Origin of the sequence: Bradyrhizobium sp. 22, assembly GCF_000482425.1 — a bacterium.
GTDB lineage: Bacteria > Pseudomonadota > Alphaproteobacteria > Rhizobiales > Xanthobacteraceae > Bradyrhizobium > Bradyrhizobium japonicum_B.
On the sequence record NZ_KI519399.1, the window covers coordinates 4358416 to 4413115 of the forward strand.

At 65.9% G+C, this 54700-nt stretch carries 55 protein-coding genes, 1 tRNA gene and 1 pseudogene (2 of these 57 running past the window's edge); 28 read left to right on the forward strand and 29 right to left on the reverse strand.

Features of this window, described 5'->3' with window-relative positions:
* Window positions 1–101: the 3' end of a DNA helicase gene (locus K410_RS0122215; RefSeq protein WP_028136918.1), read on the forward strand. 613 nt of this gene lie to the left of the window's left edge; the window shows 101 of its 714 coding nt (coding positions 614–714); its start codon lies beyond the left edge, outside the window; the stop codon is at window positions 99–101.
* A gap of 45 nt (window positions 102–146) precedes the next feature.
* Here K410_RS0122215 and K410_RS0122220 read toward each other — a convergent pair whose 3' ends face one another.
* The gene (locus K410_RS0122220) at window positions 147–569 is read right to left on the reverse strand and encodes a tautomerase family protein (RefSeq protein WP_028136919.1); all 423 of its coding nucleotides are present in this window, start codon (window positions 567–569) and stop codon (window positions 147–149) included.
* A gap of 110 nt (window positions 570–679) precedes the next feature.
* On the opposite strand from K410_RS0122220, the gene K410_RS0122225 reads away from it, so the two are divergent.
* Together K410_RS0122225 and K410_RS0122230 are read left to right on the forward strand one after the other, a co-directional pair.
* Complete coding sequence (locus K410_RS0122225; protein ID WP_028136920.1) at window positions 680–1531, forward strand: LysR substrate-binding domain-containing protein; 852 nt, start codon at window positions 680–682, stop codon at window positions 1529–1531.
* A gap of 111 nt (window positions 1532–1642) precedes the next feature.
* Window positions 1643–3163, forward strand: coding sequence for a PAS domain-containing sensor histidine kinase (locus K410_RS0122230; RefSeq protein WP_028136921.1), 1521 nt, complete (start codon window positions 1643–1645; stop codon window positions 3161–3163).
* Between the two features lie 139 nt (window positions 3164–3302).
* Here K410_RS0122230 and K410_RS0122240 read toward each other — a convergent pair whose 3' ends face one another.
* The 4 genes from K410_RS0122240 to K410_RS0122255 form a co-directional block, all read right to left on the reverse strand.
* Complete coding sequence (locus K410_RS0122240; RefSeq protein ID WP_028136922.1) at window positions 3303–3602, reverse strand: acylphosphatase; 300 nt, start codon at window positions 3600–3602, stop codon at window positions 3303–3305.
* Window positions 3599–4465: an isocitrate lyase/PEP mutase family protein gene (locus K410_RS0122245; RefSeq protein ID WP_028136923.1), complete on the reverse strand. Its 867-nt coding sequence runs from the start codon at window positions 4463–4465 to the stop codon at window positions 3599–3601. The genes K410_RS0122240 and K410_RS0122245 overlap by 4 nt, the downstream gene beginning before the upstream one ends.
* Before the next feature lie 222 nt (window positions 4466–4687).
* Complete coding sequence (locus tag K410_RS0122250; RefSeq protein ID WP_028136924.1) at window positions 4688–6703, reverse strand: acetyl-CoA carboxylase biotin carboxylase subunit; 2016 nt, start codon at window positions 6701–6703, stop codon at window positions 4688–4690.
* A 188-nt stretch (window positions 6704–6891) separates the two neighbouring features.
* Entirely contained in the window at window positions 6892–8010 is a 1119-nt protein-coding gene (locus tag K410_RS0122255) for a zinc-binding metallopeptidase family protein (RefSeq protein ID WP_028136925.1), read from the reverse strand.
* Window positions 8011–8229: 219 nt separating this feature from the next.
* Here K410_RS0122255 and K410_RS0122260 point away from each other — a divergent pair, with 219 nt between their 5' ends.
* The 7 genes and pseudogenes from K410_RS0122260 to K410_RS0122290 all read left to right on the forward strand — a co-directional run bounded on the left by K410_RS0122260 (window position 8230) and on the right by K410_RS0122290 (window position 16105).
* Window positions 8230–10707 carry a hybrid sensor histidine kinase/response regulator gene (locus K410_RS0122260; protein ID WP_028136926.1) on the forward strand — a complete coding sequence of 826 codons (2478 nt, stop codon included), beginning with the start codon at window positions 8230–8232 and terminating at the stop codon, window positions 10705–10707.
* 224 nt (window positions 10708–10931) lie between these two features.
* Window positions 10932–12215, forward strand: coding sequence for an MFS transporter (locus tag K410_RS0122265; protein WP_028136927.1), 1284 nt, complete (start codon window positions 10932–10934; stop codon window positions 12213–12215).
* Between the two features lie 26 nt (window positions 12216–12241).
* On the forward strand, window positions 12242–13492 hold the full coding sequence (locus K410_RS0122270; protein WP_028136928.1) for an arsenic transporter: 1251 nt from the start codon (window positions 12242–12244) through the stop codon (window positions 13490–13492).
* Window positions 13493–13619: 127 nt separating this feature from the next.
* A complete protein-coding gene (locus K410_RS0122275) occupies window positions 13620–13856 on the forward strand; it encodes a hypothetical protein (RefSeq protein WP_028136929.1) in 237 nt (78 codons plus the stop codon).
* Between the two features lie 6 nt (window positions 13857–13862).
* Window positions 13863–14273, forward strand: a pseudogene (locus tag K410_RS0122280) (enolase C-terminal domain-like protein); the annotation flags it as partial.
* Between the two features lie 12 nt (window positions 14274–14285).
* Entirely contained in the window at window positions 14286–15053 is a 768-nt protein-coding gene (locus K410_RS0122285; protein ID WP_028136931.1) for a glucose 1-dehydrogenase, read from the forward strand.
* A gap of 20 nt (window positions 15054–15073) precedes the next feature.
* Complete coding sequence (locus K410_RS0122290; RefSeq protein WP_028136932.1) at window positions 15074–16105, forward strand: L-idonate 5-dehydrogenase; 1032 nt, start codon at window positions 15074–15076, stop codon at window positions 16103–16105.
* Here K410_RS0122290 and K410_RS0122295 read toward each other — a convergent pair.
* Entirely contained in the window at window positions 16095–16979 is an 885-nt protein-coding gene (locus K410_RS0122295; protein WP_049820160.1) for a DUF3280 domain-containing protein, read from the reverse strand. The genes K410_RS0122290 and K410_RS0122295 overlap by 11 nt on opposite strands.
* A gap of 189 nt (window positions 16980–17168) precedes the next feature.
* Here K410_RS0122295 and K410_RS0122300 point away from each other — a divergent pair, with 189 nt between their 5' ends.
* Window positions 17169–18554 (forward strand): sensor histidine kinase, encoded by a 1386-nt coding sequence (locus tag K410_RS0122300; RefSeq protein ID WP_028136934.1) that lies wholly within the window; start codon window positions 17169–17171, stop codon window positions 18552–18554.
* A complete protein-coding gene (locus K410_RS0122305; RefSeq protein ID WP_028136935.1) occupies window positions 18551–19213 on the forward strand; it encodes a response regulator in 663 nt (220 codons plus the stop codon). The genes K410_RS0122300 and K410_RS0122305 overlap by 4 nt, the downstream gene beginning before the upstream one ends.
* Window positions 19214–19240: 27 nt before the next feature.
* On the opposite strand, the gene K410_RS0122310 is transcribed toward K410_RS0122305, so the two are convergent.
* Entirely contained in the window at window positions 19241–20224 is a 984-nt protein-coding gene (locus K410_RS0122310) for a VOC family protein (protein WP_028136936.1), read from the reverse strand.
* 145 nt (window positions 20225–20369) lie between these two features.
* On the opposite strand from K410_RS0122310, the gene K410_RS0122315 reads away from it, so the two are divergent.
* On the forward strand, window positions 20370–21161 hold the full coding sequence (locus K410_RS0122315) for a DNA-binding transcriptional regulator (RefSeq protein WP_028136937.1): 792 nt from the start codon (window positions 20370–20372) through the stop codon (window positions 21159–21161).
* Window positions 21162–21258: 97 nt separating this feature from the next.
* Here K410_RS0122315 and K410_RS0122320 read toward each other — a convergent pair whose 3' ends face one another.
* Window positions 21259–22434 (reverse strand): cytochrome P450, encoded by a 1176-nt coding sequence (locus K410_RS0122320; protein WP_028136938.1) that lies wholly within the window; start codon window positions 22432–22434, stop codon window positions 21259–21261.
* A gap of 20 nt (window positions 22435–22454) precedes the next feature.
* Window positions 22455–23603 carry an ABC transporter substrate-binding protein gene (locus tag K410_RS0122325; RefSeq protein WP_028136939.1) on the reverse strand — a complete coding sequence of 383 codons (1149 nt, stop codon included), beginning with the start codon at window positions 23601–23603 and terminating at the stop codon, window positions 22455–22457.
* A gap of 214 nt (window positions 23604–23817) precedes the next feature.
* On the opposite strand from K410_RS0122325, the gene mhpA reads away from it, so the two are divergent.
* Complete coding sequence (gene mhpA / locus K410_RS0122330; RefSeq protein ID WP_028136940.1) at window positions 23818–25326, forward strand: bifunctional 3-(3-hydroxy-phenyl)propionate/3-hydroxycinnamic acid hydroxylase MhpA; 1509 nt, start codon at window positions 23818–23820, stop codon at window positions 25324–25326.
* Between the two features lie 26 nt (window positions 25327–25352).
* On the forward strand, window positions 25353–26204 hold the full coding sequence (locus K410_RS0122335; RefSeq protein WP_028136941.1) for a fumarylacetoacetate hydrolase family protein: 852 nt from the start codon (window positions 25353–25355) through the stop codon (window positions 26202–26204).
* An 18-nt stretch (window positions 26205–26222) separates the two neighbouring features.
* Here K410_RS0122335 and K410_RS0122340 read toward each other — a convergent pair whose 3' ends face one another.
* Window positions 26223–27065 (reverse strand): hypothetical protein, encoded by an 843-nt coding sequence (locus K410_RS0122340; RefSeq protein WP_028136942.1) that lies wholly within the window; start codon window positions 27063–27065, stop codon window positions 26223–26225.
* A gap of 213 nt (window positions 27066–27278) precedes the next feature.
* Here K410_RS0122340 and K410_RS0122345 point away from each other — a divergent pair, with 213 nt between their 5' ends.
* The 4 genes from K410_RS0122345 to K410_RS0122360 are packed head-to-tail and all read left to right on the forward strand — an operon-like array spanning window position 27279 to window position 31649.
* The gene (locus K410_RS0122345) at window positions 27279–28163 is read left to right on the forward strand and encodes an IclR family transcriptional regulator (protein WP_028136943.1); all 885 of its coding nucleotides are present in this window, start codon (window positions 27279–27281) and stop codon (window positions 28161–28163) included.
* 1 nt (window position 28164) lies between these two features.
* A complete protein-coding gene (locus tag K410_RS0122350) occupies window positions 28165–29361 on the forward strand; it encodes a CaiB/BaiF CoA transferase family protein (RefSeq protein WP_028136944.1) in 1197 nt (398 codons plus the stop codon).
* 57 nt (window positions 29362–29418) lie between these two features.
* A complete protein-coding gene (locus K410_RS0122355) occupies window positions 29419–30405 on the forward strand; it encodes a Bug family tripartite tricarboxylate transporter substrate binding protein (RefSeq protein ID WP_028136945.1) in 987 nt (328 codons plus the stop codon).
* A 23-nt stretch (window positions 30406–30428) separates the two neighbouring features.
* Window positions 30429–31649, forward strand: a complete 1221-nt coding sequence (locus tag K410_RS0122360; protein WP_028136946.1) for an ABC transporter substrate-binding protein — start codon at window positions 30429–30431, stop codon at window positions 31647–31649.
* A gap of 30 nt (window positions 31650–31679) precedes the next feature.
* Here K410_RS0122360 and K410_RS0122365 read toward each other — a convergent pair whose 3' ends face one another.
* From K410_RS0122365 to K410_RS0122385, 5 genes are all read right to left on the reverse strand, one after another.
* The gene (locus K410_RS0122365) at window positions 31680–31946 is read right to left on the reverse strand and encodes a hypothetical protein (RefSeq protein WP_028136947.1); all 267 of its coding nucleotides are present in this window, start codon (window positions 31944–31946) and stop codon (window positions 31680–31682) included.
* Window positions 31947–32070: 124 nt separating this feature from the next.
* The gene (locus K410_RS0122370; protein ID WP_028136948.1) at window positions 32071–32568 is read right to left on the reverse strand and encodes a ferritin-like domain-containing protein; all 498 of its coding nucleotides are present in this window, start codon (window positions 32566–32568) and stop codon (window positions 32071–32073) included.
* Between the two features lie 119 nt (window positions 32569–32687).
* Window positions 32688–33179 (reverse strand): SRPBCC family protein, encoded by a 492-nt coding sequence (locus K410_RS0122375; protein ID WP_028136949.1) that lies wholly within the window; start codon window positions 33177–33179, stop codon window positions 32688–32690.
* A complete protein-coding gene (locus tag K410_RS0122380) occupies window positions 33176–33562 on the reverse strand; it encodes an ArsR/SmtB family transcription factor (protein ID WP_028136950.1) in 387 nt (128 codons plus the stop codon). The genes K410_RS0122375 and K410_RS0122380 overlap by 4 nt, the downstream gene beginning before the upstream one ends.
* 104 nt (window positions 33563–33666) lie before the next feature.
* Window positions 33667–34371: an SDR family oxidoreductase gene (locus tag K410_RS0122385; RefSeq protein ID WP_028136951.1), complete on the reverse strand. Its 705-nt coding sequence runs from the start codon at window positions 34369–34371 to the stop codon at window positions 33667–33669.
* Window positions 34372–34487: 116 nt separating this feature from the next.
* Between K410_RS0122385 and K410_RS0122390 the strand changes: the two genes are divergently transcribed.
* Window positions 34488–35327 (forward strand): GNAT family N-acetyltransferase, encoded by an 840-nt coding sequence (locus K410_RS0122390; RefSeq protein ID WP_028136952.1) that lies wholly within the window; start codon window positions 34488–34490, stop codon window positions 35325–35327.
* A 108-nt stretch (window positions 35328–35435) separates the two neighbouring features.
* On the opposite strand, the gene K410_RS0122395 is transcribed toward K410_RS0122390, so the two are convergent.
* Window positions 35436–35879: a hypothetical protein gene (locus tag K410_RS0122395; RefSeq protein ID WP_028136953.1), complete on the reverse strand. Its 444-nt coding sequence runs from the start codon at window positions 35877–35879 to the stop codon at window positions 35436–35438.
* Window positions 35880–37142: 1263 nt separating this feature from the next.
* Window positions 37143–37715: a hypothetical protein gene (locus K410_RS0122400; RefSeq protein WP_028136954.1), complete on the reverse strand. Its 573-nt coding sequence runs from the start codon at window positions 37713–37715 to the stop codon at window positions 37143–37145.
* Window positions 37716–38108: 393 nt separating this feature from the next.
* Between K410_RS0122400 and K410_RS0122405 the strand changes: the two genes are divergently transcribed.
* A complete protein-coding gene (locus tag K410_RS0122405; RefSeq protein WP_028136955.1) occupies window positions 38109–38768 on the forward strand; it encodes a peroxiredoxin in 660 nt (219 codons plus the stop codon).
* 140 nt (window positions 38769–38908) lie between these two features.
* Here the strand turns inward: K410_RS0122405 and K410_RS0122410 are convergent, their stop codons facing one another.
* Window positions 38909–40639 (reverse strand): methyl-accepting chemotaxis protein, encoded by a 1731-nt coding sequence (locus tag K410_RS0122410; RefSeq protein ID WP_028136956.1) that lies wholly within the window; start codon window positions 40637–40639, stop codon window positions 38909–38911.
* A gap of 168 nt (window positions 40640–40807) precedes the next feature.
* On the opposite strand from K410_RS0122410, the gene K410_RS0122415 reads away from it, so the two are divergent.
* On the forward strand, window positions 40808–42199 hold the full coding sequence (locus tag K410_RS0122415) for a cryptochrome/photolyase family protein (protein WP_245269482.1): 1392 nt from the start codon (window positions 40808–40810) through the stop codon (window positions 42197–42199).
* 68 nt (window positions 42200–42267) lie between these two features.
* The gene (locus tag K410_RS0122420) at window positions 42268–42564 is read left to right on the forward strand and encodes a hypothetical protein (protein WP_028136958.1); all 297 of its coding nucleotides are present in this window, start codon (window positions 42268–42270) and stop codon (window positions 42562–42564) included.
* A gap of 60 nt (window positions 42565–42624) precedes the next feature.
* On the opposite strand, the gene K410_RS0122425 is transcribed toward K410_RS0122420, so the two are convergent.
* Together K410_RS0122425 and K410_RS0122430 are read right to left on the reverse strand one after the other, a co-directional pair.
* On the reverse strand, window positions 42625–43497 hold the full coding sequence (locus K410_RS0122425) for a DMT family transporter (protein ID WP_028136959.1): 873 nt from the start codon (window positions 43495–43497) through the stop codon (window positions 42625–42627).
* A gap of 97 nt (window positions 43498–43594) precedes the next feature.
* A complete protein-coding gene (locus K410_RS0122430; RefSeq protein ID WP_028136960.1) occupies window positions 43595–44041 on the reverse strand; it encodes a hypothetical protein in 447 nt (148 codons plus the stop codon).
* A gap of 292 nt (window positions 44042–44333) precedes the next feature.
* On the opposite strand from K410_RS0122430, the gene K410_RS0122435 reads away from it, so the two are divergent.
* A complete protein-coding gene (locus K410_RS0122435) occupies window positions 44334–44597 on the forward strand; it encodes a hypothetical protein (protein ID WP_028136961.1) in 264 nt (87 codons plus the stop codon).
* Between the two features lie 31 nt (window positions 44598–44628).
* Here the strand turns inward: K410_RS0122435 and K410_RS0122440 are convergent, their stop codons facing one another.
* Both K410_RS0122440 and K410_RS0122445 read right to left on the reverse strand, forming a co-directional pair.
* The gene (locus K410_RS0122440; protein WP_028136962.1) at window positions 44629–45090 is read right to left on the reverse strand and encodes a host attachment protein; all 462 of its coding nucleotides are present in this window, start codon (window positions 45088–45090) and stop codon (window positions 44629–44631) included.
* A 39-nt stretch (window positions 45091–45129) separates the two neighbouring features.
* Entirely contained in the window at window positions 45130–45723 is a 594-nt protein-coding gene (locus K410_RS0122445; RefSeq protein WP_349509802.1) for a DUF3775 domain-containing protein, read from the reverse strand.
* A 54-nt stretch (window positions 45724–45777) separates the two neighbouring features.
* Here K410_RS0122445 and K410_RS0122450 point away from each other — a divergent pair, with 54 nt between their 5' ends.
* Window positions 45778–46074 (forward strand): hypothetical protein, encoded by a 297-nt coding sequence (locus tag K410_RS0122450; RefSeq protein WP_028136964.1) that lies wholly within the window; start codon window positions 45778–45780, stop codon window positions 46072–46074.
* 449 nt (window positions 46075–46523) lie between these two features.
* Window positions 46524–47483 (forward strand): AraC family transcriptional regulator, encoded by a 960-nt coding sequence (locus K410_RS0122460; RefSeq protein ID WP_028136966.1) that lies wholly within the window; start codon window positions 46524–46526, stop codon window positions 47481–47483.
* Between the two features lie 80 nt (window positions 47484–47563).
* On the opposite strand, the gene K410_RS0122465 is transcribed toward K410_RS0122460, so the two are convergent.
* From K410_RS0122465 to K410_RS0122475, 3 genes are all read right to left on the reverse strand, one after another.
* A tRNA-Arg gene (locus K410_RS0122465) sits at window positions 47564–47640 on the reverse strand.
* A 148-nt stretch (window positions 47641–47788) separates the two neighbouring features.
* Entirely contained in the window at window positions 47789–48319 is a 531-nt protein-coding gene (locus K410_RS0122470) for a hypothetical protein (protein ID WP_028136967.1), read from the reverse strand.
* 171 nt (window positions 48320–48490) lie between these two features.
* Window positions 48491–49063, reverse strand: a complete 573-nt coding sequence (locus tag K410_RS0122475) for a hypothetical protein (RefSeq protein ID WP_049820162.1) — start codon at window positions 49061–49063, stop codon at window positions 48491–48493.
* Between the two features lie 179 nt (window positions 49064–49242).
* On the opposite strand from K410_RS0122475, the gene K410_RS0122480 reads away from it, so the two are divergent.
* Entirely contained in the window at window positions 49243–49626 is a 384-nt protein-coding gene (locus tag K410_RS0122480) for a VOC family protein (protein WP_028136969.1), read from the forward strand.
* Window positions 49627–49674: 48 nt separating this feature from the next.
* On the opposite strand, the gene K410_RS0122485 is transcribed toward K410_RS0122480, so the two are convergent.
* On the reverse strand, window positions 49675–50172 hold the full coding sequence (locus K410_RS0122485; protein WP_028136970.1) for a hypothetical protein: 498 nt from the start codon (window positions 50170–50172) through the stop codon (window positions 49675–49677).
* A 258-nt stretch (window positions 50173–50430) separates the two neighbouring features.
* On the opposite strand from K410_RS0122485, the gene K410_RS0122490 reads away from it, so the two are divergent.
* Entirely contained in the window at window positions 50431–50784 is a 354-nt protein-coding gene (locus K410_RS0122490) for a GrlR family regulatory protein (RefSeq protein WP_028136971.1), read from the forward strand.
* Here K410_RS0122490 and K410_RS0122495 read toward each other — a convergent pair whose 3' ends face one another.
* The 3 genes from K410_RS0122495 to K410_RS0122505 form a co-directional block, all read right to left on the reverse strand.
* Window positions 50785–53472, reverse strand: a complete 2688-nt coding sequence (locus tag K410_RS0122495; RefSeq protein ID WP_028136972.1) for a PAS domain S-box protein — start codon at window positions 53470–53472, stop codon at window positions 50785–50787.
* Window positions 53473–53595: 123 nt separating this feature from the next.
* Window positions 53596–54510 (reverse strand): DMT family transporter, encoded by a 915-nt coding sequence (locus tag K410_RS0122500; protein ID WP_028136973.1) that lies wholly within the window; start codon window positions 54508–54510, stop codon window positions 53596–53598.
* A gap of 77 nt (window positions 54511–54587) precedes the next feature.
* Window positions 54588–54700: the final stretch of an NUDIX hydrolase gene (locus tag K410_RS0122505; RefSeq protein WP_028136974.1), read on the reverse strand. Its footprint extends 703 nt past the window's final position; only the last 113 of its 816 coding nucleotides appear in the window; its start codon lies off the right edge, out of view — the gene reads right to left on this strand; the stop codon is at window positions 54588–54590.

The window sequence follows — 54700 nt, forward strand, 5'->3', positions numbered from 1 at the left end:
ATCTCGGCGATATCAGGTTGCCAAATCCGCTGGACCTGAAGCTGTTCGACAAGACTTGCTTCCTGAACAATTCCGAAGTTCAGTTTCGGGCGGCGAGCTGACGATGAGGCCGCCGGGTGAGACCGCTCAGCCGGCGGCTCGCAGCCTCACGCCACCCTCAGCGCGACCTCCAGCTTGCCGGCAATGTAGCGCCGCTCTTGAGTGAGGCCGCCAAAGCCGTAGGCGTCGCCCCTGACCTCGTCGACATGCAGATAGGTCTCGGGATGCAGCGGGCCCAAAATCTCGGCCATGCGCTTGAACATCGCGGCGAGATAGGCCGCCTTCTCATCCTTGGTGTTGGTCCCTTCCGTGACGTGGATGTCGAGCCAGTAGCTTGCAAGCTTCTGCTCGGCCAGCGACTTGCCGCCGGCGAACCAGTCATCGGCATCCACCGGCTTGACGATGATGGCGGTCACCTTGGGATCCTTGTGCAGGATCTCGGCGGTGAGCTCGGACACGGCGTTGGCGATGTCGGCCTTCAGGGACGGCGACTGGCGGGAGGTGCTGTAGGACACGGTGATCAGGGGCATGTGGCTCTCCTCGAGATGCTGCGCCGGTCGGGCGGCGTTGGCGAAAAGCTAGACCCCCGCTCTTCATTTTGGTACCTTATCTCTGTTGATATCAATGATAAGTCTTCGTAATGACGCCGACGCTCGACATCGCCACCATCAAGGCCTTCCTGCTGGTGGCCGACCTCCGGAGCTTCACGCGTACCGCCGAAGCCCTCGGCACGACGCAGGCGGCGGTCAGCCTGAAGCTGCAGCGGCTGGAGACGCTACTGGGAAAACGTCTCGTCGAGCGCTCGCCGCGCGCGGTCCGGCTCACCGCCGACGGCGCCAGCTTCCTCGAACGTGCTCGTGTGCTGATCGCGGCGCATGACCGCGCGCTCTCGGATCAGGCACCGGCCGCGCAATCACTCTCGCTCGGCATCTCCGATCATGCGGCAGGCCCCGAACTGGTGCCGCTGCTCGAACGCCTGCACGCAATGTCGGCAAATCTCGCCCTCGCCGTCACCATCGGCTTCTCTCGCGAGATGCAGGATGCTTACGACGCAGGCGAGCTCGATGCGGTGATCGTCCGCCAGGAAGGCAGCCGCCGCGGCGGCGAGAAGCTGACCGAGGACGAGTTCGGCTGGTTCGCCGCACGACGCTTCACCCTGCCGAAGGGCGAGCCGCTGCCGCTGGCGACACTCGCGCCGCCCTGCGGCGTCCGCGCCATCGCCGTGCGCGCGCTCGACAAGGCCGGCATTGCCTGGCGCGAGCGCTTTGTCGGCGGCGGTGTCACGGCGGTGGTCGCTGCGACGCTCGCCGGCCTTGCCATCGCACCGCTGGCGCGGCGGATCGCGCCTGCCGGCCTGGTCGACATCGGCCCGGTGCACAAGCTGCCGAAGCTCGGCAGCTCCAAAGTGATGCTGCATTCGAAGGTCAGCGATCCCGCCAAGCTTGCCGCGCTGCGGACGGTGGCGGCGACGTTCCGGAGCGCGGCGGCCTGACGATAGGGGCGCTCTGGCGACCCTTTACGGGACACCTGCCTAAAAATGTCACATCTGGAGGGAACCATTCGCCGCTTGCGGCGTTTGTCCCCGTCGAGGCGGGGTCCGGGAATGGTCGAAAAGTTCAGTCAACAGAGAGACTTGTTCGAGAGCGAACGCAGTTTCCGGCTGTTGGTTGAGGGAGTTGCGGACTACGCCCTCTATATGCTCGATCCCAAGGGGATCATCACCAGCTGGAACATCGGCGGCGAGCGCATCAAGGGCTATTCGCCCGAAGAGATCCTCGGCCAGCATTTCTCCCGCTTCTACACCGAGACCGATCGCGCCAACGGTAAGCCGGCCCGTGCGCTCGGTATCGCCAGGGAAAAGGGCCGCTATGAGGAGGAAGGCTGGCGCGTCCGCAAGGACGGCACGTTCTTCTGGGCCAGCGTCGTGATCGATCCGATCTACGAGGACGGCGAACTGGTCGGATTCGCCAAGATCACGCGCGACATCACCGAACGCCGCAACGCCCAGATCAAGCTCGAGGCGATGCACAAGCAGCTCGCCGAGTCCCAGAAGTTCGACGCGCTCGGTCAACTCACCGGTGGGGTCGCCCACGACTTCAACAACCTCCTGATGATCATCAGCGGCAGCCTCCACATGCTGAAGCGAGGCGCCGACGACGCGGACAAGCTCCAGCGCGCGATCTCGGCGATCGAGACCGCGACCCGGCGCGGCGCGGCGCTGACCAACCAGTTGCTCACCTTCGCGCGGCGGCAGAGCGTCAACCCGCAGGCGATCGATTTCGCCGAACGTATCGCCGCGATCCGCGAGGTGCTCGATGCCGGCGTTGGCAGCTCCGTCCGGCTGGCATTCGACATCGACCGCGACGTCTGGCCGATCAAGACCGACGCCTCCGAGCTCGAGACCGCGCTGCTCAACCTTGTCATCAACGCCCGCGACGCCATGCCCGACGGCGGCACGGTGACCATCGGAGCGCGCAATGTCGTGCTCGACGAAGCGTCCCTCGCCGGCGACTTCGTCGCGATCGACGTCACCGATACCGGGCTCGGCATCCCCTCCGACGTGCTCGACAAGATTTTCGAACCGTTCTTCACGACCAAGCCGATCGGAAAGGGCACGGGCCTCGGCCTGTCTCAGGTGCACGGCTTCGCCCATCAGGCCGGCGGCACCGTGAAGGTCGCAAGCGAGCTCGGCAAGGGCACGACATTCACCGTCCTGTTGCCGCGCGGCGAAGACGCGCCCTCGCAGGACACGCAGGGAGAGCCGGCGTTCCGGGGCAGCGGCACGGTGTTGCTGGTGGAGGACAATCCCGACGTCGCCCTGGTCAGCATTGGCCTGCTGGAGCAGCTCGGTTACCAGGTGCGCCGCGTCGCCGACGCAGAAGCGGCCTTGCGCGAGATCGAGACCAACGGCGTCGACTTCGTGTTCTCGGACATCGTCATGCCCGGCAAGATGGACGGCCTCACCCTCGCCTATCATCTCCGCCAGATTCGCCCCGGCCTGCCGATCCTGCTCGCCACCGGCTACAGCGAGGTCGCCGCCGGCGTGCGTGGCGACTTCCCGATCCTGCGCAAGCCGTATGAGATCCACGAGCTCAGCGAGGCCATCGCCAAGCTGCCGAGGTGAGGTTTCGCGTCGAGAGTCTGGCGCACCTCAGCCTTCACGGCGTCATGGCCGGGCTTGTCCCGGCCATCCACGCCTAAGCAATCGGCACAAAGAACGTGGATGCCCGGGACAAGCCCGGGCATGACGATCTTCCCTGATGCTACACCGTCGGCAGGACCGAAAACGTTTCCCCTGCCCGGCGCAGATTCAGCTCATCCGCACTGGCGGTCTCGCTCGTCACGCTGTCGACGCGCGAGGATGGCGGGCCGTGGCGGCACAGTGCGACCATGTCGGCAACGTGTTTCGGCGTGCCGGCGAACAGCGCTTCCACGCTGCCGTCGCGGCGGTTGCGAACCCAGCCTTCGAGGCCGCTCGCCGTCGCCTGATACTCGACCCAGGCCCGATAGCCGACGCCCTGCACGCGCCCGCGGATCATCACCTGGAGAATCGCCCGGCTCATCTCTTCAATCCGAGGACCTCGGTGCTTCGCGCCTTGACATCGGCCTCGCGCATGACACGGGCCGTCAGCTCCGACGATGCGAGCCCTTTGAGGTTTTTCGGCGACACGCCTTCACGGAGTGCCTTCAGGGTCTCGTACACGGCCTGCGTCGCGGCCGCGATCGGTGCATGGCCCTGGAGCGCGATGCGGACGCGCTGACCCGCGAGATAGTCGCGCGCGTTCAAGTCCTCGGGCGCCCCGCCGAGCACGATCGGCAGGCGCGTCGCAGCGCTCACCGCCTCGAGCTCGGCGCGCGACTTGATGCCGGTGAAGAACAGCGCGTCGACACCGGCGGCTTCATAGGCCTTGGCGCGGCGGATCGCGTCCTCGAGCGAGGTGATCGAAGCCGCTCCCGTGCGGCCCATGATCACCAGCGAGGCATCGCCGCGGCAGCCGAGCGCCGCCTTCATCTTGCCGACGCCCTCCTCGAGCGAGATCAGCTGCGTCTTCGCCTCGCCAAAGGGAGCCGGCAGCAGCGTATCCTCGATGGTGAGGCCGGCTGCGCCCGCCATCTCCAGCTCCTGCACCGTGCGGCGCACGTTGAGCGCATTGCCGTAGCCATGATCGGCGTCGACCAGAACAGGGAGTGTTGCGGCGCGCGACATCCGCCGCATCTGCTCGGCGAGCTCGGTGAGCGTGATCAGCGTGACGTCGGGATCCCCGAGCACGGCGAGCGAGGCGACCGAACCGCCGAACATGCCGAGCGGAAAGCCGAGGTCCTCGGCGATGCGGATCGAGATGGCGTCGTAGACCGAGCCGGGATGGACGCAAGCTACGCCCGCCAGGATGGCGCGAAGTTTCTCGCGGCGGGAACGAAAGGCCATGGGTGCCCTCTCAACTGTTGCGACACAGCCGCAACATACTCCGTCATTGCGAGCGAAGGAAATATGGCACTCTCGTGCCCCAGACGCAGCGCAGCGCTCCTCAACGAGGCGCTGCAGAGCCGGGGCCCATGCTGCTGCGTGATACACCGAGGTTCTGGGTCCCGGCTCTGCGAAGCAACGCTAAAGCGTTGCATCGCGTCCGGGACACGAGAATGGGCTTACTTATGCAAATTCCAAGATCAGCGCGTCCACCGCCAGCGTCGCGCCGGCACTGGCGTGGATCTTCTTCACCGTGCCGTCCTGCTCGGCGCGCAGCACGTTCTGCATCTTCATGGCTTCGACCACCGCGAGCGTCTCGCCGGCCTTGACCTCCTGCCCCTCGCTCACCGCGATCGAGACCACGAGGCCGGGCATCGGGCAGAGCAGCTTCTTGCCACTGTCGGAGGCCGTCGTCACCGGCATCAGCCGCGCCGAGGTCGCCTCCGCTTCGGTCCAGACATAGACCGGCACCTCGACACCCTGATGCGCGAGGCGGATACCGTTCGGGATCGGGCGCGCCTGCACCGCGACGAGGTGGCCGTCGATGGTGCCCTGCCAGACCGGATCGCCCGGCTTCCATGGCGAGACCAGCAGATGCGCGTTGCCGGCCTTGCCGTTGGCATCGATGAAGCGGATCGCGATGGCCTCGCCCTCGCGCGCGATCTCGAGCTGGATCTCCTGGCGGTCGAGCCAGACCGCGCGGCGCCGCTCGCGCTGCACGACGCGGCCGCCCATCTGGCCCGAGATCTGCCGCTTGCGCTCCCCCAGCACGTGATCGATGGCGGCCCCGACCGCGGCGATGCGCCGTGCGACCTCGCCTTCCGGCACGCGCACCGCAAAGCCCTTGGGGAATTCCTCGGCGATGAAGCCGGTCGACAGCCGCCCCTCGCGCCAGCGCGGATGATGCATCAAGGCCGACAGGAACGGGATGTTGTGCCTGATGCCGTCGACATAGAACGAATCCAGCGCGGTCGACTGCGCCTCGATCGCCGCGGCACGCGAGGGCGCGTGGGTGACGAGCTTGGCGATCATCGGATCGTAATGGATCGAGATCTCGCCGCCCTCCTGCACGCCGGTGTCGTTGCGGATGGTGATGCCGTCCTGGCTCGCTTCCGCCGGCGGACGATACTTCACGAGCCGCCCGATCGAGGGCAGGAAGTTGCGGAACGGATCTTCGGCATAGAGGCGGGATTCCACCGCCCAGCCCGTCAGCGTGACGTCCTTCTGCGCGATGGCGAGCTTCTCGCCGCTCGCAACGCGGATCATCTGCTCGACGAGATCGATGCCGGTCACGAGCTCGGTGACGGGATGCTCGACCTGGAGGCGCGTATTCATCTCCAGGAAGTAGAAGCTCTTGTCCTGGCCGGCGACGAACTCGACGGTGCCGGCGGAATCATAGTTCACGGCCTTGGCCAGCGCGACCGCCTGCTCGCCCATCTTGCGGCGCGTGGCCTCGTCGAGCAGCGGCGACGGCGCCTCCTCGATGACCTTCTGGTTGCGGCGCTGGATCGAGCATTCCCGCTCGCCGAGATAGATCACGTTGCCGTGCTTGTCGCCCAGCACCTGGATCTCGATGTGGCGGGGATCGACGATGAACTTTTCGACGAAGACGCGGTCGTCGCCGAACGAGGCCTTCGCCTCGGCCTTGGCGAGGTTGAAGCCTTCGGCGACCTCGGCCTTCGAATTCGCGATGCGCATGCCCTTGCCGCCGCCGCCTGCGGAGGCCTTGATCATGACGGGGTAGCCGATCTCGTCGGCGATCTTGACCGCGTGGTTGCCGTCCTCGATCACGCCGAGATAGCCGGGCACGGTCGAGACCTTGGCCTTGGCAGCCGCCTTCTTCGACTCGATCTTGTCGCCCATCGCCGCGATCGCGCCGGGGTTGGGACCGATGAAGACGATCCCGGCCGCCTCCAGCGCGCGCGGAAACGCCTCGCGCTCGGACAGGAAGCCGTAGCCGGGGTGCACGGCTTGCGCGCCCGTCTTGCGGCAGGCCTCGACGATCTTCTCGATCACCAGATAGCTCTCGGCAGCCGCCGGCGGGCCGATCAGCACGGCTTCGTCGGCCATCTCGACATGGAGGGCGTCGCGGTCGGCCTCGGAATAGACCGCAACCGTCTCAATTCCCATGCGGCGAGCGGTCTTGATGACCCGGCAGGCGATTTCGCCGCGATTGGCGATCAGGATGCGTTTGAACATGCTTTTTCTTGAGTCTCGACCTTGGGCGGGACCCTTCCCTGGCCGTTGGGGCCTATGGGGGACGGGGCGTGTGGCTTCCGTGGTACATCAAAATCGGCCGGAGGCAACGGTCAAAATCCGGCCCCCTGGCGTACCAGCGCAAGACCGATGCCGGCGGGGAACGGGGGCTGGCGAGCCCCCCAGATACCCTACGCCTTCCCGGACCCGGACGCGGAGTTGGACGCAGACTTGGCGACAGACTTGGCGACAGACTTGGCCACGTCCCGGACCAGGCCGTGGATGAAGCCGAGCTTGCCGACCACGGCAGGCGACAGGATGAAGGGATACAGGTCGCGCAGGCCCATGGCGCGGTTGACGCTGTTCATGGCGAAGGTGAAGGGCAGCCACGCGCCAACCAGCGCCTCGACATCCCTGGCCTCGTAGGGGTTGAAGCGGATGCGCGCCGTCAACTCCCCGTCGCGGTCGACCTTGGGGCGCACCTCCATGCCGAACTCACCGGCCATCTCCAGGGCATCCACGATGTGGACATAGTGCGCCCAGGTCTCGGCGAAGTCTTCCCAGGGATGGGTGGTGGCGTAGGCTGAGACGTAGGTCTGCTGCCAGTCCGGCGGCGGGCCTTCGGCATAATGGCGCTGCAGGGCCTGGCCGTAATCGATGGAATCATCACCGAACACCGCGCGGCATTCCTCGAGCTTGCCGCCGCCCTGCACCAGCACGTCCCAGAAATAGTGCCCGACCTCGTGGCGGAAATGCCCGAGCAGCGTGCGGTACGGCTCGCCCATCTCGAGCCTGCGCCGCTCGCGCTCGATGGTATCGGCTTCGGTGAGCGCGATCGTGATCAGACCGTTGTCGTGGCCGGTCAGGATCCTCTCGCCGCTGTTTGGATCGTCGGCGAGGAAATTGAAGATCAGCCCATGCTCGGGATCCTCCTGCCGCGTCCGGAGCGGCAGCTTCCAGCGGATCAGGGAATAGAACAGACGGTGTTTCGCCACCTCCAGCTCGCGCCAGCCGGCGAGCTGGGCCGGATCCGAGAGGTTCGGCACCATCCCGTTGTGGCGGCAGGCGCGGCAATAGCCGGTGGCATCGCCCGCGTCGGTAAGCCAGTTGCAGGCGTCGTATTCGGCGTTCCGGCACAGCATCCGGCTCTCGCCCTTGCTGGCCAGCATCCTCCAGGCCTCGCCGTCCGGCTCGATCGCCGACATCGTCTCCTGCTCCGGCAGGAACGCGACCTGATGGCCGCAGCGTTCGCAGGCGCGATTTTCGAAATACAGCACGTTGCCGCAGGCCTGGCAGAGAAAGAGCTTCAAGATTTAGCCTCTTTGGAAAGGAGAGCTTCATGGAAGCTGCTCATTGCGCCTCGCGACGACGCGTCCGCCGGCCGATCGTTCCAGTCTCTGGAACAAATTGCCAGATTGGGCATTGGCATGACGCAGTCCTTCCGGTCCGCGCAAGTCACATTTTCCCGCGAGGCGCTGCCTCGTAGCAATGGCCATCACGCTCCGTCTGTGTGAATATCGCTCCGGCATGTGCGCTCCCGCATGACAACGGCCGATGCCTTGAACGATCCCTTGCCCGAGACCATCGCCGCCGAGAGGCTGCGCCAACACCTCGAAGACGTCGCGCGCGAGCGCGACAATGCCTATCGCGCACTCCAGGAGCGCGAGGCCGAGCTGGCGCGCGTCCAGCGCATCGGCAAGGTCGGGGGCGTCGAGGTCGACTTCCGCGAGGGCTTCAAGAATCGCCGTTCACCCGAGTATCTGATCATCCACGGCCTGCCACCGGAAGCGGCCGAGGAATCGCACGAGGATTGGGTCAATCGTCTCCATCCCGACGACCGCGACGCCGCCGTCAAGCACTTCATCGATACGCTCGCCGGCACCAGCGAAGATTACACCGCCGAATACCGCATCATCCGCCCCAATGACGGCGAGACCCGCTGGATCCGGGTCGTCGCCAAGATCGAACGCGACAAGGATGGCCGCGCCCTCCGCCTCGTCGGTGCCCATATCGACATCACCGACCAGATGCTCGCCCGCGAGACCCTGCGCGAGAGCGAGGAGCGCTTCCGCCTGATCGCCGACAGCGCGCCGGTGCCGATCTGGGTGACCAAGCTCGACCGCAAGCGCTCCTTCGCCAACCAGGCCTATGTCGACTTCGTCGGCCTGCCCTACGACCAGGCCATCGACTTCGACTGGCGCAAGGTGCTGCATCCCGACGACCTGCCGCACGTGCTGCAGCAATCCGTCCAGGGCGAAGCGTCGCTCAAGCCCTTCGTGCTGGAAGCGCGCTACAGGAACGCCAGCGGCGAATGGCGCTGGCTGCGCTCGGAATCGCAGCCGCGCTGGGACCCCACCGGCAAGCATATCGGCTTCATCGGCGTGGCCCACGACATCACCGTCGCCAAGCAGGCCGAGATCGAGCTGCGACAACTCAACGAGACGCTGGAACAGCGCATCGCCGAGCGCACTGCCGAGCTCGAGTCCAACGAGTCCCGGCTCCGCGCCATCCTGGCCACCAGCAACCAATATCAGGGCCTGGTCAATCTCGAGGGCGAATTGCTCTATGCCAACCGCACCGCGCTCGACGGCATCAGGGCGAGCGCCGCGGACGTGATCGGAAAGCCGTTCTGGGACACGCCCTGGTTCACCGGCACCGACGGCATGAGCGCCGCCGTGCGCGAGGCTTTCCACGCCGTGCTCAAGGGCGAAGCGGTGCGGCTCGAGATGCGCCTGCGCCTTCCCATCGGCGAGCGCGATTTCGACTTCAGCATGCGCCCCGTGCTCGACCGTCACGGCAAGATCACCGGCGCGGTGCCCGAGGCCGTCGACATCACCGAGCGCCGCCGCGGCGAGGAAGCCTTGCGGCAGTCCCAGAAGATGGAGGCGATCGGCCAGCTCACCGGCGGCGTCGCGCACGACTTCAACAACCTCCTCACCATCATCCGCTCGGCCACCGATTTCCTGCGCCGCCGCGAGCTGCCGGAAGAGCGTCGCCGCCGCTATGTCGATGCCATCTCCGAGACGGTGGAACGCGCCTCCAAGCTGACCGCGCAGCTCTTGGCATTTGCGCGTCGGCAGCCGCTGAAACCCCAGATCTTCAACGTCGGCACCCAGGTCGAGGCCGTCGCGCAACTGGTCCGGCCGCTGGTCGGCGGCCGGATCGACATCGTGGTGGAGATCGACGACGCCGACTGCTTCACCGTCGCCGACATCGCCCAGTTCGAAACCGCGCTGATCAACCTCGCCATCAACGCCCGCGATGCCATGGACGGCGAAGGCCGCCTCACCATCGCCGTGCGCAAGGTCGCTGGCATCCCCGGCTTGCGCGCGCAGTCTGCGCGCAGCGGCGACTACGTCGCCATCTCCGTCGCCGACACCGGCAGCGGCATCGCGCCGGAGCATCTCGAATCGATCTTCGAGCCATTCTTCACAACCAAGGAGGTCGGCAAGGGCACCGGCCTCGGCCTCAGCCAGGCCTTCGGCTTCGCGAAGCAGTCCGAGGGCGACATCGCGGTGACGAGCACGCAAGGCAAGGGCGCGACCTTCACCATCTACCTGCCGCAGGCCCATCGCCCTGTCGCCGAGAAGGAAGCCGCGGCGCTGACCCATGAGGCCGCCACCACCGGGCGCGGCTACCGCGTGCTCGTGGTCGAGGACAATGACGATGTCGGCCAGTTCTCGACCGAGCTGCTCGAAGATCTCGGCTATGTCGTCCGCCGCGTCGCCAACGCCAACGCGGCCCTCGCCATCCTCGGCGAGAACGAATTCGCCGTCGACCTCGTCTTCTCCGACGTCATCATGCCCGGCATGAACGGCGTCGAGCTCGCCGGCATCATCCGCGAGCGCTATCCCGGCCTGCCCGTGGTGCTCACCTCCGGCTACAGCAACGTGCTCGCTGAAAACGCCCATCGCGGTTTCGAACTGATCCAGAAGCCGTATTCGGTCGAATCGCTGTCGCGCATCCTGCGCAAGGCGATCACGGAGAAGCTATCCGTTGCGCGGTGAATGTGAACCAAGAACGCGCCGTCGTCCCGGACAAGCGCGCAAAATGCGCGCGCCGATCCGGGACCCATACTCCCAGACGGACGTTGTCGCGTGAGCTGGCAGCCGACAATCTTCGCCCAACTTCATCCTGTGGCTATGGATCCCGGATCTGCGCTCGCGCCTGTCCGGGACGACAGTCGAGTGTCTGGCGGGTCGCGATCCACACAACGACGATCGAGAAACCGATGTCCAGCGAAAATCCCGACGAGACGAGGCGTGCCGGACGCGCGCTGGACGCGGCCAATTTCTTCCTCGCCGACGTCCGCGACGGGCTCGGCCCCTATCTCGCGGTCTATCTTCTCACCGAGCAGCATTGGAACGAGGCTCGCATCGGCCTCGTGATGTCGATCGCAACGCTTGCCGGCATCGTCGCGCAGACGCCGGCCGGCGCACTGGTCGACGCCACACGGGCGAAGCGGCTGGTGATGGCGGCCGCCGCAATTCTGGTGACGCTCGCCTCGCTCTCGCTGCCGTTGTTCCCCAGCCTCCTGCCGGTGATGATCTCGCAAGGCATCGCGCAAGCCGCCGCCGTGGTCTTCCCGCCGGCGGTCGCCGCCGTCTCGCTCGGCATCTTCGGGCATGCCGCGTTTACCCGGCGCATCGGCCGCAACGAGACTTTCAACCATGCCGGCAACGCGGTCGCGGCGGGCATCGCCGGCCTCACCGCCTACTGGTTCGGACCGACCGTCGTGTTCTACCTTCTCGGCGCCATGGCGATCGCGAGCCTCGTCAGCATCCTGGCGATCCCCGAACGGGCCATCGACCACGATCTGGCGCGCGGACTGCACCACTCTCCTATCGACAGCGCACCCGAGCGACCCTCGGGCCTTGGCGTGCTCCTGACCTGCCGCCCGCTGCTCATCTTCGCGGTCTGCGTCGCCCTGTTTCACCTCTCCAACGCGGCGATGCTGCCGCTGGTCGGGCAAAAGCTCGCGCTCCAGGACAAGAACCTCGGCACCAGCCTGATGTCGGCGTGCATCGTTGCGGCACAAGTGGTGATGGTGCCGTTCGCGATGCTGGTCGGCGCACGGGCCGACCGCTGGGGGCACAAGCGGTTCTTCCTTGCCGCATTGTTGATCCTGCCGATCCGCGGTGCGCTCTATACGCTGTCCGACAATCCATTCTGGCTGGTCGGCGTGCAGCTGCTGGATGGCGTCGGCGCCGGCATTTTCGGGGCAATATTTCCCGTCATCGTCGCCGACCTCATGCGAAACACCGGCCGCTTCAACGTCGCACAGGGCGCCGTCATCACGGCCCAGAGCATTGGCGCGGCGCTGTCCACGACGCTGGCGGGCCTCGTCGTGGTCAGTGCCGGTTACAGCGCGGCATTCATCACGCTCGGCGCCGTGGCGGCGATCGGCGCCGTGATCTGCCTCCTCGCCTTGCCCGAGACGCGGCAAAGCGGCGGCGGCGATCCGCGCCCGCGGGGGAAGACAGCGGCGCCGGCATCGGTTATCGCTGCCGAATGAATCCATCCTCATTCGAGAACTGAACCGTGCCGTCTGACGCCATCTGGGCCTGGAGCATCATCGTCGTCGCGACCGCTTGCGTCATCATCCGCCCGTTTCGCCTGCCGGAGGCGGTCTGGGCCGTGATCGGCGCGAGCGCGCTGGTGCTATCAGGCCTGCTGCCATGGCAGGACGCGCTCACCGGCATCGAGAAAGGCCTCGACGTCTATCTCTTCCTGATCGGCATGATGCTGATCGCTGAACTGGCGCGGCTCGAGGGCCTGTTCGACTATCTCGCTGCGCTCGCGGTGGAATATGCCGCCGGCTCGCCGCAGCGGCTGTTCCTGCTGATCTATCTCGTCGGCACGCTGGTGACGGTGCTGCTCTCCAACGACGCCACCGCGATCGTGCTGACGCCCGCCGTCTATGCCGCGACGCGCGCGGCCGGCGCAAAACCGCTGCCCTATCTGTTCGTCTGCGCCTTCATCGCCAATGCCGCGAGCTTCGTGCTGCCGATCTCCAACCCGGCCAATCTCGTCGTGTTCGGCGCGCGCATGCCGCACCTGACCGAATGGCTGCGCCTGTTCGCCCTGCCCTCGGCGGCCTCGATCCTGCTCACTTACGTGGTCCTGCGCCTAACCCAGCACCGCGCGCTGAAGGAAGAGACGATCGCCCGCAGCGTGCCGCATCCCAAGCTCGGCCGCGGCGGCAAGCTGACGGCTGTCGGCATCGTCGCGATCGGCGTCGTGCTGGTCACGGCGTCGGCGCTGGACAAGCAACTGGGCCTGCCGACCTTCATCTGCGGCGGCGTGACGGCCGCGATCGTGCTGCTGCTCAGCCGGCAGTCGCCCTTGCCGGTACTGCGGGGCGTGTCCTGGAGCGTGCTGCCGCTGGTCGGGGGGCTCTTCGTCATGGTGGAGGCGCTGATCAGGACCGGCGTGATCGCGCAGCTCAGCGCGCTGCTGCACCAGGCGGTGGCGCAATCGGTCCCCCAGGCGGCCTGGAGCGTCGGCATCGCGACCGCGCTCGCCGACAACATCGCCAACAACCTGCCGGTCGGCCTCGTCGCCGGCTCGGTCGCCGCCAGCGACCATTTGCCCGCACCTGTTATCAGCGCCATCCTGATCGGCGTCGACCTCGGCCCCAACCTGTCGGTGACCGGATCGCTCGCCACCATCCTCTGGCTGGTCGCGCTCCGCCGGGAAAAGATCGAGGTCGGCGCCTGGCCGTTCCTCAAGCTCGGCCTCCTGGTGACGCCGCCCGCGTTGATCGCCGCCTTGGCGGCGGCCATCAGGTAAGGCGGGCTGAACGAAGCTTTCGAAAAGAAGTGCAGCTATTTGCGGTGCGTCAATGCCGGTGGCGACGCCGTGGCTAAGAATTCAACGTCGCGCAAATCAGATGCTCGCGCGGCAAGGAAGGTTCATCATGCCGATCCAATCGAAGGCGTTGCCGCTGAGCTCCCTTCTGCGCCGCGCGATCCGGAGCTTTACCGCATCGAGCGAGAGCGGCGCCGAGACCGCCCACCCCCTGCTGGTCATCTCTGCATTGGTGTTGTTCACCCTGTTCGCCATCGTGGAGATCGACCTCCACTCCGCCCAGCTTCAGGCGATCGGCCTGCTCGGCCATGGCACGGGAATCGATCCGGTCTTCCTGGGTCCGTAGTCGCCGGTCTGGGTCTGCGCCAGCGAGACGCTGGGCTCGCGCTTCCCGTACAAGGACATGCTCGACCGCGACGCCATGCACGTGGTGATGGCCGATCTGTGCTGGACCGGCGGCCTCACCGAGGGCCGCAAGATCGCCGCCATGGCCGAGACCTATCACCGGCCCTTCGCGCCGCACGATTGCATCGGCCCGATCGGCTTCATCGCCGCTATCCACATGTCGTTCAGCCAGCCCAACACGCTGATCCAGGAATCGGTGCGCGCCTTCTACAATGGCTGGTACAATGAGCTCGTCACCACGATGCCTGACATCAGGGACGGTTTCGTCTATCCGATGGAAGGTCCCGGCCTCGGTGTCGACCTTCTGCCCGCCGTATTCGACCGCTCCGATCTCACCGTGCGCCGCTGCAACGTCTAAGGACCTCTCGACATGAGCACTTCCCTGTTCGATCTCTCCGGCCGCACCGCGCTCGTGACCGGCTCGTCCCGCGGTCTCGGCCGCGCCATCGCCGAGGGCATGGCCAAGGCCGGCGCCAGGATCATCATCAACGGCGTCGACCCCAGGCGAGTCGAGCAGGCCGTCGCCGAATTCCGCGCCGCCGGCCATCAGGCCGAAGGCGCCGCGTTCAACGTCACCGACGAGCCCGCCATCCTCGCCGCGTTCAACGACTTCGACAAAAAGGGCATCGCGGTCGACATCCTCGTCAACAATGCCGGCATCCAGCACCGCAAGCCGCTGGTCGAGTTCACCACCGACGAATGGCGCAAGGTGATCGAGACCAATCTCACCAGCGCCTTCGTGATCGGCCGCGAGGCGGCCAAGCGCATGATCCCGCGCAAGCACGGCAAGATCATCAATATCGGCTCGCTCGGCAGTGAGCTCGCCCGCCCCACCATCGCGCCCTACACCGCGGCCAAGGGCGGCATCAGGAACCTGACCCGCTCGATGGCGGTGGAATGGGCCCAGCACGGCATCCAGGCCAATGCGATCGGCCCCGGCTACATGCTGACCGACATGAACGAGGCGCTGGTCAACAACGCCGATTTCAACAATTGGCTGATGGGCCGCATCCCCTCCAAGCGCTGGGGCAGGCCGGACGAGCTGGTGGGCGCCGCGATCTTCCTGGCGTCGGACGCCTCCACCTACGTCAACGGCCAGATCATCTATGTCGATGGCGGCATGATCGCCGCGATGTAATCGCGAACAGGGAAGCAACCATGCGCGCCGTCGTCATCCACGCCCCGAAAGACCTGCGGATCGACAATTATCCCGATCCGGCGCCCGGCCCCGGCGAGGTCCGCGTCAAGATCGCCAATGGCGGCATCTGCGGCTCCGATTTGCATTACTACCATCACGGCGGCTTCGGCGTCGTCCGCATCCAGCAGCCGATGGCGCTGGGGCATGAGATCGCCGGCGTCGTCGCCGCCGTCGGTGACGGCGTCACCGGCGTGAAGCCTGGCACGCGCGTTGCGGTCAATCCGAGCAGACCGTGCGGGCAGTGCCTGCATTGCCAGGAGGGTATGCGTAACCAATGCCTCGACATGCGCTTCCTCGGCAGCGCGATGCGTTTTCCGCACGTGCAAGGCGGTTTCCGTGAGTTCATCACCGTCGACGCCGCGCAAGCCGTACCGATCGCGGACAAGCTCTCGCTCGCGGAAGCTGCGGTCGCCGAGCCGCTGGCAGTGTGCCTTCATGCCGGCAAGCAGGCTGGCCCCCTGCTCGGCAAGCGCGTGCTGATCACCGGCTGCGGCCCGATCGGCGCGTTGATGATCCTGGTGTCGCGCTTCGGCGGCGCCGCCGAGATCGTGGTGACCGACGTCGCCGAGGCGCCGCTTGCGGTTGCGCGAAAGCTCGGCGCCAGTCACGCCATCAACGTTGCGGCCGATGCCACCGCGCTCGATCCCTGGCGCGCCGGCAAGGGCGTGTTCGACACATTGTTCGAAGCCTCCGGCAACCAGGCGGCGCTGCGGACCGCGCTCGACGTGCTGAGGCCGGGCGCCACGCTGGTGCAGCTCGGCCTCGGCGGCGAGATGACGCTGCCGATCAATTCCATCGTCGCCAAGGAATTGCAGCTGCGCGGCACCTTCCGCTTCGACCCCGAGTTCGAGCTGGCGGTGCGCCTGATGGGCGAAGGCCTGATCGACGTCAAGCCGCTGATCACGGCCACCATGCCGTTCGAGAACGCGGTCGCCGCTTTCGAGCTCGCCAGCGACCGCTCGCGATCGATGAAGGTGCAGCTTACTTTCTGATCCCTTCGGCAGCCTGCTGGCTGTCGATCAGCCGGTCGCTGACCAGCCGAACCGCGCCGCGCTTCCAGGAATAATCCGCGCCGAGGCGCAGGCCGCTGTCGCCGCGCGCCAGCACCGCGCCGGAGCCGGCGTCGCGCAGCTGGAAGCCGAGCGTGTATTCGGTGCGGCTGACCCGCCGCACCACGCCGATCAGCGATTGATCCGCGCCGAGCTTCTTCGCCATTGCCGCCTCGCAGCCGCCGCAGTCGCGCAAGCCTCCCGCCGTCGCCGCCTCGCGGCCGACATCGACGATGCGGTAACGGCCGGATTGGCCGAGCGCCTCGCGCACGGCGCCGGTGACCTCCGCGAGGTGCGATGCGTCCGAGGCAGCCGACGCGCCCGCCGAGGCTGCAGTCGTATCCTCGAGCTCGAACTCGAACACCGCCAGCGCCACCGGCGCAGGGCTTGCCAGCGCAGCCATGACCTCGCGCGAGACGAAGATCTCGGCGCGCTCCCAGGCTTCATCATTGTCGCCGCGGAAGCTGTAGAGCTTGTCCATCACGAGCCTCTTGGCGCCGACGTCGATCACCGCGACCTTGGCCCATTGCACCAGCGTGCTGGTCTTCTGGATGCCGCCGATGACCTTGAACGCGGCCCCGTCCTGGGCGGACGGGCCCAGCCGATAGCGCCCACCCTCGCCGATATCCCGCCTGAGCGCGGCCATGAACGCCTGAAGGCGCCGTTCGTGGGCCGCAATCTGGTTGGTCGGCTCGCCCGACGTGTCGGTATAACTGAAGTCCTCCATGGCAACGCCAATGACGGCCTCCGCGGCAGCTGGCGAGCAAGGCAGGACGAGCAGGAGAACGGCAGCAAGGATCGACCGGGGGACGTGCATGAGCGGGCCTCGCAGTTGGCGCGATCGGTAAATCTCGGCGGCCAGCCCGAGCCCTTGCAACGGGGACCGTCCCGGCGAGGTCCGGGAAAATTTCACGACGTTGCACTGCGGTAGCCCCCGGCGCTTTCCGCGAACGGCGTTCTGCCGTTTAATGCCGAGGCGACAAATCCGTTCGCGCAAGGTGCCCCGATGTGGAACCGCCCGAGATTCGATCTCAAGGTCCGTCTGACGTTGCGCGTGGCCGCCATAACCGCGGCCTGCTTCGCCGTCATCTCCGCCTATTTTCTGATCGCCGCCGACCGCGACGCCCATGCCCGCATCGACGGCGTCGCCGCGATCGTGGCGAAGTCGCTGGAGCTGCAGCAAGGCAAAATCCAATGGGTGGCCGGTGCGCGCTCGGACTTTCCCAACCTTGACCCCGTCGCGGCCTATGTCATGACACCCGGCTTGTGTTTGGCATTCCGCGGTGCGAGCGGCGAGATGCTCCAGCGGTTCTGCAGCGGTGCTCCGGCCCCGGAGAGCCCGCCACCGCAGGCCTTCGCGGCCTTCTATCGCAGCCTGTTCGATCCGGGCCGCGAGGCGGCACGGCCCGTGACGGTGCGCGGCGCCAGGCTCGGCGAGATCGTGGTGTCGGTCGATCCGGCGGTGCGGACGGCGGAGGCCTGGCACGACGCCGGCCGTCTGACGATCGCGCTTGCGATCGCGCTGCCGCTGTTGTGCCTCCTGGTCTACGCCGCGCTGGCGCGCGCGCTGCGCCCGACTCGCCTGATCTGCACCGGCCTCGACCGGATCGCGGCCAACGACCTCACGGCGCGGCTGCCGCCGTTCGATCTCGCCGAACTGTCCGCGATCCGCGACGGCTTCAACCATCTCGCCGAAAGCCTCGACACCGCGCTGGCCGAACGCAACGAGCTGACCCGCAAGCTGATCGCACTGCAGGACGACGAGCGCCGCCATCTCGCCCGCGAGCTGCACGACGAGTTCGGTCAATCGCTGGCCGCCATCCGCGCGCTGGCCTCCTCTGCCCGCCTCACCGCGGCGCAGGACTGCCCGGCTTTGCTGTCGGAATGCGACGGCATCGCGCGCACCGCGACCGGCATGATGGAGACGCTGCGCGGCGCGCTGTTCCGGCTGCGGCCGCCCGACGTCGAGGAGCTCGGCCTCGTTGCGAGCCTGGAAGGCCTCGTCGCCGGCTGGAACGGCCGCAGCCGCGGCGAGACGCGCTTCACGATCCAGTTCGACGGCGCGTTCGAGACCCTGCCCGCCGCGATCAGCGCCAATCTCTATCGCATCGTGCAGGAGGCGCTCACGAATGCCGCCAAGCATGCCGGCGCCACCAGGGTCGGCGTCCATTTGACGGTGGCCGGAGAGGAGATCGCGCTGGCCATCGAGGACGACGGCCGGCCCGGCGATGCCTCGAGCAAGTCAGGCATGGGCCTGCTCGGCATGCGCGAGCGCGTGGCGGCCTTGCGCGGCCGGATGAGCTTTGAGGTCGGCCCCAACGGCGGCTCGGCGCTGCGCGTCGTCATTCCGCTCGCCGCCACCGGGCCGCAGGTGCTGGAGCACGCGGCATGAGCGCGGCCGATGCGTCGATCCTGCTGGTCGACGACCATTCCGTCGTCCGCGAGGGTTATCGCTCCGTGCTCCAGAAGCAGCCGGGCCTGCGCGTCATCGCCGAGGCGGCCGACGGCGCCGAGGCCTACCGGCTGTACAAATCCGAGTCGCCCGATCTAGTCATCATGGATCTCAGCATGCCCGGCATCGGCGGCATCGAGGCTGTCAGGCGGATCAGGCAATGGGACAAGGGCGCCAGGATCCTCATCTTCACCATGCACCAGAATGCGGGCTTCGCCGTGCAGGCGATCCGCGCCGGTGCCAGGGGCTACGTCACCAAGACAAGCCCGCCGGAAACGCTGGTGCAGGCCGTGATGGATGTGCTCGCCGGCAAGATCGCCATCAGCCCCGACATCGACCACGAGCTCGCGCTGAGCCGGCTCGGCGGCGAAAGCTCGGCCGCCGACGTCCTCACCGCCCGCGAGTTCGAGGTCTTGCGGCTGCTGCTCGCCGAGAAGACGACGGACGAGATCGCCGCGACGCTCCACGTCAGCCCCAAGACGGTGGCGAACCTGCATTCGCTGATCAAGGACAAGCTCGGCGTCGGCTCCGACATCGAGCTGGTCCGCCTCGCGCTCCGCCAGGGCCTGCTGACCGAGCCCGATCTCGGCGAGACCTGATCATTCAGCCGCCGCACGTGGCCACGATCATTCGCGCGCGACCACCTGGTCCAGCCACGCGCAGTTCAGCGGCGGCACGCGCGGATCGGCGACACGCACGCCGCGCGCGGCTGCATCCAGCCGCATGTCGCGCAATCGCTTGCGCTGCTCTTCCGGCATGTGGAGCCGCTCATGGCCCCACAGCGACGGCCCGTCGAAGGTCTCGTGCGGCTGCCAGGTCTCGGGATCGATCACGCGCGCGCCCCAGCCATATTCGATGAAGAAGCCGGAGGGCGTGTTCACGTAAAAGGACGTCATGTGATCGTTGGTATGGCGGCCCAGCGTGTAGGCGACGCGCCCCTCGTCCAGCTGCGCCAGATCGTAGCCCTGACCGACATCGTCGAGGCTGCCGAGCTCGACCATGAAATGATGCATCGCTTTGCGCCCGGAGCCGACCATCGCAAAGCTGTGGTGGCGGCCGTTGACGTGGAAGAAGTACAGCCCATAGGGCTTCAATCCGAAATCGGAGACGTGAAAGCCGAGCACGTCGCGGTAGAACGGCAGGAGCAGCTCGACATTCTCCACGTTGAGCACGACGTGCCCCATGCCCAGCGCGCCGGTGCGAAAGCCCGAGATCGGCCGGCCCGGCCTGAAGGGCTCGTTGGCAAGCTCGGGCTTGCAGAAGGCCTCGAGCCGATTGCCCGCCGGATCGGCGAACGAGATCAGCTCGGTGACATGCCGCTCAGCGGCAAGCGCGCGCGATCCAGGCGTCACCTTCACGCCGTGGCTTTCGAGCCGGCCGGCGAGGCGGTCGAGCTCTGCGCTTGACGGAACTTCCCACCCCATCACGGCAAGCCCGGCATCGCTGCTGCCGTCCACGATCAGTCGCTGCTTGCGGTCGTCCATCCGGAAGGCTCGCATCCTGCCGCCACGGTCGACCTGCTGCATGCCGAGCAGTTCCGTCGCCATCCGGCCCCACTGGTCGAGCTGCGACGACTCGATTCCGATATAGCCGAGCGCGGTGATTTCCATCGAAAGTCCTCCCGAAGGCATCGCGTGTGCCGCCATGCGGCGAACTTGATACCGGCCGCGCACGATCTTAACGTGGCGTTCCGCAATCGCTTCGCGCTCGCAACGATAATCGCGGGACCGTGCACCACAAGGGAGGAAATGCGAAGTGTCCAAGGAGCGGACGGGGCCAAGAGTGCCGCGGCAGTCGGAAGGCGTCCGCGCCTTCAAGCGCGGGCTCGACGTGCTGCGGGAGGTCAACCGCTCCGGCGGCATCCGTGCCGGCGATGTCGCCCGCGCGCTCGACCTGCCCCGCCCTACCGTCTACCGCCTGCTCGAAACTCTGGAGGAACTCGGCTACATCGCCCGCAGCGCCAGCGACGACCGGTTTCGCGTGACCCGGCGGGCGCTGAGCCTCGGCGACGGCTACGATCCCGGCGTGGTGATCTGCCAAGCGGCGGCCCCCTATCTCGCCGAGCTCAGCAAGACCCTGGTCTGGCCGGTCGATCTCTCGACTTACGAGAACGCCGCGATGGTGGTGCAGGAGACCACTCACGCACGCAGCCCGCTCTCGATCGACCGCAGCATGATCGGCAAGCGCCTGCCGATGCTGCGCACCTCGGCCGGCCGCGCGTATCTCGCCGCCTGCCCCGACCACGAGCGCGAGCTGATCCTCAATCACCTGCGCCGCATCGACGAGGCGGATGACCGCCCCTTCCTCGAGACCGGTCGGCTCGAGCGCATGATCGCCGAGACGCAATCGCGCGGCTACGCCATCCGCAGCGAAGGGGAGTACAATGCGAAGACCGCTTCGATCGCCGTGCCGATCGTGCGGGGCGGCGCGGTGTTCGGCTGTATCTCCATCATCTGGATTCGCTCGGCATTGGCGATCGAGGACGCGATTGCGCAATTCGCCGGCCCGATGCGCGATACGTCCGAGGCGATCCCCGTCAACCCCTGAAGCGCGATGCGATGAGGATGAATCGTCATCGCGCTCCAGGTTGTTGTTTGCGCATGATCTTCTCGGAAAACCGCTGCGCACTTTTCCGGATCATGCTTCAGCTCACCCGCACCGGCAAGGATGCCAGGCCCCGCAACACGTTGTTGAGCGCCAGCACGGGCTCGCCGATATCGAAGTGCCGGACCTTCTCGACCAACACTTCGAGAAGCGCGGTCATCTCCAACCGGGCCAGATGCAGGCCGGCGCACATGTGAGTTCCGTTGCCGAACCCGAGATGATCGCTGGCGCGACGACGCACATCGAAGCGCTCCGGATCCTGCCACTTCCGCTCGTCGCGATTGGCCGATGCATAGAGCAGCAGCACGCGACTTGCCTTCGGGAGGGTAACGTCCCCGAGCGTCGCGTCATCGGTCAGATGGCGCGTAAATCCCCGTATCGGAGATTCCAGGCGCAATGCTTCGTTGATCGCGCCCGGGATCAAGCCGGGGTCCTGCCGCACGAGATCCCATTGATCGGGATATTTGCCGAACAACAGGATCAGGTTGGCCGTCGCAAAGATCGTGGTGTCGAGGCTCGGCCCCAGATAGTCACGCATCAGGACCGGGCAACGCTCGGGCTCGACCTCGCCGCGGTCCGCGGCCGCGAAAACCCGGTCGCCCCAGCTGCCCGGCCGCAGGTGATCGCGGATGGCGGAGCCGCCGAGATAGTGACGCATCTCCTGCACATCGGCCATGGCCGCGCAGGCGCGATCATTCATCGCGCCGAGCACGTTGAAGGTCGCTGAAGCCCAGCGCAGCATGCTGCCGCGTCCATAATCCTCCAGACCCACGAGCTTGGATACGATGGTCAGCGGCAGATGCTGCGCCAGATCCGTCACGGCGTCGAACTGCCCCCGGCTCACGAGATCCTCGACGAGCCGCCGCGCCTCCCTCCTGATCTCGAGTCCGATCTGCTCCAGCGCTCTCGGCAGCAAGGGAGCCGCGATGATCGCCCGCAAGCGATCGTGCAACGGCGCATCGCTCGCGAGCGTCGTGCCACGCGACATCTCGTTGACATGATCGTTGGCGGCAACGCCCTGGGCCGAGGAGAACAGGCCGGGGTTGCGCAAGGCTGCGCGGACGTCCTCGAAACGGCCGACCGCGTAGAGCCCGTTGCGCGGGAGCCAGACGGCTGCACCCAGATCGCGCAACGCGCGATAGTGCGGATAGGGTTGGCGCAGGACGTCGTCGGCGTAGAGATCGACGTCATAGACCGGACATTCCGCGACAGCCATGCCCCCCTCCGTTCTGCCGCTCAGCGCACTGCAATCCATTCGCCCTTGTCGAGCTTCCCCAGCCTGAGCGCGCTCGGATCCAGTCCGGTGTGGTCGTTCGGCCCGTAATTGTAGACGCCGCGCGATCCCGCGACGCCCTTGAGCCCCTCGATGGCGCTGCGCAGACCTTCGCGAAATTCCGCGGTTCCCGGCTCTCCCGTCTTCAATGCCGCGGGCACCGCCTGCTCGATCAGGATCAACGCGTCGTAGGCAGAACCTGCAAAGATGTTGCGGCTGCCGGCTCCAAACTTGGCCTCGTAGCGCTGGATGAATTCGAGCGCCGCCTTCTTGGCGGGATAATCGTCCGGGAAAGACGCAGCGCCCACGGCGGGGCTCAGCGGCACGAAAATGCCGTCGCCCTGCGTGCCGGTCAGCTTGCGGAAATCGCCGAATGTGGCGCCGAGCGTGCCGTAGATCTGCCCCTCATATCCCTTTTCCCGCAATTGCAGCAGCGGAAGGGCTGCCGGTGCGCCCGAGGCCGCAATCAGAACCGCATCCGGCCGGGCTGCGATGATCTTGAGGATCTGCCCGACGACCGTGGTATCTGTTCGGGCGTACTTCTCGTTGGCGACGAGCTCGATCCCGGCGGCCGCGCACATGTCGGCGCTCACCTTGCTCCAGGCATCGCCATAGGAATCGGCAAAGCCGATCAGCGCGAGCCTTTTGACGCCGGTCTTCTTCATGTTCGCGAACAGCGGCGCGGCCTCGTGATCGTCGTTGGTCGTGGTCTTGAATATCCAGCGCCGCCTGGCATCGACCGGGGCCACCAAGGCATTGACGGGCGCAAGCGTGATCACCGGAAGCTTGTATTCGACTGCCGGGTCGATCACGGCAAACGAGCCCGGCGTCGAGGTCGGCCCGACCAGGATGTCGATCTTGCTCTCCTGGTAGAGCTTGCGCAGCGCACTGACCGCCGCGGTGCTGTCGGAGGCTTCGTCAAGGAAGAGATAGTTGACCTTCCTGCCGGCAATCTCGGTCGGGCCGAAAGCCGTGCCGTTGCGCTCGGCATTGCCGATCGCCGCGGCCGGTCCGGTTGCCGAGAGGATGATCCCGACGTTGATATCGGCAGCGAAAGCCGGCGCGGCCCAGAGTTGCACCGCAAAGCACACGCCCAGCATCGATCGCAGCATCGCCATCTCCTCCCGGCGGCCGCCTTGCGGGCGGCCTGCACTTTATTGCTGTTGCACTGGTCCTCCTTAGCCAGATGAAGCCTGAAGTGCTTAGCGCGATCGTCGAATCGTCCGGCTGGCGGACAGTGGGCGGACGTGGAGACTGGAGTCCGCTGGACGGACACTTCGGCCGGCGGCGTTGATGCTGCGGCGCAGCTCGGGGAAGAGATAACCCATGCAAGATAGCTCCACCCCCGAAGACTTCGACGTCGTGATCGTCGGCCGCGGCCCGGTCGGCGCCACGCTCGCCAACCTGCTCGGCCTGTGCGGCGTGCGCACGCTGGTGCTGGAGCGCGAGGCGCGGACCTATCATTTGCCGCGCGCGGTGCATTTCGACGACGAATGCATGCGCGTGTTCCAGACCATCGGCCTGGCCGACACCATCCTGCCGCACGTGATCCTGAGCCCGGGGATGCTGTTTCTCGACGCCGAGGGCCGCATGCTGCTGGACTGGTCCCGTCCGCAGACGCTGACCCCGATGGGCTGGCATCTCAGCTACCGCTTCCACCAGCCCGACCTGGAGGATGTCCTGATCGGCGGCCTCTGCCGCTGGCCGCACGTTGCCTTGCGCAATCGCTGCGACGTCTTCGCGCTCGATCAGGACGAGCGCGGCGTGCGCGTCCGCTATGAAGACCTCTCGACCGGAAAACTCAATGAAGTCCACGCAGCCTATGTGATCGGCTGCGACGGCGCCCGCTCGCTGGTCCGCCGCTTCATCGGCTCCGGCGTGCATGATCTCGGCTTCCACGAGCGCTGGCTGGTGATCGACGTGCTGCTCAAGCGCGCCCGCGACGATCTCGGCGACTACAGCCTGCAGCATTGCGATCCCGCGCGCCCCGCGACTTATGTGCGCGGCACCGGCGTGCGGCGGCGCTGGGAAATCACGATCCTGCCGGACGAGGATTCCCAGGACGTCGTGCAGACTGCAAAGGTCTGGAACCTGCTGTCGCGCTGGATCACGCCCGACGATGCCGAGATCGAGCGCGCGGCGGTCTACACCTTTCATTCCGCGATTGCCCAGCAATGGCGGAATGGACGGTTGCTGCTCGCGGGCGATTCCGCACACCAGACCCCGCCGTTCCTCGGCCAGGGAATGTGCGCGGGCATCCGCGATGCCGCGAACCTCGCCTGGAAGCTCGACGCCGTCATCCGGGGCGGCGCCGGGTCCGAACTGCTCGACACCTATCAGAGCGAGCGCCTGCCGCATGTACGCGAATTCATTGAGCTCGCCATTCGCCTCGGCGGATTGATCAACACCAAGGCGATCGAAGCGGGCCTGGCTGCGGGCGAGCCGCGCGAGAACGCGCCGGTGAAGCTCGAGGTGAAGAAGCCCAAGCTCGGCCCCGGGCTGGCACCGCGCGAGGTGCCTCTCGCCGGAGATCTGGCGCCGCAGTTCGAGCTGCGGGACGGCAGCCGCAGCGACGACCAGGTCGGCTACAGCCACGTGCTGTTGGTCGCACACGCGGCCGCCCTCTCCGCACGCCCGGCGCTTGCCCAGGCAGGACTCAAGATCCTGACGGGCGATGACGCGCCGGCCATCGGCGACTGGCTGCGCAAGCACGACATCATCGCCGCGCTCGTACGCCCCGACCGCTATGTGCGCGGCACGGCCCGCAACGACGCCGAGCTTGACCAGTTGATCACCGCCGTCCAGCCTTTAACCTGCGTGCCGTCCGCGGCCTGACCCAACATTTTCCAAGGGATGATCTCATGAAGCTGCTTTCTTTCATCGCCGACGGCCGCACCTCCTTCGGTGCCGTCAAGGACAATGCCGTTGTCGATCTCGGCGCGCGGATGACGGGCTGCACGACGCTGCGGCAATTGCTCGAAACCGGCGGCGTGGCCGAGGCGGCAAAGGTGGTCGGGTCCACGGCGCCCGATCATCCGCTCGAGCGCATCACCTTCCTTCCCGTCATCCCCGATCCCGGCAAGATCATCTGCGTCGGCCTCAATTATCGGGACCATGTCGTCGAGACGGGCCGCACCGTCACCGAGAAGCCGGCGCTCTTCGCGCGCTTCGCCTGCAGCCAGGTCGGCCATCTCCGGCCGATCGTGAAGCCGAAGGTGAGCGACGATTTCGACTATGAAGGCGAGCTCGCGCTGGTCATCGGCAAGCAAGGTCGCCACATCCCCGCTGGGCGCGCGCTCGGGCACGTCGCCGGCTATTCCTGCTACAATGAAGGCAGCGTCCGCGACTGGCAGCGCCACACCAGCCAGTTCCTGCCCGGCAAGACCTTTGCCGAGAGCGGCAGCTTCGGTCCGTGGCTGGTGACGGCGGACGAGATTCCCGATCCCTCAAAGCTCAGCTTGCAGACGCGCCTCAACGGGACCGTTGTGCAAGACACCACCACCGATCTCCTGATCACCGCCATCCCCGAGCTGATCGCCTACATCTCCACGATCTGCCCGCTCGACCCCGGCGACGTCATCGTGACGGGCACGCCCGGCGGCGTCGGTGCCAGGCGCACGCCGCCCTTGTGGATGCGCCCGGGCGACACCGTCGAGGTCGAGATTTCCGGCATCGGAATCTTGCGCAACACGGTCATCGCCGAGCCGGCCTGACCACGCCTCCGCACTCGTTCACGCCAAGTATAGCGCCAGATAGCCCTGCATCGCATAGAGCGCGCAGAGCGCGAGGCTCGACCACACCGCGGCGCTGAAATACAGGAACATCCAGGTCAGCTCGCCCTTCCAATGGGCGATGTCGTGGGTCACCACCCAACGTGTCGAGACGTCATGCAGTCCCTCGAGGAAGCCGAGGAACGTATTGCCCTCGGCGTGCCCTGCCCGCCAGCGGCTGAGATACATCGGCACGTCGACGGTGACGAGGAAGGCGAGGAAGCAGGCGATGCCGACGATGCCTGACATCAGCGCCCAGCGCACCACGCCCTGGAATTCCGGCATCAGGCGGCACAATGCGACGCCGGCGAGGAAGAAGGTCACCGCCCAAAGCGAGTTCTCGATCGCGTTGTAGAGGAAGTTGGTCGTCACCACCGCATACCACGAGAAGCACTCCGCGATGATGATGATCGGCACGATCACGAGCGCAATGTTCACCGCGGTCTCCGCGCCGGTCATCTTGCCGAGCTGATGCAGGATGATGGCCCATTGCGCCACGAAGCAGAGCTCGGCCACGGTCGCGACCGTGCGGCCGACCACGACGCTCGACAGCCAGGTGTCGAACAGGCAGATGCGCTGCACGTCGGCGCGCGGCAGGAACGAGCGGAACGCGCAGCCGAACACATAGCCGGCGCAGAGCAGGAACATCAGCCCGACGTCCGAGCCGCCGCTGAGATTGCCCGACGGCGTCGGGTAGAACTCGCGATACAGCATGAACCAGACGAAGATGTTGGCGCCGCTCACAAGCGTGAGAGATCCCCACCACCACGCAAGGGGATTTGACCGCGCCTGCCACTGCAACATGAGCCGCTCCGCAAATAATCGATCTGACATGTCGTCGTAATAATCCTGTCACAAGACGGCGTGCAATCACGACAAAAATCTGTGTGCTGGCTTATCAGCACGCGCTTTTCAAACGGGGCGCTGGCTTGGCACGTCCGTCCACATACCGGACAATTTTGGCGATTTTGCCGAATCTATTGGACAGAGCTTGTTGTCCCGTCTGATAGTTAGGTCATGGCGCCGACAGACTCATCCAAGCCGCGACATCCGCTCTCCTCCGCCGCCGCCGTGCTGGCGGAGAGCGCTGATGACGCCGCCTTCGCCACGACGCTGGCCAAGGGCCTCGTCGTGCTCGAAGCGTTCAGGGCCGGAAGCACGTTGCTGGGCAACATGGAGCTGTCGACGCTGACGGGCATCCCGCGGCCGACGGTCGCGCGGCTCACCCACACGCTGGCCGAGCTCGGCTACCTCCGCTACGACGCCGAGCGGGCCAAGTACCGCGTCGGTGCGCGGGCGCTTCGGATCGCGCATCCTCTGCTCGCCGGGATGCAGTTTCGCCAAGTGGCGCGGCCGATGATGCAGGAGCTGGCGCTCAGCGTCCGCGGCACGGTCTCGATCGGCCTACTCGACGCCACCTCGATGATCTATGTCGAGACCGCGCGCTCCGGCGACGTCGGACCGCACGTGCCCGACATCGGCATGCCGATTCCCGTGGTGCTGACCGCGATGGGACGCGCCGCGGCAGCAACCCTGCCGGCGGCCGACGCCGACCGGCTCGAGCGGAACATCGCCGCCGAAGACGCCGAGCTATGGTCGGCCTTTCGCGACAAGTACCGCGCCGGAATCGCGCAATGCAGAAGCCGCGGCTTCTGCACCTGCTGGGGCGAGTACATGGCCTCGATCCATGCGGTCGCGGCGCCGCTGTTTCACGCCGGCGAATCCAAGCAGTCGTTCTCGATCAATTGCGGCATCCCGGCATTCCGGCTCCAGCCGGGCCAGCTGGAAGCCGAGATCGGTCCGCGCATCGCCGCGCTGGCCGACAGCATCCGCGCCATCGTCGGGCAGGCCGAGCTCGCGCCGCCGCGCAAAACCAAGAAGATCGCAAGGACCGGGGCGTGACATGCCTGGACCGCTCGAAGGATTGAAGGTTCTCGACATCGCGACCATCATCGCAGCGCCCTTTGCCGCAACGCTGCTGGCCGATTACGGCGCCGAGGTGCTCAAGATCGAGATGCCCGGCCAAGGCGACGGCGTTCGGTCGTTTCCGCCATTCAAGGACGGCAAGCCGCTGTGGTGGAAAGCGGCCAACCGCAACAAGAAGTTCGCCACGCTCGATCTGCGCACGCGGGAAGGACTTGCGCTGTTCAAGCAGCTGCTTCCGCGCTTCGACGTGCTGATCGAGAATTTCCGTCCGGGAACGCTGGATCGCTGGGGCTTGCCTAAGGAGGTGCTGTGGTCGATCCAGCCGCGCCTGGTGATCCTGCGCGCCACCGCCTTCGGACAGGATGGCCCCTATCGAGAGCGGCCCGGCTTTGCCCGCATCTTCGAGGCCATGGGCGGGCTCACCTTCATCACGGGGGAGAGCGAGGGCGAGCCGACACATCCAGGTTACCCGATCGGGGATTCGATCGGCGGCCTGTTCGGCGCCGTCGGCGCGCTCGCGGCGCTGTGGAAACGGGCACGTGATCCCAATGCCCCCGGCGAGGAGATCGATCTTTCGTTGACTGAAGCCACTTTCCGTCTGCTCGACGTTCTCGCCATCGAGCACGATCAGCTCGGCGCCGTTCGAGAGCGGATCGGCAACGCCAACGGCTATTCGGCGCCGGCCGCCGTGTTTCGCACGAGCGACGGTCACTGGGTGACGCTCGCAGGCTCGACCAACGCACTGTTTGCGGCGAACTGCCGGGCGATCGAGCGGCCCGACCTCATCGATGACCCGCGTTTCGCCACCAACGACCGCCGCGTCAAGCACGCCTCCGAGCTCAACGACATCTTCGCCGGCTGGTGCGCCGCCCATCCCCTCGACGAGGTCCTCGCGAGGTTCAATGCCGCGCAGGGAACGCTCGCCCCGATCTATTCGATCGACCAGATCGCCGACGATCCGCAAGTGAAGGCGCGCGAGGTCATCACCCGCGTGGCCGACCGCGATTTCGGCACGGTTGCCATGACCAACGTCGTTCCTCGCTTCAGCGTCGATCCGACGCGAATGCGTCACGCCGCAGGCGACGTCGGCCAGGACAATGACGAGGTCTTTCGGGACTGGCTTGGCCTGTCGGACCAGGAGATTGAACGGCTCACCCAACGAAAGGTGATCTGACGTCGCAACAAGACCAACGACACAAGAAGACCAACGACAAAAGGGAGGACGAAAACGGTGGCATCATTCAAGGTCACACGCCGAACTCTGCTGGGCACGATCGCAGGCGGCCTCGCAGCAGGATCGGGCTTGGCAGCGCATGCCGAGGACGCCTGGCCGTCGCGCCTGGTGCGGCTGATCTCGCCCTACGGCCCCGGCGGCTCCAACGACATCTCGCTGCGCCTGCTCGCCGAAGAGTTCAGCCGCAGTCTGCGTCAGCAGTTCATCGTCGAGAACAAGCCCGGTGCCGGCACCCGCATCGCCAACGACATGGTCGCCCATGCGCCCGGCGACGGCTATACGCTTCTGTATGTCGCGGCCCCCTACGCCACCGCCGAGGCGCTGTTCGGCAAGCTGACCTATGACCGCAAGGAGCTGCAGCCGGTCGCAATGGTCGTGATCGCGCCGCTGTTTCTCATCATCAGCGCGGACGCACCGTTCAAGACGCTTCCCGAGCTGATCGCCTACGGCAAATCGAAGCCCGACGGGCTGACCTTCGCCTCTCCCGGCGCGGGCTCGCAGCCGCACCTGGCCGGAGAGCTGCTGTTCCGCGACGCCGGCGTCAAGGGCCTCAACATTCCGTTCCGGGGCGATGCCGCCTCCTACACCGAGCTCCTCGCCGGCCGCGTCGACGCCACGCTGACGGCGCTGCCGACCGCCCTGCCCTACATCCAGAGCGGCAAGTTCATCGTGCTCGGCGTCGCCTCGCCCGAGCGCAGCGCGCTCTATCCGCAGGCGCCGACCTTGCGCGAGCAGGGCTTCCCCAACGTCGCAGCCGCCGGCTGGTACGGCTTCATGGCGCCCTCCACGACGCCGCGCGCGATCGTCGACAAGTTCCAGGCCGAAGTCCTGCGCGCGCTCGCCGAGCCGGCCATCAAGGACAAGCTGACGGCTCAAGGCCTCGAGGTGCGCGCCGGCACCGCCGCCGAGTTCGGCAAGTTCATCGATGCCGAGACGCAGAAATGGACCAAGCTGATCCGCGATGCCGGGCTCAAGGGCGAATGACAGTGTGCGAACAGGGCATGAAAATGAAGAACCGTCTTCTCGAACGCATCGCCGCCTCCGCTCTCGTTCTGGCGCTGTCGATCGCACAGGCGCACGCGCAGAAGAAATACGATCCCGGCGCCTCCGACACCGCGATCAAGGTCGGACAGACCGTGCCGCTGAGCGGGCCCGCCTCGGCCTACGCCGTGATCGGCAAGACCCAGGCGGCCTATATGAGGATGATCAACGATCAGGGCGGCGTGAACGGGCGCAAGATCGAGCTGATCCAGTATGACGACGCCTATTCGCCGCCGAAGACGGTCGAGCAGGTCCGCAAGCTGGTCGAAAGCGACGAGGTGCTGCTGACGTTCCAGATCATCGGCACCGCGCCGAACGTCGCCGTGCAGAAATATCTCAACGCCAAGAAGATCCCGCAGCTGTTCGCGGCCACCGGGGCGGCCCGCTTCACCGATCCCAAGAACTTTCCCTGGACCATGGGCTTCAACCCCTCTTACCTCGTCGAGGGCCGGATCTACGCGCAGTACCTCCTGAAGAACCATCCGAACGCCAAGATCGGCGTGCTCTACCAGAACGACGACCTCGGCAAGGATTATCTCGCCGGCCTCAAGGCGGGCCTCGGCGACAAGGCGAACATGGTCGTCGCCGAGACCTCCTACGAGATCAGCGAGCCGACGATCGACTCGAAGATCCTGCGGTTGAGGGATGCGGGCGCCGACGTGCTGTTCAGCGCGACGACGCCGAAGCAGGCCGCGCAGGCGATCAAGAAGGTCGCCGAGATCGGCTGGAAGGCGCTGCACATCATCGACATCAACGCCTCCTCGCTCAGCGCCGTGCTGAAGCCGGCGGGTCTGGACAATTCCAAGGGCGTTATCAGCGTCGGTTACGTCAAGGATGCCGCCGATCCCGAATGGAAGGACGATCCCGGCATGAAGCGCTACCTCGCCTTCATGGCGAAATACTATCCCGAGGGCGACAGGGATTCGAACCTGAACGTCTACGGCTACATCACCGCCCAGCTGCTGGTACAGGTGCTGAAGCAATGCGGCGACGATCTGACGCGTGAGAACGTGATGCGGCAGGCCGCGAGCCTCAGGGACGTCGTGCTCGATCTGACGCTTCCCGGAATCTCCGTCACGACGACGCCGACCGACTACCGCGTCAACAAGCAGTTCCAGATGGTGCAGTTCGATGGCCAGCACTGGCAGAAGCTCGGAGACATCGTGACGGACGAGGCGAAGGAGTGAGGCGGCGAGAAGCTCGCTTGGGCACGGCGCTCAACGCTCGCCGACACGGCGTCCGCCGCTGCGGATCAGGCGGTCGCTCTGCTCGACATAGTCCTGATATTGGACGATGGCGCGATTGGCCATGAGGATCCGGTTCGTCTGTCCCTCCTCGACCATCCCGGTGATGCGCTGCGCCAGGAACACGCACGCCTCGAATTCATCTCGGATGGCGCCCGAGCGGTTGAGAAAGTCCCAGGCGATCTCGTAAGCCTGCTCCGCGGCGGGGTTGCGATAGTCGCTGAAGATAATGTGCGTCATGACTGCCAAAGCCGAAGCGTGGCGATCGTTCCTATCGGCCGAGGCACGGCCGGGGCCGAGACGGGAAAACCACCGGCGGCCGAGGCGCGCCGGTGGTTCAATCCTGGCGAACGACGCAAGAGAGCTACGCCGCCTGGCGCTGATGCGTCAGGTACTCCATGGTCACCTTCTCGACATTGGAATCGATCCAGGAGGCCATGCGCTGCTCCTCCTTCAGCGAGGCTTCGAGCAGCGGCTTGGCTTCTGGGGCCCCAGCCGGCCCGCAGAGCGTCAGGAGCGACTTGTAAGCCGCAATCTCGAAATTCTCGAACGCGTTGTTGGCGAACGTGTTCTTGAGGATCTCGTCGCCGGCAACCGAATGCGCCATCGCCATCATGTTGGCCATCACCGACTGCGCCGCGTCCTTCAGGCTGGACGTGCTCTCGCCGCAGGCTTCGAGGCATTTTTCCAGCCGCCTCAGCTGTTCATTGGTCTCCTGCAGGTGCGCCGTGACCTTCGCCTTAACTTCCGGATAATCGTCCAGCCGTTCCGACTGGCGCTCCATCAACTCTCGCGCCTGCACTTCCATCGCATGCGCATTGCGTAGTCCGACCACGAACGTGTCGCGGGCTTCGTTAGCCATTGTGCTGTCCTCCGTATGGGTTGGCTCGTTCGCGCAACCCGCCAGTCGGACAGATCGTTCCTATCGACCGCCTAGGCGAGAACGGTCCCGGCAGGTTCCGCGCCGGGACCGCATTGTCCTCACCGCGTCATGGCCGCCACATAGGCCGCGAGCTTGTCCAGCGTCTGATAGCCGTATTCGACGGCGCCGAAGCCGATCATGCCGTCGCGCTGCTCGGTGCTCGAGGCCAGCTGGCGCATCATCAGCACGGTCTTGCCGTTGCTCTGCTCGGCAAAGGTGACGGTGAAGCGGAACATGCCGGGATCGTCGTCCTGGTCGAGGCCGTGATCCATCTCCATCAGGGACGGCCGCTCGATGCGGCGGAAGCGCATCCGGTTCGGATAGACCGTGCCGTCGGGGCCGATCATGTTGAAGCGCCAGACGCCGCCGACGCGCACGTCGATCTCCAAGGTCTCGACCTTGAACCCCTTCGGCCCGAACCATTGCGGCAAATGCTTCGGGTCGGACCAGGCCTCGAACACCAGATCGCGCGGCGCGTCGATCACGCGCGACATCACGATCTCGCGGTCGAGCGACCATTGCGACAAAGCGGGATTGGCTGATTTCGTCATGACTCAGAACCTTTCCGTCTGGTTGTTCGGGACGGCCGCTTGGCGGCCGCCCTCTCCTTCTTGAGCTTCATCACGTAGGCTTCGAAGCGGTCCAGCCGCGCCTCCCAGATCGCGCGCTGCTGCTGGAACCAGTCCTCGGCGCCGAGCAGCGCATCCGGACTGAGGCGGCAGGTGCGCACGCGGCCGGTCTTCTCCGACAGAACGAGACCGCTCGTCTCCAGCACATGGATGTGTTTCATGAAGCTCGGCAGCGCCATGTCGAAGGGATCGGCGAGCTCGCCGACGGAGGCCTCGCCCGCGCACAGCCGCATCACGATCGCCCGCCGCGTCGGATCGGCGAGCGCTGCGAAAACCTGGTCGAGGCGGGTCAATTGGTTAGCCATGTAGCTAACTATATTCCCATGACGACGGACGTCAACAAATACTTATCCGTCAGGCTAACTTTATCGCGGCCGCCGGTTGGACCTGGACGATCCGGATCCGCGCCTCACACCGAGCGCGTCAGCCCGCCGTCGACGCGGATGTTCTGGCCGGTGATGTAGGCGGCGCCGTCGGAGGCCAGGAACGAGATCGTGGCCGCAATCTCCTCCACCTTGCCGTAGCGCTTCAGCGGCACGCTGTCGCGGCGCGCGTCCTGCTGCGGCAGGCTGTCGATCCAGCCCGGCAAGACGTTGTTCATGCGGATGTTGTCGGCCGCATGGGTGTCGGTGAAGATCTTCGTGAAGGCGGCAAGGCCGGCGCGGAACACCGCCGAGGTCGGGAACATCGCGCTCGGCTCGAACGCCCAGGCGGTCGAGATGTTGATGATGGCGCCGCCCTTCTGCGCCTGCATCAGCGGCGTCACCAGCCGCGTCGGGCGGATCACGTTCAGCAGATAGGTGTCGAGGCCGGCGTGCCATTGCTCGTCGGTGATCTCGGTGATGGGAGCGCGCGGCCCGTGGCCGGCGCTGTTGACGAGCACGTCGATCCGTCCCCACTTTGCCATGGCCCCGTCGACGAGACGCTTGAGGTCGTCGTTCTCCTTGTTCGAGCCGGTGACGCCGAACCCGCCGAGCTCGGCGGCCAGCGCTTCGCCTTTGCCGGAGGACGACAGGATCGCGACGTGAAATCCGTCCGCGGCCAGCCGCCGCGCAGCCCCTGCCCCCATGCCGCTGCCGCCGGCGGTAACGAGCGCAACCTTTTCTGCTGCCATGAGCCATCATCCCCTGAGTTGAGGCGAGCCGCAGGCTCGGCCTATCATGCGGCCTTCTACAGCCAGACCTGTCGGCAGGTCCATGGTCGAGGGACGCATCCGATGAGCAACGCGCGATGAATGACTTGCAGATCCGCAATCTGCGCCCCGAGGAAATCTCCCTCGCCATCGACTGGGCCGCAGCGGAAGGCTGGAATCCCGGCCGCTACGATGCCGCCTGCTTCGCAATCCCCGACGCGCAAGGCTTCTTCGTCGGCGAGATCGATGACAAGCCGGCCGCAACCGTCTCCTGCGTCAATTATGACGACCGCTTCGCCTTCCTCGGGTTCTATATCGTGCGTGCAGACCTTCGCGGCTCCGGCCACGGCCTGAGGATCTGGAACACGGCGATCGCGCATGCGGGCTCCCGCGTGATCGGGCTCGACGGCGTGGTGGCGCAGCAGCACAATTACAGGAAGTCCGGGTTCCAGCTCGCTTACGCCAACATCCGCTATGGTGGCGACGTCACCGCGCCCGTGAAACCGCCAGCCGATGTCGTCGCACTCGGCACGATCCCGTTTGCACTCGTGGAAGCCGACGACACCACCGTCTTCCCGGCGCGGCGTAGCGCCTTCCTGCGCGCCTGGATCAATGCACCGGGCCATGTCGGCCGCGCGCTCTTGCGCGACGGCAAGCTCGCCGCCTGGGGCGTGATCCGGCCGTGCCGGACCGGCTCCAAGATCGGCCCGCTGGTCGCCGACGACCGCACGGCGGCGGACGCGATCGTGCAGGCCCTACTGGCGAGCGTGGATGGCGAGGTGTTTCTCGACGTCCCCGCCGTCAATCGCGAGGCCATCGCGCTCGCGGAGACGCTCGGGCTCAAGCCGGTGTTCGAGACGGCGCGGATGTACACCGGCGCGATCCCGCCGCTGCGCATCGATCGCATCTTCGGCGTGTGCAGCTTCGAGCTCGGCTAAAACGCGACGAGATTTGGATGAATCGTCATCGCGCTTTGGGTTGTTGTTTGCGCATGATCCTGTCCGGAAAACCGCTGCGCAGTTTTCCGGATCATGCTTTGGCGCCGCTCAGTAGCAGCGCGTGATGTTGACCGTATGCTCGCTGCCGCCGCGGCCGGGCACCCTCACCTGCTCCGTCGGGCAGCTCGGCACGTACGGCCGGTCGGACGGCACGACGTTCGGCGGGAAACGATGCGTCCAATCCCAGGGAACGTCATACGTGTAGGTGTAGCGCACGTCGGCGGAGAGCGACTGGGCGATATCGACGAAAGACTGGCTGTTGCCGCCGCTGTCGTGGAAGAAGCCACCGCCGGGCCAGTAGACGAAGGGGGTGTTGCGCCGGTGGAACCGGGCGCCCGGCGCGATGGGCGGACGCGCGATCGCGCCGGACGGCGCCGCACCCAGCCCGTGCGGCGCAGCGCCGCCGGGTTGAGCAGAACCATCGTTGAGACTGAGGAGCAGCGCGGCTGCGCTGAGCGAGGCGAGCATCGCCCCATATGATCTGGACATCATGATACGCACCAACTCGTTTGGCTTCAGCGGCTCCCCGCAGCTACGCTAGGCCGGGCCGTCGCTCAGCCGCAAACGTATAATTAATTATTGGTTAAGGCACGGGATTAGCCGGGGAACCGGTGCGGCAAAGAGCGCCCGGATGGCCGCCGATGGGCACCTCGTTCCGAAACAGCGTCTCATAATCAGTTGGTCGGAGTTGATCCCATCCGCTGCCAGGTTCCGGAACGCTCCCTGACCGGCCGCTATCGCTGGTAGAGCCGCGAACATGCGAGGCCGTCTACATCGGACGGTAGGCCTTCCTGCGTCGGCCTCCGGCGCAGCTCCGGATCGAATGTTCTCCCCCAAGCCCTTGCGCTATCCGACGGCAAAACACCCCAGCCATCGGTCAATCCGCGCCGCCGAAAATATTCCACTTTACCGAATTTCGGAAATGACGTATGTGTCGCGCAACCCGGCCCAAGGAAGAGGGGCGTATCGCGATCGTCACGAACGCGGGCCGGGCGGCGGTGGACGCCGATGGCATCGGCGCGAAGGGTCTTGCAGGGCGGGCAACCGTGAGCAAGGCCGTCGCGCACACGACCGGTGCGATCGGCGTACGGCAAAATCGTGTGGTCCTGGCGCCCGGGGTCTGTGCGCCAAGTGTTGCGGTGATGCGGCGGCCCGACCGGGCCCGCGCATCGATCAGCTGCAAGGCGACGGGGGCAATAGTGCAACGCTCCCCGGGGAGAGCACGACATAAGCCGTTCCAACCACTGCGCAGGGAAGGCCGGGATGTCCCGGTTGCCCTGTTCTCCGCTATGCAGCAGCACACGCAGTCTGCCCTTGGCATGGCGGTCCATGGGAGCCACCGGCTCCCGGCCTTCCCTGCGCCCTCGTTCAATTCAGAGGGCGAAGCGACAAGCAAGGCTCGGGCGAACAAGCCGCGAGGATGCGATCCCATGTCAATCATTCACCGACGCTCGTGCCCCGGACGCAGCGCAGCACTCCCGGCGATGCGAAGCATCGTCCGGTGTGATGCGCTGCAGAGCCGGGGCCCATGCAGCGGAATGTGCGGCCTGCTGGGTCCCGGCTCTGCGCAGCAACGCTTGCGCGCTGCAGCGCGTCCGGGACACGAGGGAGACGTGCGCTATCAACACACACTCCGTCGGCCTCGAGCAGGACGCCGGCACAGAAAAAACGGCGGGGAAATGCCCCCGCCGTTTGATCGCGTCTTCATCAGACACGCGTGGATGTTACATGCCCGAGTCTTGCATGCAAAAAGTCTTACATGCCGATGTCGAACACGTTCGGCAATTGGCCCGCCAGCGGCAGCGCGGTGGCGCCGAGGAAGGTCGCCACCATCGCCATCAGGCGACGGTTGTTGTGGCGCTTGCCGCGCATCTGGCCGGCGATCCATTCCAGCATCTCGCTGTTGACCTTGGAGGCATAGGACGGCGCCCAGCTCTCGATCTCGGTGTCGGCCGACAGCGCGACGCTGCGCGGCGGCACCTTCAGGCCCGAGGCACTGGCGGCATAATGGGCAACGGCCTTGGCGAGCAAATCGTCGAAGCGGCCGCCATCGCTGCGCTCGGTCGCGGCCTCGTTGATCTCGAACAGGACCTCGGCCTCGGCGCGGCTGACCGGCTGGTCGTTGACGGCGGTGGCCGTCAGGATCCGCGAGCACCAGGCGGTGTCATCGGCATCGAGCGAACGGGAGAAGTGCACCCTTCCCTTGGTGGTCGGCCCCTCCCCGGTGATCACGCCGTCACGCACGATGGAGAGTGCATGGGCCGCGGTATCGCGGCAGGACGGTTCGAGGGACGAGGGCTCGACAGATTTAGGCGCAGCGGCAGACATAGTTCACTTCCAGACTTCTTCTGACCGGCCAGCATTTTCATGCCGGCGTAAAGGGGTGGTTAACGATTCGATACGGCGATCGCGACTTTTCGAGATGGTTGCCAATTGGTCGCTGTCAGGACCGTTTTGGTTCTCGGACGCGCCGGGCGAGCGTGATGGAAGTCATAAAAGGCATTATCGGGGCGAGCGAGGCCGTGCGACCCCGGGTGGAGATGTTTCGCCGCAGGCGCCGCTGTAACAATAAGTTGCTAGGAAATCGGGCCTTCAAGGAAGGAATTCACATTTTACTCGAACCGGTTCAGCGAGCGTTCACTTGGTCTGGCAAGACCCCTATAATGTGGGTGACGGCCAGAGAAGAATTTCCCAGTCTGTTCAATGCGATGAGGTAAAATCATGACACTTCCGATCGGCGCCACCGCACCCGACTTCGAAGCCGAGACCACCGAAGGGAAGATCAAGTTCCACGACTGGATCGGCAACAGCTGGGCGCTCCTGTTCTCGCACCCCAAGGACTTCACGCCGGTTTGCACGACCGAGCTCGGCGCCCTCGCCAGGTTGAAGCCGGAATTCGACAAGCGCGGCGTCAAGCTGATGGGCCTCTCGGTCGACCCGGTCGACAACCATGCCCGCTGGTCGGAGGACATCAAGGAGACGCAAGGCGCAGCGCCGAACTACCCGATGATCGGCGACACCGATTACAACGTTTCGAAGCTCTACGGCATGCTGCCGGCCGCGATCTCGGGCGATCCGCTCAAGCGCACCGCCGCCGACAACCAGACCGTCCGCAACGTCTTCATCATCGGGCCGGACAAGAAGATCAAGCTGGTGCTGGTCTATCCGATGACCACGGGCCGGAACTTCCAGGAGATCCTGCGCGTCATCGACTCGCTGCAGCTCACCGCCAAGCATCGCGTCGCGACCCCTGCCGACTGGACCCAGGGCGACGACGTCATCATCGCAGGCTCGGTCTCCAACGACGAGGCCAAGACGATCTACCCGCAGGGCTGGAAGGAGCCGAAGCCCTACCTGCGCATCGTGCCGCAGCCGAAGTGACTTTTGGCGGCCGCGCCTAGGGCCGCCAAAAAGTCATCCCGGGGCGCGCAAGCGCGGACGCGGGATCTCGAGATTCTCAGGTGCGCAATTGCGCACCGGAGTTCGGTCCTTTGGACCGCCCCGGAATGACTGCGTTTAAATCAGGCCGTCCGCACGCGGTCGAGGAAACCGTCGACCTCTGCCTTCAGATGCAGGCTCTCGCCGGACAGCGCCTGGGCCGAGGCAAACATCCGGCTCGAGGTCTCGCCGGTCTCGCTGGCGCCCTTGGCGGCGTGCCGGACGTTGACGGCGACCTCGGCCGTGCCAGAGACCGCCGCGCGGACGCTCGACACGATGTTCTGGGTTGCGCCCTTCTGTTGCTCGACCGCAGCCGAGATCGAGCCGGCGATCCCGCTGATGCGCTCGATGGTCTGACCGATCGCCTTGATGGCGGCGACCGATTCCTCGGTCGCAAGCTGCATGCTCTCGATCTGGTTCGATATCTCGTCGGTCGCCTTCGCGGTCTGACCGGCCAGCGTCTTGACCTCCTGGGCCACCACAGCAAAGCCACGGCCGGCATCGCCGGCGCGCGCGGCCTCGATGGTGGCGTTCAGCGCCAGGAGGTTGGTCTGCTCGGCGATCGAGGTGATCAGCTTGACGACGTCGCCAATGCGCGCGCCGGCTTCCGAGAGCTGCGCGATGCGCTGGTCGGTGGCCTCGGCCTGCCGCACGGCCTCGGCGGAAATCTCGTTCGATTCCTGCACGCGCCGGGTGATCTCGGTGATCGACTGAGACAGCTCGTCGGAGGCCGAGGCCGCCGAACGCACGTGCTCGGAGGCATTTTCGGACGCGCCCGCGGACTGCGCCGACAGATCGGCGGTGGAGCGTGCGACGTCGGTCAGTTGTCGCGCCACGCGCTCGAACTCGCCCGACGATGTCAGCACCTTGTCGAGGATGCCGCCGACGCTGCCGCGGAACTCCTCGACGAAGTTGCGCAGGTCGGACTTGCGCTGCTCGGCCGCTGCGGCCGACGCCGCCGCCTGCTCGCTGCGCATGCGCGCCCGCTCCAGCGAATTGCTCTTGAACACGGCGACCGTGCGGGCGATCTCGCCGATCTCGTCGGCGCGATCCTCGCATTCGATCGTGACGTCGCTCTGGCCGTTGGCAAGTGCGGTGAGCGAGTGCGTCACGGAGGTGAGCGGTCGGGTGACGCGGCGGACGACCAGCAGGGTCAGGCCCAGCACCAGGAGCGCGGCAAGTCCGGCGGCCGCAGCCATGCTCTCGATCGCGCGGGCCAGCATGCTCTCGTACTGGACCATGGGAATGCCGACATAGAGAATGCCGACGACCTTGCCGGCCGCGTTCGCGATGGGGAAATAGGCGGTCATGAAGGTCTTGCCGAACAACGTGGCCGGACCTTTATAGGCCTCGCCGCGGCGCAGCGGCGCCTGTCCCGGATGGTCGGCGGCAAGCTGGGTGCCGACGGCGCGGTCGCCGTTTTCCTTCTTCACGTTGGTGGAGCGGCGGACGAACTGCCCGCTCGCATCGTCGAACACGAACAGGGTCGCATTGCCGCCGACATAGGACACCGCGCGGTCGACAATGGCGTGATCCTTGATCTCGGGCATCGCCGGAATTTCGGCGCGCACCACCGTGCCGTCCCGCATCGTGATCTTGGCGGCCGGAACGATCTCGGTGAAGGCCAGCGCCAGCGTGCGCAGGTTGACCTCGATGTCGCGCAAGGCGCGGTCGTTGAAGGCGGAGGTCAGCGACCAATAGCCGGCGCCGACCACGAGTGCCGTGTTCACGGCGATCAGCAACACGGCGCACAGAACCGCCTTGGTGCCCAGCTTGAACTGCGGCAGGAACTTCCCAGTCGAAATCTTGGACATGAATGGAACTACCCCCGTAATCCCTGCATAATCGTGCAGTGGTATTACAGTCCCCTTAATGATGATTATACCGCCGCCCCCGGCTTGCTTTCCAAATCGTAAACGAGGATTCCCCTGACCGAGCCGAGCGTGCCGCCCATCGTCGTCTGGTTCCGCGACGACCTTCGCCTGTCCGACCATCCTGCTCTGCACGCCGCTGCGAAGACCGGTGCGCCGGTGGTCTGCCTTTATGTGCTCGACGACGGCCTCGCCCGACCGCCCGGCGCCGCGACGCGCTGGTGGCTGGCGCAGTCGCTGCGGGCGCTCGGTGCCGCAATCGCTGCGCGCGGCGGATCGCTCGTCCTGCGCAAGGGACCGGCGGCCCGGATCATTCCGGACGTGGCGCGCGAAAGCGGTGCCCGCGCCGTCTACTGGAATGCAATTGCGCAGGCGCCGCATCAGGCCGTCGAGAGCCGGCTCGCGGCGGCGCTGGCAAAGCTCGGTGTCGATTCGCAGAGCTTCCCCGGCGATCTCCTCGCCCCGCCCTCGGCCATCCGCACCAAGGAGGGCCGCGGCTTGCGCGTGTTCACGCCGTTCTGGCGGCGCGTGCTGTCGCTCGGCGATCCGGCAAAGCCGCTGCCTGCTCCGAAACAGCTGCGCCCCGCGCCGAAGATCGCCGGCGATGTGCTGGAGAGCTGGGCACTGGAACCAGGCAAGCCGGATTGGGCGGGCGGCCTGCGCGAAGCATGGACCCCGGGCGAGGCCTCGGCCCGGACGCGCCTGCGCGACTTCCTCGAGCACACCGCGCGCGCCTATGTCGGCGACCGCGACCGTCCGGACCGGGACGGGACCTCACGGCTCTCGCCGCATTTGAGGTTCGGCGAACTCAGCCCGCGCCAGATCTGGCATGCGGCACGGTTCGCGGCGGACCAGGATCCGGCACTCCGGCCCGGCATCGAAAAATTCCTGAGCGAGCTCGGCTGGCGCGAGTTCTGCCGCCACCTGCTCCACGATCACCCCGACCTCGCCACCGAAAACCTGCAAGCGAATTTCGACGGCTTTCCCTGGAAGCGGGACATCAAGGCGCTCGCCGCCTGGCAACGCGGCCGCACCGGCTATCCGATCGTCGATGCCGGCCTGCGCCAGCTCTGGCACACCGGCGTGATGCACAACCGGGTGCGGATGGTGGTGGCCTCCTTCCTGGTCAAGCACCTCTTGATCGACTGGCGCGAGGGCGAAGCCTGGTTCTGGGACACGCTGGTCGATGCGGACGCCGGCAGCAATCCCGCCAATTGGCAATGGGTCGCCGGCTGCGGTGCCGACGCAGCGCCCTATTTCCGCGTGTTCAATCCGCAGCTGCAGGGCGAGAAGTTCGATCCGGATGGAACCTATGTCCGGCGCTGGGTGCCGGAGCTGAAACAGATGCCGGCCAAGCTGATCCACCGCCCCTGGCAGGCAACGCCGATCGAGCTCGTAGGCGCAGGCATCACGCTCGGCAAGACCTATCCGCACCCGATCGTCGATCATGCCAGTGGACGCGAACGCGCGCTCGCAGCCTACGCGAAGATCCGCAAAGGTTGAGCGCTGCTTTGACACAATTATGAAACGCGCTATCGTCGTCGCGCCATACAAACCGTGGGGGACACGATATGGACGACGACAAGCCGATCACCGAACAGGCGATGGAGACGATCACCAATGCCGTGGAGGCGACCAAGGACGCGGCAGTCACCGCCGTCAAGAAGGTCAGGAAAGCCGCCAAGAAGGTCGCGAAGAAAGTAGCGCCGAAGAAGGCTTCCAAGAAGAAGGCCGCGAAGAAGAGTTCGAAGAAGGCCGCCAAGAAGGCCAGCAAGAAATCCGCGAAGAAAGCGGCCAAGAAGACCATGAAGAAGACCGCCAAGAAAGCTGCAAAGACGAAGAAGAAGGCCAAGAAGGCGAAGCGCTGACCGAGGCACTCAGACAGGGTCTCCGGATGCGAGCGCCTCCGGAGACTCGTTCTCTCCACGCTAGAAGCGGCGGTTGACCACGAACACCGCAGCGGCGCACATCGCCATGCCGGCGATCGCCAGCGCATCGAGCTTCTCGCCGAACAGCAGGTACGCCATCAGCGCAGTCACGGCCGGCACCAGATAGAACAGGCTCGCGACCGAGGTCGCCGCGGCGTGACGGATCAGCCAGTAGAGCAGCCCGATCGATCCGATCGAGAGCGCGACAGCGAGCCAGGCGAGCGCGAGCACGAACTCCCGCGTCCAGTGCACCACACGGTCCTCGAACAGGAAGGCGCCGATCGCGAAGAAGATGGTGACCGCGACATACTGCACGAGATTGCCCGCGCGCCAGTCGATCTGGTTGCAATAGCGGCGCTGATAGAGCGTGCCGAGCGTGATGCTGATCAGCGAGACCACCGAGGCGAGCCAGCCCAGCCCGGCGTCGCCGGTCATGGGACGGTTGTGCAGGATCATCACCACGCCGCCGAGGCCGAGCACGAGCCCGGCCCATTGCACCGGCGTCACCTTCTCGCCGAGCCAGCGGTTGGCGATGGTCGAGGTCAGGATCGGCTGAAGGCCCGGGATCAGCGCGGAGAGCCCGGCGGGAATCGAATGCGCGATCGCGATCGCGGTGCCGCCAAGATAAAAGCCATGGACGAGAATGCCGGCGACCGCGCTGTGCGCGATGCCGGTGCTGTCAGGCCATTTCGGCCGCGCAAGGCCGGCGATGATCGCCATCAGGCCGACCACGATGGCCATGCGGATGGCGAGATATGTCAAGGGATCGGCGTTGTCGACGACGTATTTGGTGCCGATGAATCCGGTGCTCCAGAGCAGGACGAACAGGATCGGCGCGGCGCGGGCGGTCAGGGCTTCTTGATTATGGTTCATTGCCGCCCTCATTGCCCCAGCGGGGGCTATGCGGCAATGCGAATTTCGTCCGGACGATGCTGCGTTGCGACGGACGATGGCGACTGAGCGCCGGCGCTCACCATTCTTCCGGACAGGGATCGACGATCTTCCAGAGCTCGACGCCGTTCTTGATCTTCTTCATGTCGGTCGTGAGCCCGCCATTGCGACGAATCCAGTCCTTCACCGTATTGGGATAGTAGGACATCAGGTCGGAGGTCCCCTCGGAGCTGGTGACCTTGATGCCGAAGGTGAAGGCCTTGTCGTAATAGGCCTGGTGGAAACCAAGGCTTGCGCGCGGCGTCACGCAGATCTTGTTCATCGGCACGATGCCGAGCACCAGCGTGCAGGCCGAATTGCAGATGCCGTCGATGATGACCCGCTCGCCCTTCTCGCGGACCCGCTTGTACTTGGCCTTGTATTCCTCGACATAGCCGCCGTGGTCGCGGGTGATATGCAGCTCGGCCCGCGCCGGCGTGGCGGCGGCGAGACAGAGCAACAGCAGGCTCAAGAGCGTGATGCGCATGGCGAGGTGACGGCGATGGCCTTCAGGAATGCACCGGCCTCGAAGGAGCCCCCAAAAGGCCGGCGACAGGATTCTTAACCGAATAGTTTTTGGTCATACTTGTGTGGGGAATTCGTTAAGCATCCCGAGAAGGCCAAAAATGGGCAGACCTGGCCGCCATTTTGGCAATTCTGTCACACCCACCCGGGAATCCGCGGGTTTATCCGGGATTTCCAGGCGCCGGACGGGTGCCCCGGCGGTCCGAAATGGCTATAGATGGCTGACCTATTCGCGCGGGTCCCGGAGAATCGAGATGAGCAAGTTGACGCTAGTCGCCGCGGTTGCGGCCCTGTCGGCCGCAATCCTAGCCCCTGACCTGGCGGAGGCAGGCGGTCGTCACCGGCACCACCGCGCCTATGCCAGCCCGCTGCCCTACCCGATCAGCTATCTGCACAATTACGGGCCCGGCATCATCCCTGGCACCTTCGCCTATTACGACGGCCCCTCGACCAACCACTGCTACCAGAGCGCGGCCGCCTATCTCGGCCAGGACCGCCGCCGGCACCCCTGCTACTGAGGGCACCGGCGCGGCCTGTTTCCGGGCGCGCCTATTTGGGCGTGCCCGACAGCAGCAATTGCTTCTCGATCTCGTAGACCGGCAGCTTGACGAGATCCTTGCCGACCTCACCCTGAAGCGCCTTGCGCACGAGGTCCGAATAGTCGGCGCGGATCATGCCAAGCGCACGTGGTGAGGCGACCATGGTCAGGGCCGTGGTCTCGCCGGAGCTGACGGCGGCATCGAGCCGGCCGGCCAGGCTTCGCAGGAAGGCGCGCTCGGCCTCGTCGTGCCAATCGGTCTGCTCGACCGAGCTGCGGGCGCCGCCCGCAGCGGCATGCAATCGTCCCGGCGCGTCGCTGCCTTGCGCGCTGGTCGACGGGTTCGGCTGCTCGTGTACCTCCTTGGTGTGAAGGTTCGGAAACATCCCGTCGCCGACGTTCTCCAGAATCAGCGCCTTGCGCCCGTCGCACACCACCAGCCAGTCGCCCTTGTCGATTCTCATTTTATCCATTGCAGCTCTCCTTGAAACTTGCCGACGCCGTATCCGGCATCAGAGATGTTCTTCGAATTCCTCGAAAGATTTTCCGAATTGCGCCATCGCCTCCTCCAGATAGTCGGCGAGCATCGGCGTGCCGATCAGGTAGGACGCCGTGCGCTCGTTGTGCGCCTGCGCGGCCTGGGCATGCAATTCGCGCCAATTGGAGAGATCGCCGTCGCCGCGACCAAGCCAGGTCAGCGCCACCAGATCGATCTGCTCGTCGATATTGAGATCGCGGATAAAGCCCGCGAGCTCCGCACGGTCTGTGGTCCCGCCGCGCCCATTGCGGCCATAGCTCATGTCATCGTCGCCCGAGTCCAGGATGACGCCACCTCCGGCCGCCTCGCTGTCGGACCGGCGCGATTTCGAGATGACGAAGAAGACTTTCTCCGGCGAGATCGACAGATTTGGAATGACTCGCATCCAATTCACCTTGCCCGGCAGTAGCCCCATGCCGCTGCCACCCAGCAACACTATGAGCCGAGGCAGGCTTGCGAATTGCGCAGGATCAAGGTCGGCACGGCATTGGCCATGCGGCCAGGGCCAGCCCGGCCGGGCGGATTTGCTGAAGGTCTGTTCATCAGCATTACATTTCGGCTCCGCCACAATTTGATCCGAACACCTTCGATATCCTGTTGTCCGTAAGCGGAGGAAGACATCATGACTCGCAAGATTGGCCTCGTCGCCGCAAGCCTGTTCGGTGCCATGCTCGGTGCCCTGACGACATCGCCGACGGCGTCCGCCATGCCTATCGCACCCAAGCCTGCAACGCCTGACGTCGCCGGCGTCGAGCAGGTGCGCATGGTCTGCGACGTCTGGGGGCGCTGCTGGTGGCGCCCGAATTACTATGGCTATTACGGGCCCCGGCCGTATTACCGCCCTCGATATTATGGGCCGCCGCGTTATTACGGGCCACGCTATTACGGCCCGCGCTATTATGGTTATCGCCGCTGGTAACATGTAGGGGGCCCCGGAGGGCCCCCTCGCTTTTGCGAGATCACATCTTACGCCGTTGTCGCCAGCCCGGGGCGATTGCAAGACTGATCCAGATCAAAGATGAAACTGCCCACACCGTCATTCTATGACGATGGCCGAGTTGATCGTCTTTCGATGCCCCGAGACGGGCATGAACGTGCAGACGCATCTAGAGAAGCAGGAGAGAACGGAGGGGCGAAGCTTTGCATCCTTTGCCTGCCCCGTCTGCCCGCGGCTGCACTTCGTCGACCTCGCTACCGGAAGGCCGATGGGCCAGGAGCGTGGACCGCGACATTGATCCGATGGACATTATGGCATGATGTCCGCAATACTACGGCCTGAAATTCGATTTACTGGAACGCGATGTTTCGCCATTGATGGCGATGCATCGACGTTCATTTGATTGTCACATTTCGGCGGCGGCCAGACCCATGTTGTTCGACGCTCTCACTCCGTCCTCCGCGCTTCAGCTGATCGGCTTTGCCGACGTCGACGCGTTTCGACCGATCGAGTCGATGGAGGATGCCCGAAGCATTCCGCTCGACATCCCGAGCTTTGCCGCGGTCCGTGCCGTCGTCTCCCTTCCGGCGTGCCGCATCATCATGATGAGATCGTTCGCGCGCATCCTGGACACGGCCTATCGGATGCCGGGCGGGATGGTGATCCTGCCGATGACCGACGATCTTCAGGCCAACTTCAAGGGCCTGGATCTCGATGCGCGCTTCTTCATTGCGCTGCGCGGCAGCGATGAATGCCATTTCGTCGAGCCGCAGACCAATCATTATGCCATGATCATCTTCTCCCCCGAGCTGGCAGACCGGGGCTGGTTCGATCGCGCCGACGATCTGCGGGCCCGTGTCGCGAACCGGCCCGCCCTGCTCCACACGCGGCAGCTCCTGCTCGACATCCTGCGGACCGCCTCAGTGCAGCCGCTCCTGTTCGAAACCACCGAGGTTGCGCTCCATCTCCAGGAGGGCCTGCTGCTCGCGCTCGACGATGTGTTTCGGATCGATTCGATGTCGGACCTGAGCGCCTCGGTGCAGGCCGAGCGGGCGATCAAGCTCGTGCAGCGGATCGACGAGTATGTCGCGGCCCGTCCCACCGCGCCGATCTATACCGCCGATCTCGCCGGCGAGTTCGGCGTCTCGATCCGGACGCTCGGCGGGGCGGTGAGCAGGGTGCGGGGCATGAGCCTGCACCAGTACATCCGGCTCAAGAGGCTGTGGGCGACCCGTGCCCGCCTCCTCAGGGGCGGCGGCGCCACGGTCGCCACGTGCGCGCGCGCCCAGGGCTTTCATCATCTCGGTGAGTTCGCCGCAGCCTATCGCGCGATCTTCCACGAGACGCCCTCCGACACGCTGGCGCGTGGACGGCAAAGCGGCGTCCGCTAGGGCTGACTGACCCAGCGAGCCCTTGCGACGGTGCGCGGCCCTCGGCTCCGGTTCGGGACATCTGGAACGCCAATGAGGTCTGGCGCGCTCGGAAGGATTCGAACCTCCGACCCTCGGAATCGAAATCCGATGCTCTATCCAGCTGAGCTACGAGCGCCTGGGCCCGATCGGGCCAGAACCGGGAAACACCGCACCGCGGCTGGCGAGCCAGCGCTCCGATGGGCGTTCGGATGGATTGGAATTAGCAGAGAGACTGACCAATAAAAAGCCCTCCCCGCCTCGTTTCGAAGCGGGGCGTAGCGTTCTTACCAGGTGTTGCCGAAGAAGCCGAATTGCGGGCGCTGCGCGACCATCATCGGCCGGTCTTGCTGTTGCGGCGCCGAATACGCCCTGGCGGTCTTGCGCTTCGGCGGCTGCGCCTGAGGCGCCTGAGCAGGCTGGGCTTGCGCTTGAACATGCGACTTGGCATCCGCCTTGGCCGCTGCGGCGGAGCCCGCCTTCGGTGCTCCCGGCGTGAACTGGGCGAACGTCTCGCGCACCCGCGCCTTGGCCGACATCTCGGCAAGCACGGCCGACGTGCCGTCCTGCACCGGCGGCTGAGGCGCAACGACAGCGGCGGTTTTCACCGCAGGCGGCACGATCGTGGGCTGGGTGGTGTCGAGCACGACACGCTCGGGCAGGTGGCGGTTGGAGCGAATCCGGATCAGAGGCTGGTCATTGCTTATGGTGGTGGCGACGGCCTGCGCGACCGGCTGCGATGGCAGAACGAAGTCCACTGCGAGCAGCAGTGCGAGCAAAGCTCCACCGACGAAGACGAAATATCGAAAGATTGGCATTGGCCGCGCTCCGCCCCCCGCATCCCCGCGTGGGCTCTCCGCCTCAACAGGCGATCTCTCAATTGGTTCCTGGCCCAGCCGTTCGGTTCAAATGGCGATGCGAGGTTTTTTGGCCAAGGGGTCGCGGAGTGCCGCGGAGGGTAACTTTTCCGCTACCGGAACATGCGGCCTTTATGCGCGGCGTGCCGCAACCAACGAGCACTTCGCCTGATCGGCATTCACGTTGACGAAGCCCACGGCAATCCGCGCGAAGGTCTTGCGGCTCTTCATGCCGACAGGGTCGGCCAGCACGCGACTGCGATCGGTGAGATGGCTGCCATCACGCCGCGCGAAGGCGCAGACGATCTCGACATCCTTTACGGCATAGTCATTGTCGTTTCGCAGCGTGAACGTCACCAGGGCTTTCGAGCCGAGGCCGCCGCGACGCCAGGTCTGCGAGGAAATCCTGAGACGACCAAGGTCCGCCATGGCCGGGACCTGAGCTTCGGAAGCCAGCGACGCCGACGCGGCCGGATCGCCGGAAGGAGCCGTCTCGACGGCTGCCACCTCCGACTTGACCTGCTCGGCGCTATTGCCTTTGGACAGCGGCAGCAGCATCCAGACGCCGCAGCCGACGATGATGGCGGCCAGCATCCACAGCAGGCTGCGGCCGAATGAGACGCTCGCGATCGTGACGGCCCGCGCCAGTCGCTCGCCGGTCCCGGCAAAGCGCCCCAATCCGATCCGGTCGAGCCTGGCGTTCATTTGCTTCACCGATCGCAGCCGAAGCCATCGGACGACGGAATGGGCCACTGCTGACCTTAATCCGGAAGACGACCTAACGTTCCCGACAGCTTGCGAATCCGGCAAGGACGGTGGCGATCGCCGACCACGGCCGCTAACATGCACTGCAACATCGCGAAGCAGCATCGGGAGACATCGAAATGCCAGTCGTCACTTGGGATCACGTCCACCTGCGCAGCCCCGATCCGGAGGCGACCGCAGCCTGGCTGCGGGACATCCTCGGTGGCGAGATCGTCCACGCGCCGGGACGGATCGACGTGAACCTTGGCGGCGCCAGGATCTTCATCGCGCCGCTCGAGGGCGACGGCGCGGTCAACCCGCCGCCTCCACACCCGCATCAGGGCCTCGACCATTTCGGGCTGACGGTGAAGGACATCGATGCCGTCGCGGCCGAGATCAAGGCCAAGGGCGTCACCTTCACGCGGGAGCCGACCACGATCCGGCCCGGGGTGCGCATCTGCTTCATCCGCGGCCCCGAAGGCATCTCCATCGAGCTGCTCGAGCGGGACACAAAATATACCTGACACCGCGCCTGCCGCGTCGACTCACCGGGCAACATGCAGCCAACGCGGCTACGTCATGCTGCCCGGCATGAAGCAGCGGACGGTGACGCCCATGTAGCCGTAGATCGGCCACACCATGGTGCGCCCCACCCGGTTCGGCTCGGAGATCACCGCGTCCTCGGGGACATCGACCCAGACCAGCTCAACCGGCTGTCCTTCCAGCCCGGAGCCGTAGCGCGGGAGGCGGACGCGATAGTGTCCGTCCTTGCTGTCCCAGTCGCTGTCCGAGAGCGCCGAACCGTCGGCATCGGAGCAGCAGGGCCCCTTGCCGCTGCGCAGGCCGTCGAACCAGGTTTTCAAATCCGCATTGGTGTTGGCGAACTGGCCGCGGTCGCGTGCCTGGCCGATGGGGGCTGCGAGCGCAACCAGGACCAGGGCCCCCGCCAGTCTCGTCAGGCCTCGCCAGCGTGTTGCGCTGCCGGAGCGCCGGCGTTTCGTTTTGCAATTCGTGGGACGCGCACAGCACAGACACGGCTGATCGCCGCCGGAATCGATCCAGTTGCTCATCGTCTTGCTCCAGCACCCCGCGGCCAGTGCAGCAATTGTTGTGCATTTTGCGGGCCAACTCTGATTCGCAACGACCGGCCTCGCCCCATCATCAGGCCGTCATGACGGCGTCATGCACAAGTCGGGACAACTACGGCTCACGGCGACAACCCTCCGCGGCCGGCCGGCAAACTGCCGCGTTGCGCGGGGCGAGACGCTTTGGCATAAATGCCGGACCGGTTGCGCCATTGGGCGATGGCGGCCGGCCCGTGGGACGTTATGAAGAACGGCCTTTATTCGATTCACGTGACCCTGCTCGATGGTCGAGCCGGCAAGGGTAGCGGCGTGATCCTTTTTCGCGACGGCAAGATTCTTGGCGGCGATGCCTACCTTTATTACACCGGCAGCTACGTGGTGAAGGACGACACCACCTTCAAAGGCGAGGTGCTGGTGCAGCGGCACACCTCGCCGCGGGGCGACGACAATCCGCTGTTCGGCGGCCCTGCCCCGGTCGGCATCGGTGTCAGCGGCACCTACACCGACACGCGCGCGGAGATGACGGGCACGGCGCTGGTCGGCAAGGCCAGCCTGATCTTCGGCGCCACCCTGCACAAGCTCGCCGACGTCGATTAGCTATTCGGCCGCCTGCTCCAGCGGCGCCACCCGCGGCAAGATCATCTGGATGCGCGTGCCGCCGCCCGGCTCGGAATCGAGATCGAGCCGCCCGCCGAGCCGGTTGGTGACGATGCTGTAGACGATGTGCAATCCGAGGCCGGTGCCGCCCTGGTCGCGCCGTGTCGTGAAGAACGGATCGAAGGCGCGGCGGCGAACGTCGAGCGACATGCCGCAGCCATTGTCGGAGAAGATGATCTCGACATTGTCCTTGCCGGATTCCCGCACCTGGATGTCGATCGTTCCCGGCCGGCCGTCCGGGAAGGCGTGCGCCACCGAGTTGAGGAACAGATTGGTCAGCACCTGGCCATAGGGGCCCGGATAGCTGTTCATGGCGAGATCGGGCTGGCACTCGACATTGAGCGTCAGATTGTGCTTGCGCAGGCCCGGTCGCAGACTCATCACCACCTGCTCGGTGAGGTCGCCGAGATCGAACGTGCGCTGGTCCGAATAGTTGCGGTCGGCGGCGACCTGCTTGAACGACTGGATCAGTTCGGCGGCGCGGTTGAGATTGGAGACGAGCTGCGAGGACGCATCGCGGCTGGTGCTGAGGAAATCGTTGAGCGTGGAGCGGCGGAGCTCGCCGCGCTCGACCTCGGCGGTGAACATCGCGGTCTTGCGCTCCAGCGCGGAGGCGACGGTGAGGCTGATGCCGACGGGATTGTTGACCTCGTGGGCGACGCCGGCAACGAGGCGCCCGAGGGCGGCGAGCTTCTCGGCCTCGATCAGCGAGGCCTGCGTCTCGCGCAAATTGCGCAGCGCCGTCTCGGCGGCTTCCTTGGCCTTGCGCATCTCCTGCTCGCCGCGCTTGCGCTCGCCGATGTCGAGCGCGACCGTGACGATGCGCTCGATCTCGCCCTCGGCATCGAGCAGCGGCAGCTTGTTGACGAGCCATTGCCGCATGTTGCCGGAGACGTCCTTGTACTCCTCCTCGTAGAAGCCGAGCCCCTTCCGCAGCGCGAGCACGCGCTTGTCGTTCTCGTCGGTCTTGGCCTCGCCATAGCGCGACATCAGGTCCGCCGTGGTGCGGCCGAGCGCGTCGCCGGGCTCGATGCCGAAGATGCCGGCCATGTAGCGGTTCATCAGCACATAGCGCAGGTCGCGGTCCTTGACATTGATCACCGCCGGAACGGTGTCGATGACCTGCTGGAGCAGGCGACGGCCTTCGGCGATGGCGTCTTCCGCGCGCTTCTGGTCGGTGATGTCGCGCAGCGTGCCCTCGTAGCGGACGATGTTGCCCGCTTCGTCCCGCACGCCGGTGGCGCTGTCGGAAAGCCACAGGATGTCGCCGCTGCGCTGGCGCACCTGGTACTCGAATTCGCGCACCATGCCGTCACGCGCCATCAGCCGCTGGTATTCGGCGCGCGCCTCGGGATGGACGTAGATCGTGTGGGCGATGTCGTTGATGCTGGCGATGAGATGCTGCGGGCTGTCGTAGCCCATCATCCGCGCCAGTGCCGGATTGGCGTTAAGGAGCTCGCCGGCCGGCGTCGTCACGTAGATGCCGTCGATCGAGCCCTCGAACAGCTTCCGGTAGCTCTCTTCGGCAAGGCGCTGCTCGGTGAGCGCGTGTACCGCCGCCTCACGTGCCGTGTCGGCCTCCTCCAGCGCGCGGCGGAAGACTTCGGCGGCCCGCGCGATGTCGCCGATCTCGTTGTCGAGATCGGCCGACGGGATCGAGGTGTCTTTCCGGCCCGCCGCAAGCGCGCGGATGGAGCGTGCGATCTGAGCAAGCGGACGAACCGTCCGCCGCACCACGAAGCCGGCTGCGAGAATGCCGATCAGAACGCCGATGCTGCCGAGCACGATGCTCTGCCATCGCGCCTCCGTCAGCGTGCGGGCAAAGTCGCGCGACAGCACATGGCCGCGCCGGTCGCTGACTTCGCGCAGCAATTCGGTGACGCGGCCGATCAGCCGCCCCTCGGTTCCCAGCACCTCGCGATCGATATCGGCGATCTGCCGCTCGCGAACGGCCACCGCCATGATGGCCTCGGCATAGTCGTTCACCGCGTCCTTCAGCCTGGCGTCGCCGATGTCCAGTGCCCGCATGTTCTGGGCGGCCTGCTCCGCGGCAGACGGGTTGCGCGCGAGCAGCCCGAGCGCGATGCGGCTCTGGGTCTCCGACAGGCGCGAGGCCAGCTCCCGATCGGCGGTGCCGGAGACCGCCGCATCGAACCGTTCGCGCAACGGCGGCAGGCCGGCGAGCAACTGGGCGCGGCGGTCGATCAGGGTCGAGATCCGCTCGAGGCCGGTCCGATAGGTTGCAAGGCGCTCCGTGACCCCGTCGATCATGTCCTGCTGCTCGGGCGCGAGCTCGATACGGGTCTTTTTCAGGATGTCGCTGAGCGTCGAGGCCGCCTCGCCGACCTGCTGGAACTGGATGCCGGCGCCGGGATCGGTGACGAAGTCGCGCGCGGCGAGCCGCAGCTCGTTCATGCGGCGGTCGATGTCCTCGGCAAGGTCGCCGACGCTCTGGAGCCGCTGCAACTCGGCGAAGGTCGTGTCGATGTGCCGGATCGCGATCACGCTCGCGGTCGAGGTGACGATGATCACCGCCAGCACCAACAGAAAGCTGCCGAAGGTGAGCTGGCCGATGGAGAGCGAGAAGGTTCGCTTTTTCTCAGGGATCGGCGTCAATTCGGCGGACATTGGGGTGATGAGAGGACCGGGCTATCGGGAGGGCCCAATATACGACGTATTGCCGCCCGGGGGGAACATGCCTCCGGAGGCCGATTATGCTTAATATCGCGGTCCCGGAGCCCCCTTCCCGACCTATGACGGCTTGACGCTCGCCAGCCGCCGGGCCGGGATCGTCATGGCGGCGACGCCGAGCACGACAAAGGCCAGCCCGATCCAGGCGGTGCGGCTCAGGCTCTCACCGAGGACCGCGACGCTGATGGCAACGCCGATGGGTACGCGGAGATAGGCCTGCGCCGTGGTGCCGACCGAGCCCAGGGTCTGGATCAGGCGGAAATAGATCACGAATGCCGCGGCGGTCGAAAACAATGCGAGCGCGAGCAACGCCAGCACGGAGCTCAGCGACGGCGACAGCGTCCAGGGCTGCTCGACCACGAGCGAGGCCGGGATCAGGACGGCGGCCCCGGCCAGCAACGAGCCGCCAGCCGGCGCCATGGGGTCGAGCCCTGCGAAGCTGCGGCCGAAGATCGCGGCGCAGGCGTAGCAGATGGTGGCAGCGACAATGGCGGCCTCTGCGAGGAGGCCTCCGCCGACGTCGTGGAAGGCGTCGACGCCGACGATCAGCAGGATGCCGACCATCCCCGCCACCACGCCGAACAGTTTCCGCGGGCTCGTCGCCTCGTGGCGGGTGACAACGGCCGTGAGCAGGAAGGTGAAGATCGGGCCGGCGGAGTTGAGGATGGTGGCGAGGGCGGCATCGACATGCCGCTCGCCCCAGGCGATCAGCGTCCAGGGGATGACGCTGTTGAGCACAGCCTGGAAGGCGAAGCGCCGCCAGGTCGCGGCGTCGCTGGGCATCTTGATGCCTCGCGCCGCCATGACGCCGAGCAGCAGGAGGCCGGCGATCGCGGTTCGCGCGGCGATCAACGTGATCGGCGGAATGGTGGCAACGCCCAGCTTGATGAACGTGTAGGAGCCGCCCCAGAGCGTTGCGAGCGCGACCAGCAGCGCCAGCTCGACGGCGATGTTGGTATCCTGCCTGATATTCATCGCCTGGCTCGTCCTTCATGATGGACGGAACCTAGCGCGACCGTGGTCCTCAATACTTCGTCAGGCGTCGAAGTGTATTAACCCAGCGCCCCGACCTCGAACACCTCGCCGTCATAGCCGGCCTCGCGGGGAATGCGGAGCTGGCGGCCGGTGTCGGTCTTGGTCATGACCGGCATCACCGTGACGATCG

What these genes read in the sequence shown, in the direction of transcription:
- mhpA (WP_028136940.1), top strand. Translation starts at nt 23,818, where the DNA reads ATGCAAGATAGCTCCACCCCCGAAGACTTCGACGTCGTGATCGTCGGC.
- K410_RS0122240 (WP_028136922.1), bottom strand. Translation starts at nt 3,602, where the DNA reads ATGAGCCGGGCGATTCTCCAGGTGATGATCCGCGGGCGCGTGCAGGGC.
- K410_RS0122430 (WP_028136960.1), bottom strand. Translation starts at nt 44,041, where the DNA reads ATGCGCATCACGCTCTTGAGCCTGCTGTTGCTCTGTCTCGCCGCCGCC.
- K410_RS0122390 (WP_028136952.1), top strand. Translation starts at nt 34,488, where the DNA reads ATGAATGACTTGCAGATCCGCAATCTGCGCCCCGAGGAAATCTCCCTC.
- K410_RS0122275 (WP_028136929.1), top strand. Translation starts at nt 13,620, where the DNA reads ATGCCGATCCAATCGAAGGCGTTGCCGCTGAGCTCCCTTCTGCGCCGC.
- K410_RS0122375 (WP_028136949.1), bottom strand. Translation starts at nt 33,179, where the DNA reads ATGACGAAATCAGCCAATCCCGCTTTGTCGCAATGGTCGCTCGACCGC.
- K410_RS0122410 (WP_028136956.1), bottom strand. Translation starts at nt 40,639, where the DNA reads ATGTCCAAGATTTCGACTGGGAAGTTCCTGCCGCAGTTCAAGCTGGGC.
- K410_RS0122425 (WP_028136959.1), bottom strand. Translation starts at nt 43,497, where the DNA reads ATGAACCATAATCAAGAAGCCCTGACCGCCCGCGCCGCGCCGATCCTG.
- K410_RS0122360 (WP_028136946.1), top strand. Translation starts at nt 30,429, where the DNA reads ATGAAGAACCGTCTTCTCGAACGCATCGCCGCCTCCGCTCTCGTTCTG.
- K410_RS0122380 (WP_028136950.1), bottom strand. Translation starts at nt 33,562, where the DNA reads ATGGCTAACCAATTGACCCGCCTCGACCAGGTTTTCGCAGCGCTCGCC.
- K410_RS0122435 (WP_028136961.1), top strand. Translation starts at nt 44,334, where the DNA reads ATGAGCAAGTTGACGCTAGTCGCCGCGGTTGCGGCCCTGTCGGCCGCA.
- K410_RS0122470 (WP_028136967.1), bottom strand. Translation starts at nt 48,319, where the DNA reads ATGCCAATCTTTCGATATTTCGTCTTCGTCGGTGGAGCTTTGCTCGCA.
- K410_RS0122265 (WP_028136927.1), top strand. Translation starts at nt 10,932, where the DNA reads ATGTCCAGCGAAAATCCCGACGAGACGAGGCGTGCCGGACGCGCGCTG.
- K410_RS0122385 (WP_028136951.1), bottom strand. Translation starts at nt 34,371, where the DNA reads ATGGCAGCAGAAAAGGTTGCGCTCGTTACCGCCGGCGGCAGCGGCATG.
- K410_RS0122480 (WP_028136969.1), top strand. Translation starts at nt 49,243, where the DNA reads ATGCCAGTCGTCACTTGGGATCACGTCCACCTGCGCAGCCCCGATCCG.
- K410_RS0122400 (WP_028136954.1), bottom strand. Translation starts at nt 37,715, where the DNA reads ATGTCTGCCGCTGCGCCTAAATCTGTCGAGCCCTCGTCCCTCGAACCG.
- K410_RS0122395 (WP_028136953.1), bottom strand. Translation starts at nt 35,879, where the DNA reads ATGATGTCCAGATCATATGGGGCGATGCTCGCCTCGCTCAGCGCAGCC.
- K410_RS0122460 (WP_028136966.1), top strand. Translation starts at nt 46,524, where the DNA reads ATGTTGTTCGACGCTCTCACTCCGTCCTCCGCGCTTCAGCTGATCGGC.
- K410_RS0122310 (WP_028136936.1), bottom strand. Translation starts at nt 20,224, where the DNA reads ATGGAAATCACCGCGCTCGGCTATATCGGAATCGAGTCGTCGCAGCTC.
- K410_RS0122500 (WP_028136973.1), bottom strand. Translation starts at nt 54,510, where the DNA reads ATGAATATCAGGCAGGATACCAACATCGCCGTCGAGCTGGCGCTGCTG.
- K410_RS0122345 (WP_028136943.1), top strand. Translation starts at nt 27,279, where the DNA reads ATGGCGCCGACAGACTCATCCAAGCCGCGACATCCGCTCTCCTCCGCC.
- K410_RS0122305 (WP_028136935.1), top strand. Translation starts at nt 18,551, where the DNA reads ATGAGCGCGGCCGATGCGTCGATCCTGCTGGTCGACGACCATTCCGTC.
- K410_RS0122440 (WP_028136962.1), bottom strand. Translation starts at nt 45,090, where the DNA reads ATGGATAAAATGAGAATCGACAAGGGCGACTGGCTGGTGGTGTGCGAC.
- K410_RS0122495 (WP_028136972.1), bottom strand. Translation starts at nt 53,472, where the DNA reads ATGTCCGCCGAATTGACGCCGATCCCTGAGAAAAAGCGAACCTTCTCG.
- K410_RS0122335 (WP_028136941.1), top strand. Translation starts at nt 25,353, where the DNA reads ATGAAGCTGCTTTCTTTCATCGCCGACGGCCGCACCTCCTTCGGTGCC.
- K410_RS0122245 (WP_028136923.1), bottom strand. Translation starts at nt 4,465, where the DNA reads ATGGCCTTTCGTTCCCGCCGCGAGAAACTTCGCGCCATCCTGGCGGGC.
- K410_RS0122220 (WP_028136919.1), bottom strand. Translation starts at nt 569, where the DNA reads ATGCCCCTGATCACCGTGTCCTACAGCACCTCCCGCCAGTCGCCGTCC.
- K410_RS0122320 (WP_028136938.1), bottom strand. Translation starts at nt 22,434, where the DNA reads ATGGCTGTCGCGGAATGTCCGGTCTATGACGTCGATCTCTACGCCGAC.
- K410_RS0122295 (WP_049820160.1), bottom strand. Translation starts at nt 16,979, where the DNA reads ATGCACGTCCCCCGGTCGATCCTTGCTGCCGTTCTCCTGCTCGTCCTG.
- K410_RS0122250 (WP_028136924.1), bottom strand. Translation starts at nt 6,703, where the DNA reads ATGTTCAAACGCATCCTGATCGCCAATCGCGGCGAAATCGCCTGCCGG.
- K410_RS0122300 (WP_028136934.1), top strand. Translation starts at nt 17,169, where the DNA reads ATGTGGAACCGCCCGAGATTCGATCTCAAGGTCCGTCTGACGTTGCGC.
- K410_RS0122450 (WP_028136964.1), top strand. Translation starts at nt 45,778, where the DNA reads ATGACTCGCAAGATTGGCCTCGTCGCCGCAAGCCTGTTCGGTGCCATG.
- K410_RS0122350 (WP_028136944.1), top strand. Translation starts at nt 28,165, where the DNA reads ATGCCTGGACCGCTCGAAGGATTGAAGGTTCTCGACATCGCGACCATC.
- K410_RS0122230 (WP_028136921.1), top strand. Translation starts at nt 1,643, where the DNA reads ATGGTCGAAAAGTTCAGTCAACAGAGAGACTTGTTCGAGAGCGAACGC.
- K410_RS0122420 (WP_028136958.1), top strand. Translation starts at nt 42,268, where the DNA reads ATGGACGACGACAAGCCGATCACCGAACAGGCGATGGAGACGATCACC.
- K410_RS0122365 (WP_028136947.1), bottom strand. Translation starts at nt 31,946, where the DNA reads ATGACGCACATTATCTTCAGCGACTATCGCAACCCCGCCGCGGAGCAG.
- K410_RS0122475 (WP_049820162.1), bottom strand. Translation starts at nt 49,063, where the DNA reads ATGAACGCCAGGCTCGACCGGATCGGATTGGGGCGCTTTGCCGGGACC.
- K410_RS0122485 (WP_028136970.1), bottom strand. Translation starts at nt 50,172, where the DNA reads ATGAGCAACTGGATCGATTCCGGCGGCGATCAGCCGTGTCTGTGCTGT.
- K410_RS0122225 (WP_028136920.1), top strand. Translation starts at nt 680, where the DNA reads ATGACGCCGACGCTCGACATCGCCACCATCAAGGCCTTCCTGCTGGTG.
- K410_RS0122325 (WP_028136939.1), bottom strand. Translation starts at nt 23,603, where the DNA reads ATGCTGCGATCGATGCTGGGCGTGTGCTTTGCGGTGCAACTCTGGGCC.
- K410_RS0122290 (WP_028136932.1), top strand. Translation starts at nt 15,074, where the DNA reads ATGCGCGCCGTCGTCATCCACGCCCCGAAAGACCTGCGGATCGACAAT.
- K410_RS0122285 (WP_028136931.1), top strand. Translation starts at nt 14,286, where the DNA reads ATGAGCACTTCCCTGTTCGATCTCTCCGGCCGCACCGCGCTCGTGACC.
- K410_RS0122405 (WP_028136955.1), top strand. Translation starts at nt 38,109, where the DNA reads ATGACACTTCCGATCGGCGCCACCGCACCCGACTTCGAAGCCGAGACC.
- K410_RS0122370 (WP_028136948.1), bottom strand. Translation starts at nt 32,568, where the DNA reads ATGGCTAACGAAGCCCGCGACACGTTCGTGGTCGGACTACGCAATGCG.
- K410_RS0122340 (WP_028136942.1), bottom strand. Translation starts at nt 27,065, where the DNA reads ATGTTGCAGTGGCAGGCGCGGTCAAATCCCCTTGCGTGGTGGTGGGGA.
- K410_RS0122490 (WP_028136971.1), top strand. Translation starts at nt 50,431, where the DNA reads ATGAAGAACGGCCTTTATTCGATTCACGTGACCCTGCTCGATGGTCGA.